Here is a 57,671-nt window from a genome sequence, read left to right as displayed (position 1 = left end):
AGCCTCTCTTGGGCCGTAAAAATGCAATGCTAAAAAGAAAGATAATACAGAAACTATCATTCCAAACATAAATATAGCGTAGGTCCAACGCAATAGCTTATATTTTCTATCTAATACAAGTCCTAAAAAGTATAAATCTTTAGTTAAGGAAGAGTATACATAAGACTGGTCTTTTATTAACTCTTTCATAGCCCACTCATAATCTTCTAATTTCATTTTATGAAAATTACCAAAAAACAATAAGTTTACTTTTTTATTATCTACATCTTCCTTAGTAAATTGTCCGCTTGTGATATTTGGCCTTGTAGCAATAATGGACAACACCATAGAAATTACACTAAAAAACATAAATAGCGCAGTTGGCAATATTAAATATTTGTTAGACGGACTATCTAACTTAGGCATTAAATCTGCCAACACTAAAGAAATTATAATAGCATTTACAGACAGTAAAATATTGGCTTTAGTATCTGCAATATCACTAAGTTTTAAATGGTTACGCATTGTAACCCTGTACATTGTTTGCACACCTCGTTCTGGGCTCTTATCTTTAAACTCAGACTTATATTGCGCCTTAACTTTTTCTTTTTTAACCAGCTTTTTCATTTTTTTCCTAGCTTTAATTAGTTTGGCTAGGTTATCATCTTTGGTTTCTTGCCAATTTTTAATAGCATAATCGGTATAAAACCTATGCTTTGTCTGAAACATTCTAATATTAGTATCTCTCCACTCCGCAGGCGAGTAATCTATAAGCCCTAATAATGATAATTCTTCTCTAAGCATTTCAGTTGTTTCTAAATAACTTTCTTGCCCTAAGTGAGACCCATCTGCATCTCTAATTATTTCTTCGTGTAAGTTTGTTGGCTCATAGCCTTTTTTTGTTGCTAAAATTAAATTGCAAATATTTTCTATTCGTTTTTCATCAAAAGATTTTTGTTTTAAAAACTCCTTGGCAATATCGCAACTTCTTTCCTCATGTTCTTTGGCACTTCTGGTATAACCTGTATCATGAAACCATGCCGCTAAAAGTAAGTCCTCGTGCTCTTTTACGTCTAACTTGTAAAAATCTAACAATTCTTGCGTACTTTTGACAACACGTTGGGTATGCCTAATATTGTGATATAAAAAACTAGAACTTAACTCATTGGTTAACAAACTAATTACATAATCTTCGGTTTCCTGAATAATATTTGCCATCGTTTTTAATAAATAAGGTGCATCACAAATTACAAAATTTAATCTTTATGAATACTTCCATTAGAAAATATTGTTGGTCGTTATGTATTTTAATCCTTACTAATTGCGCTACACAAAAGGCAAAATATACAAATACAGAACAAGCCAAAGATACTACTACTAATAAAGATATAGAACATACGTTTTATTTAATTGGTGACGCAGGTAAATCTCCTATAAACGGAATGAACCCTGTATTAAAATCATTTAAAAAAAGAATTGAAAAAGCTACAAAAAATAGTTCTGTGTTATTTTTAGGCGATAATATTTATCCGGCAGGAATGCCAGACCCTAAAGATTCTACACAGGCTTATTTAATTGCAAAAAGTCATTTAGACGCCCAATTAAATACCTTAAAAAATTACAAAGGAAAACCATTGTTTATTCCTGGTAACCACGATTGGTATACAGAGGGCTTAGTTGGTTTAGAAAGAGAGCAAGATTATATACAAGAAGCCCTAGACAGCAAAGATGTTTTTTTTCCTGAAGATGGCTGCCCTTTAGAAACTATAGAAGTTAATGATAATTTAATAATAATTGCCATAGATACAGAATGGTATTTAACAAACTGGAATAAAAGACCAGATATAAATGATAAATGCGATATAAAAAGCAGAGAAAAATTTTTAATAGAGCTAGAAAGTTTAATCTCTAAAAACAAGCAAAAAACTACAGTTATTGCAATGCATCACCCAATGTTTAGTTATGGTTCTCATGGGGGGCAATATTCTTTTAAAAAACATTTTTATCCAAAATCTGGAGTAGGACCTTTACCTATTGTTGGTACATTTTTAAATTTGCTTAGAAAAACTGCCGGTCCATCTTCAGAAGATTTACAAGGCAAAAGATATAGAGAATTACGCAACCGCGTTGTTACACTTGCACAATACTCTAACAAAGTAATATTTGTTTCGGGACATGAACACTCTTTACAATACATTGTAGAAGAAAACACTCCGCAAATTGTTAGTGGGGCTGGTGCAAAAAGTGGTGAAACTAGACTTATTAATGGCAGCAAATTTTCTACTGGAGAAAAAGGATATGCTACATTAGAGATTTATAAAGATGGCTCATCTAGAGTGCGTTTTTATGGTTTAGACCAAAATAATAACGAGAAGTTTCTGTTTACTTCACAGGTTTTACCAGAAGACAAACAACTATTTAAAAAGGAGCTACCTAGTAATTTTCCGGCAACAACAACAGCATCCATATACACCCAAGAAGAAATTACCAAAACAGGTTTTCACAATTTTGTTTGGGGAGATCGTTACCGCAAATACTACGGCACTCCTGTAACTGTACCAACCCTAAGCCTAGATACTATATATGGTGGACTAACACCTGTAAGAGCTGGTGGCGGACACCAGTCTAAATCTTTACGTTTAGCAGATAAAGACGGCAAAGAATATGTTATGCGATCTATGCGTAAAAGTGCAGAACTATACCTGCAATCTATGGCTTTTAAAGACCAATACGTAGTTGGTGAGTTTGAAGATACTGCCATAGAAAAATTACTTATGGATTTTTACACTGGATCTCATCCTTACGCTCCATACGTTGTATCTAAACTATCTGATGCTATAAATATTTACCACACCAATCCTAAGTTATACTATATTCCTAAACAAAAAGCACTAGGAGATTTTAACGTAAATTACGGAGATGAATTGTACATGTTTGAGGAACACGCTGGTGATAATCACGGCAACCTTAAAAGCTTTGGTTACGCCAATGAGCTTAAAAGCACAGATAGTATGCTTGAAGATTTGCGTGATGATGAAAAATATGCCGTAGATGACAAAATGTACCTTAGAGCTCGACTTTTTGATATGGTTATTGGAGATTGGGACAGACATACAGACCAGTGGAGATGGGCAGAAAACAAAGAAAAAAACAAGGTAATATACAAACCAGTCCCTAGAGATAGAGACCAAGTTTTTTCTAATATGGGAGATGGCCCACTAATGAGCTTAGCAACCAGAATTGTACCCTCTTTACGCTTAATGGAAGGTTTTAATGACGAAATAAGAAGCGTACGCGGATTTAACTCTTCTCCAAAAACTTATGTATTAGACATTGCCTTATTAAGCGAAACTAAACTGGAAGATTGGATTGCAGAGGCTACATACATACAACAAAATTTAACTGCAGAGATTATAGACCAATCTTTTAAAGATTTTCCTGTAGAGATACAAGATGAGTCTTTACCTAAACTTAAAAAAATATTACTATCTCGTATATCTCATATTAAAGAGTACGCTAAGGAGTACCATAGAATACTAAACAAATTTGCAGTAGTTACAGGCACAGATAAAGACGATTGGTTTGAGATTAATCACCTAAATAAAAAAGAGGTGCAAATAAAGGCCTACCGCAACATTAAAGGAGAAAAAGAAAAACTATTCTTTGACAAAACTTTTAGTAGTGATGTCACTAAAGAAATTTGGGTTTATGGCTTAGATGATGATGATTACTTTGAAGACTATGGAGCTAACCAAAGTCAAATTAAAATTAGAATTATTGGCGGCCAAAACAATGATATTTACAACCTAACCAACGGAAAAAATACTATTGTTTATGATTACAAGTCTAAAAAAAATACGTTTAAGGCTAACAATAACACTAAAATTAGACTTACAAATGATTATAACACAAATGTGTACAACCCTTTAGCAATACGCAATAGTGTAAACCAAATTATACCAACAGTTGGTTTTAATCCAGATGACGGTGTTAAAATAGGCTTTACCAACACCTATACTTATAACGGTTTTAGACTAAATCCGTTTACAGAAAAACATACATTAAATGCCTCTTTTTACTTTGCTACTCAAGGATTTGATGTAGGCTACACAGGTGAGTTTGCAAATATTTTTGGCAACTGGAATTTTGAAGTAGCTACCAGGTTTACGAGTCCTAATTTTAGTGTTAACTTTTTTGGCTACGGAAATAATACAATAAATAATGATGATGATCTTGGTATGGATTATAACCGTGTTAAGTTAGAGCAAATTAAAGTTGCACCATCTGTTGTATTTAATGGACAACTAGGCGGAAAATTTAAAGCCGGACTAGCACTAGAAACCATAGAAGTAGAAGAAACACAAGACAGGTTTGTAAATACTTTTTATGTAGCTAACAATGAAGATGTGCGTAACACTTTTTTAGGTGCAGATGCCACCTATACTTATGAAAATAAAGACAACAATGCTTTTCCAACAATGGGTATGTCTACAATGGTAAAAGTAGGTTACAAGCAATCTTTAGTTAATGATAGTCAAAATTACGCCTACATAATTCCTAGTCTTGCTTTTGATTATAAGTTAGTACCAAACGGAAGATTAGTTTTAGCTACAAAATGGAAAGCTCATTTTAACATAGGAGACGATTATGAGTTTTACCAAGGAGCAAGTATTGGCGGTATAGACGGACTAAGAGGTTACAGAAACCAACGTTTTACTGGCAAAAAAGCCTATTACCAAAATACAGATATACGTTATAGCTTAAGAAAAATGAAAACCAATATTATACCACTTTCATTGGGTGTTTACTCTGGTTTTGATTATGGACGTATATGGTTGCCAACAGAGGATTCTAACGAGTGGAAAACGTCTTATGGTGGTGGTATCTTTTTAAACGGTGCAGATGTTATTTCTGCTAGGGTAGCATTGTTTTATGCTGATGAAGGGCCAAGATTTACATTTGGACTAGGGTTTGGTTTTTAAACCCTAGTTTAATGTATAAACATATAAGTTACCTCCTGTTTTTTTATGGTATTCATCTGCCAAATACAAGGTATTATTTGTAATAAAGCAAACAGACTCTAATTGAGTCCTAACACCTAAATCTACAGCCTTAACAGTTCCTTTAGTAAAGTTATCTGTAGTAAAATTTGTAAAACTCCAAAGCATACCATTACTAATTAGCACTATAGTTTTTTTATCTGGTGATATTGCTGCAGATGTTATTCTGCTAGTACGTTCATCTGTACCCGCCATAAAGCTACCTACAAGCTCTGCCTTATACTTGCCCTTAGTTGCAGGTATTTTGTAAATAAACGCCTCTCCATTAAAAGGTGTAGCTCTATTTTTGGTTATAATAAAAAGACTATTATTCCAGTAAAAAAGTGATTCTGCGTCATACAATAACTCTTTTTTCTTAGGAGAAAAATCTGTCTGTTCTGGGTAACTAAATTCTATTTTTTCTGCTTCAATATCATCTCCCTTTTCATTATCAGGATTAGGTACTTTTAGTATTTCTAGGTTATCTCTATCACTAGCATTATTACCAAAGTCCCCAATATAAACGTTGCCGTTATCGTCTTTAGTTAAATCTTCCCAATCATGGTTTTTACCATTTTTAACTTTTAGTGTTTTTTGCCAATTACCTTTTTCATCTACATTATAAAGCTCATCTTTATTACCTTTGTCTTCAACAAGCCACAAGCTATTTTGCCCTGTAGACACTAAACCAGACACCTCTTTAAACTCTTCTGGTATGTTGGCTACTACTTTTAATTGCCCATAATTACTACATCCAACTAAAAGTAGCAAACAACTTAGTCCTACATATTTTTTCATAAACTATGCTCCTGGAAAATTTGCTTTTCTTTTCTCTAAAAATGCAGTAGTACCCTCTTTAAAATCTTCTGTTCCAAAGCAAGCACCAAAGGCTTCAATTTCTACATCATAACCATCTTTAACAAAACCTGCATTAACTGCTTTTATAGCAGCAGAAATTGCTACAGAAGAATTGTTTGTAATTTTACCTATTAATTTATGGCAAAGTGGCAATAATTCTTCTTGTGTTACCACATAATTTACCAACCCGTAGTTTAACGCTTTATCTGCAGAAATCATTCCTGCTGTCATTATTAATTCCATAGCTCTACCCTTACCAACTAATTGTGGTAAACGCTGTGTACCACCGTAACCAGGTATAACACCTAAAGAAACTTCTGGTAAGCCCATTTTTGCATTATCGCTAGCTACTCTAAAATGGCAAGCCATAGAAAGTTCTAGTCCACCACCTAGTGCAAAACCATTAACAGCAGCAATAACTGGTGTACTCAAGTTTTCTACTAAATTAAAAAGTTCTTCTTGTCCTTTACGTGCCAATCTTGCCCCTTCTTCTTCAGAAAAATTAGCAAACTCAGAGATATCTGCACCAGCAACAAAAGCCTTATCACCACTACCCGTTAATACAATTGCTTTAACACTTTTATCTGCTTCTAAATTTGTAAAAGCCTTATGCAATTCTAAAATAGTAGCCTTGTTTAAAGCATTTAGCTTTTTTGGTCTGTCTACAGTTACAATTGCAGTGCTATTTTGCTGTTCTACTAAAATAGTTTCAAAATTCATATTTGTTAGTTTTAATTATTTTCTTTGGGAAAACGCACTACAAAAACTGTCCCTTTTTGTGGCTGAGAAGTAAATGTAATGTTCCCTTTATAGGTTTCTACAATATTTTTTACCATTCCTAATCCTAATCCCATACCGCTAGTTTTAGTAGTAAATTTAGGTTCAAAAACTTTATCTTTATAATCGTCTGCTATACCAACTCCGTTGTCTGCTACAGATATTTTTACATAATCTCCTTCTGATGCTACTGTTACCAATACTTTAGGATTTTCTACCTCTGGTACGGCTTGCATTGCATTTTTTACCAAATTAGTAACCACACGCACCAATTGTGTTCGGTCTAATTTTGCAACAATAGTCTCTTCTTCTGCTATAAAGTGAATATAACTTTCATTAAAGATATCTACAGCCAATTTAACAATTTTAACTACGTTTAAGGTTTCATTTTGCTGCGCTGGCATTTGCGCAAAATTAGAAAAAGCAGATGCAATACTACTCATAGTATCTATTTGCTGAATTAATGTTTTTGAATACTCTGCAAGTTTCTCTTTAACATCTGGATCTTCTGGATTAAACTTACGCTCAAAACTCTGCACACTTAAACGCATAGGAGTAAGCGGATTTTTTATTTCATGAGCTACTTGCTTTGCCATTTCGCGCCAAGCTTGCTCCCTTTCACTCTTAGCTAGTTTGGCTGCACTTTGCTCCAACTCATCAATCATTCCGTTATAAGCATCTACTAAGCGTCCTATTTCTTCGCTAGGGTTATCTATTAATATTTTTGGATTTCTAATGCTTAAATCAGTTTTATTAAGCTTATCTGAAATTGTTTGTAAAGATCTTGTTATGTATTTAGATGTAAAATAAGCCAATACTATAGCAATTATAAACATGACTATATAAACTAGGCCTAAACGTAACAAAAACTCTGGCAGCTCTTTATCTTCAAAAGAGGTATCTTCTACATACTCTAGCTTTAAAATACCTATATCTCTAAATTTTAAATCTTTTATAAAAGTGTAAGAGGATCTAAAAATTTTTTCTTCATTAGATATTTTTTCAATATGACTAACTTCTTCTACATAACGTTGGTTATCACTAGTTTTTAATTTTTGAAGAACAACAGCATCTAAACAACTTGAAACAGATGTTTTATTAAGCAAAGGATGAGAATCTATAATTAATTCTCCCTCTAAATCATAAATACTAAAATTTACATTTTGAATTTCTGCAATTTCAAAAATCTCTTCTTTAAAAATTAAATGAAGCTTTTCTGTAATACGTTCAAAAGAGGTTTTTCTAATGGTAAGATTTACACTTTCTTTTATCTGTGCCTCTTTACGTTCTAAACGGTCTTGGTTATATTCTTTGGATTGTTCCCTATATTGGTAAATTGTTACACCAGCTATTAATATTGATGCCATAAGCACCAAAAACATCATGGTAATAAAAATACGCGACCTAAGTGATAATTTTTTAAACAAGAGTTTATTATTTACCTTCAAATATAGCAATTATTACGCCAAAATTAATTGCTCAGAAACCACTATTAATTAGCTAGAATATTGACTTTTGTACCACACCTTTTGCCATTCTCTTTTTAAGATTAAAAATGCCACTTGATCTGCTACCTCAACTGCATCTGTAACTTCAATTTTTTTAAGTGTTTGTTCTGGAATATCAATAATATACAAGAGATTAAGGTACTCTGTAAAACGTTCTAAAAGCAATTGATAAATTTTTTCGCGTAGGCCAGCGGCAAGCTCTTCTGGAGAAACTGTTTTATTTTCTTTAAGCAGATTAAAGTCTATGTTAGCTAAACCAAAGTCTTTTTGTAATTGAGTTACCAAATTACCATATAGGTTTTGACTCGTTACAGAGCTTAAAAGAGTTTTGGTATTTGGATAATTAAATGTCATTTCTTTTATGTACGCAAAAAAATAAAGTATGGTTTACAGTAAAACCATACTTTATTACTTTTAACATTAGCTTGTATTTAATTTCTAATTTTTTGCTCCCAATCCCAGGCAGATTTCATTGCTTCATCTAGGGTAGATTCTGCTTTCCAACCCAAAACAGTATTTGCTTTTGTAGTATCTGCATAGGCAGTTGTAATATCTCCTGGTCTACGATCTACAATTTTATAATTTAATTTTTTACCAGACACACGCTCAAAGCTTTTTATTGCTTCTAAAACAGAACTTCCAGTACCTGTACCTACGTTAAAAACTTCATAGTTTGCACTATTATTACCGCCAATTAAACGTTCTAAAGCTACAACGTGTGCCTTTGCTAAGTCTACAACGTGTATATAATCTCTAATACAAGTGCCATCTGGCGTAGGATAATCTCCTCCAAAAACAGACAATTGCTCTCTTAAACCAACACCTGCTTGTGTTATAAAAGGTACTAAATTTTGTGGCACTCCTATTGGCAACTCTCCAATTTCTGCACTTGGGTGTGCACCCATTGGATTAAAGTAACGCAAAGCAATTGCGTTTAAAGCAGGCACAACTTTACAGGTGTCTCTTATAATTTCTTCGCCCATTTGCTTGGTATTGCCATAAGGAGACTCTGCTTCTTTTACTGGTGCATTTTCTGTAATTGGCATAATGTCTGCTTGACCATATACAGTACAAGAAGAACTAAAAATAAAATTAGCTTTTTGCATTGCAGATAATTCTTGTAACAAATACACCAATGTTCCTATATTGTTTTCATAATATAATAATGGTTTTTCTACACTTTCTCCTACAGCCTTAGAAGCTGCAAAATGTATAACACCAGCAATATTAGAATGACGTTTAAAAAAATCTTGAACCTTAGATTTTTCTTTTAAATCGAACTTTTCAAAAGTTGGCTTTGTACCTGTTATGGCCACAATACCATCTAATACTTTTTCTGAAGAATTAGATAAATCATCAATAATTACGACTTCAAAACCCTTGTTTTGTAATTCTACCACAGTGTGCGAACCAATAAAGCCTAATCCGCCAGTTACTAATATTTTCATCTATTTCTATATTATGGTTAGTTATTTAAAAACTCTAAAACAGCATTGGTTATATAAGCAATTTGCTCATCATCTAACTCGGTATGCATTGGTAAAGAAATTACCTCTTTAACCAATTGGTTTGTTACAGGAAAATCTGCTTCATTATACCTACTATCTTTATATGCTTTTTGCAAGTGTAGTGGAATTGGGTAATACACACCACAAGGAATATCTTTAGATTGCAAATGTTTTACAAGTGCATCTCTATCATTATTTTTTATCTGTAATGTATATTGATGAAATACGTGACAATCACAAACACAAGTGTCAGAAGAACAACATACAGTCATTTTAGGCGTAACAATATCTTTATGGTTTGCTAAAGCCATAGAGTATTTTAATGCTGCAGCTCTACGTTTTTGGTTGTAGGCATCTAAATTAGGCAACTTGGCCCTTAAAACTGCCGCTTGTATAGAGTCTAACCTAGAGTTTACACCAACAACATCATGGTGGTAACGCTCGTACATTCCGTGGTTTACAATACCTCTTAATGTATGGGCTAGCTCATCATTATTTGTAAAAATAGCTCCACCATCTCCGTAAGCTCCTAAATTTTTTGAAGGAAAAAACGAGGTTGCAGAAACGTGACCCATTGTGCCCGCTTTTTTCTTGCTTCCGTCTTTAGAAATATAACTTGCACCTATAGCCTGTGCGTTATCTTCAATAACATATAAATTATGCTTTTCTGCAATTTCTAAAATAGCATCCATATTTGCACATTGTCCAAATAAATGTACAGGTACAATAGCTTTAGTTTTTGGCGTAATAGCTTTTTCTATAGCAGCAGGGTTTATGTTAAACGTATCTGGTTCAACATCTACCAAAACAGGTGTTAATTGTAGCAACGCTATAACTTCTACTGTGGCAGCAAAAGTAAAATCTGCAGTAATAACCTCATCTCCTGGTTGCAGCCCAAGTCCCATCATTGCAATTTGCAAAGCATCTGTACCATTTGCACAAGGAATCATATGTTTAACACCCAAATAGTCTTCCATTTCTTTTTGCAAAGCATGTACTTCTGGACCGTTAATATATGATGATGTTTCTAATATTTGAGAGATAGAAGAATTTATCTGCTCTTTTATATCTTGGTATTGACCGTTAAGGTCTACCATCTGAATTTTTTTCATTGCCTTAATTTGAAAGGTAAATTTACAAAAATACCAATGGGCAACAATGAAATTAATGAAAGAAACGTATTTTTACGACAAATAAACTCTAGGTGCATCTTTTATATAACTTTGTAGTACATATTGCCGCTATTTTAGTTAAAATTATTGCTAATTTTAATCCTAAAATAAAACTCTTTGTAAAGGGCCGTAAAGACACTTACAACACCCTAAATAATAACATAAATACCACAGATAAGGTTATTTGGGTGCACACCGCCTCTTTAGGTGAATACGAACAAGGCCTACCTATTATTGAAAAAACAAAAGAAGAATACCCTACTTATAAAATTGTAGTTACTTTTTTTTCTCCCTCTGGTTATGAGGTTAAAAAAAATGATAAAATTGCAGACGCCATTGTTTACTTACCGTTAGACACATTAACAAATGCCAAAAAGTTTATAAATGCTGTAAACCCTAAAATTGCCATTTTTGTGAAATATGAGATTTGGCCAAACCACCTTAAAGTTTTAAAAGAAAAGCAAATACCAACACTTTTAGTTTCTGCTTACTTTAAAAAAGAACAATCGTTTTTTAAATGGTATGGTGGGTTTATGCGTAAAAGTCTAACTGCTTTTACACACTTTTTTGTGCAAGACTCTAACTCAAAAAAGTTACTTAAAAGTATTGGTTATAACAATTGCACTGTTAGTGGTGATACAAGGTTTGACCGTGTTTCTAAAATATTAGAACAAGATAATACATTGGATTTTATGAGCAGTTTTGTACAAAACAAAACCTGTGTAGTAGCCGGTAGTACTTGGCCAAATGGGCAGTTATTTTTATCAACCTATATAAATAATACAACTGTAGAAAACGTAAAGTTTGTAATTGCCCCACACAATATTATACACTCTCAAATACAAGAATTAAAAAATAGTATACAAAAAAAAGTAGTTTTATTTTCTGAAATTAATGGCAGAGACATTTCTGGTTTTGATGTTTTAATAATTGATACGATTGGCATTTTAACCAAAATATATAGTTATGCAAACATTGCTTACGTAGGTGGCGGTTTTACAAAAGGTGGTTTACACAATACTTTAGAACCTGCTGTTTTTGGAGTTCCTATTATCATTGGTCCTATTTACAAAGGCTTTAAAGAAGCTGAAGATTTGGTAGAGCTTAAAGGTATTTTAACCACAGCTAACCAAAACCAATTTACAAGTAATTTAAACCAGTTACTTACCAATAAAGAACACTACAATACCACTGCAGAAATAAACAAAACATATGTTGCCCAAAATATTGGAGCCACAAACAAAATTGCCACATACATACACCAGCTACTTGTAAAATAACATACAAAACCACCAAAAAATAAACGCAACCTGCTGATTTACAGTTGCTAAAATGAATTTTAATTTGTACCTTACTAGAAACTATTGAGATATGAAAGAATTAACTGTTGGCACAAAAGTCTTAAACAGTTTCCTAGGCGCAATGGTTGTTGTACTTGTTGCAATATTAATTGCCGTTGTAGGATGCTTAATTTTGGCTGCCGTAGGTGTCTTGTAAAAAAGACAAAAGCACTTTTCCCACGTCTTGTTTTTGAATTTAGCTTTAAAACGCTATAAATTATAATAAAAAAAGCCCTTCTAAAATGAAGGGCTTTTTCGTTGAAAAAGTAGAGAACTAAAAAACTTTAACAACTAACTTAAAAAACATAACAATTAAAAAACTAATTCCATCCGCCACCTAAAGCGTGGTATATATTTACGTGCGCTAGCATTTGTGCTTTTTTGGTTTCTACTAGTTCTATTTTTGCCTCTAAAGCATCACGCTGTGTTAGTAATACCTCCATATAATCTGCTCTTGCAGATTTAAATAACTTATTAGAAATTTCTATAGACTCTGTTAACGCATTTACTTCTTGCTGTTTTGCCTCAAAACTTTTTTTTAGATTTTTTATGTTAGACAATTGGTTTGTGGTTTCTATGTAACCGTTTAAAATAGCCTTCTCATACTCGTATACCGCTTTTATTTGTCTTTTATTTGCATTTTTATATGCTGCCTTAATAGCATTACGGTTTATTAGTGGTGCAACAACATCACCAACAATATTATAAAGCACAGACTCTGGCGTTTTTGTTAAAAACTTAGGCTTAAAAGCCTCTAACCCCACACCTGCTTTAATACCTATTGATGGATAAAAATTGGCTTTGGCTACTTTAATATTTAATTTATGGGCCGCTAACTCATACTCCGCACGCTTAATATCTGGTCTGTTTTGTAGTAACTGACTTGGTACACCTGCATACACTGGAGTAGTAGTAATTTCTACAAAATCTGTTGTGGTTCTTGTAATATGCTTAGGATAAGATCCCATTAGAAAACAAATTTTATTTTCTGCCTCTGTAATCTGTTGCTGTATTTGGTATCTAGAACTTTGGTTTTTTAAAACCTCTGCTTCAAAACGTTTAACACCTAATTCTGTTGCTCTTGCTGCTTGTTTTTGCAGCTTGACTATTTCTAGCACGTTTTTTTGAATAGCTATATTCTGGTCTATTATTTTAAGCTGATTGTCTAGAGCTAAAAGCTCATAGTATGAAGAAGCAATTTCTGAAACCAAATTGGTAATCATAAAGTTTTTGCCTTCTTCACTTGCCAAATACTCTAAAACAGCAGCTTTTTTAGAATTCCTTAGTTTTTTCCAAACATCTAACTCCCATGACGCAACTGCAGCTACTTGATAATTAGGTAATGGTTCTGGAAATTCTTTTCCGTCTTTAATATCTGTGTTAGCATCGTTGGCGCCTTGACTTGTATAACGACCTACTTTTTCTACCTCTGCACCTGCTTGTATGTTTACAAATGGTAAATACTCACCTTTTCTAACCAAAATTTCATTTTTAGCCACCTGTACTTCTTGTAGCATAATATTTAGCTCTTGGTTATTAACTAAGGCAGTATCTATAATTGCTTTTAAATTGGGATCAGAAAAATACTGATCCCATTTCATAACAGCAGAATTTACAGTGTCTGTAGTTGTATTATTGTATACAGTTGGCACAGTTGTGTTTTCATTTTTTATTTCTCTTACTGGTACACAAGAATAAAAAGCAAACACACAAATAACACAAACTAGATAAGCTTTTTTAAGCCTAAGTACAGTTTTATATTTATTAATTATCTTCATTTTTAGCTATTAATTTTTTCAAAAGTTGATTTATTTTCTCCATACGAGCCTTTATTCCGCTTTTACGTTCACTAGCTCTCATAAACTCTTCAGAAACCGGCATTGTATCTTCATCTTTAATAAGACTACGCCCATCTGCCATTTTTGCAAAAATGTAATAAAGTCCAGGTATAATAAGTACACCAAATAAAGTACCTAAAAGCATTCCTCCTAAAGAAGAACCGCCTATAGTTTTATTTCCTATTGCACCTGCTCCTGTAGCAATAATTAGTGGTATTAAACCTGCAATAAATGCAAAGGAAGTCATTAAAATAGGTCTAAAACGAGCTTTTGCACCTTCTATTGCTGCGTCAAATATTGTAGAACCTTGATTCCTTTTTTGAACCGCAAACTCCACAATTAACACTCCGTTTTTACCTAACAAACCAACTAACATAATCATACCAATTTGTGCGTAAACATCATTAGAAAGTCCCATCATTTTTAATAAAAAGAACGACCCAAAAATACCCACGGGTAATGATAGTATTACGGCCAAAGGCAGTAAAAAGCTTTCATACTGTGCTGCCAAAACCAAGTAAACAAACACTAATACAATAGCAAAAATGTAGATAGACTCGTTACCTCTGCGTGCCTCATCATAAGACAATCCCTCCCAAGCAACGTCATACCCATGTGGTAAAGATTCTTTAGCTACTTCTTGTATTGCTTTTATAGCATCGCCACTAGTATAACCAGAAGCCGGCAGCCCCCTAATTGCAGCAGAATTGTACAAATTGTACCTAGTAATTTCATTAGGGCCAAGTGCTTTTTCAATCTTCATAAAAGCAGAATACGGTACCATTTTACCTTCTTCACTCTTTACAAAAAGTTTTTCTAGGTCTGATGGTAAACTTCTGTACTCTGGTGCTGCTTGGGTATATACTTTAAAAAATCTACCAAAACGTATAAATCCTTGCTCATAAGTACTACCAATTAAAATATTTAGGTTTTCCATAGCAGCACCAATAGATACCCCTTTTTGCATTGCAGCTTTATTATCTATTTTAAGTTTATACTGCGGATAGTTAGCTGCGTAAAAAGTAAACAAACCACTTAACTCCTTACGCTTTCCTAACGCTTCCATAAAGTTGTTGTTTATTTTCTCGAACTCATGATAGTCTGTACCATTAGTTTTATCTAACAAACGCATAGAAAAACCACCAGAAGATCCGAAACCAGGAACTGCAGGCGGCTCAAAATACTCTATAACGGCACCTAAATTTTTGGTTTCTTCCTCTAATTCTTCCATTATTTCATGAACAGAATGATGGCGCTCTGACCAAGGCTTTAAATTAATTAAACATGTTCCTGCATTAGAACCACGTCCTTCTGTCATAATCTCATAACCTGCCAAAGAAGAAACCGATGCTACACCTTCTGTTTCTTCACATATGGCTTGTAGTTTTCTGGCAACCTCGTTTGTACGTTCTAAAGTAGATCCTGGAGGTGTTTGTATAATGGCATAAATCATCCCTTGATCTTCATTAGGAATAAAACCTGCTGGTAATACTTTATTAGCCAAGAAAATACCTGCGCAAAATATTGCTAACACACCAAAGGTTAATACCCTACGCGCAACAATTTTATTTAAGATTTTTACATAACTACCAGTAAGTCGTTCAAAGCCTTTGTTAAACCAATCTATAAACTTATCTACTGGAGATTTTTTTCTTTTTCCATTATTATGCTTTAACAACATTGCACATAAAACCGGCGTTAATGTTAAAGCAACTAATGCAGAAATTACTATTGAACCAGCCATTGTTATAGAAAACTGACGGTAAAACACACCTACTGGACCTGTCATAAAAGAAATAGGCACAAAAACCGAAACCATTACCAACGTAATTGCTATAATGGCACCACCAATTTCGCCCACCACACTTTTTACAGCTTTATAAGGCGATACGTGTTCTTCTTCCATTTTAGCGTGCACAGCTTCTACAACTACAATAGCATCATCTACCACAATACCAATAGCTAAGACTAATGCAAAAAGCGTTATTAAATTTATAGACAATCCAAATAATTGCATAACAAAAAATGCACCTATAAGTGATACTGGCACTGCTATAATAGGAATTAACGTTGATCTCCAATCTCCCAAGAACAAGAATACTACAATAGCTACAAGAATAAATGCATCTCTAAGCGTGTGAATTACTTGCTCAATAGATGCATCTAAAAAATTAGAAACATCATAACTTATTTTATACTCAATACCAGGAGGTAAATCTTCTTTTAACTCTTTAAGTTTTTCTTTTACGTTATCTATAACATCACTACCATTACTACCAAAGGTTTGTTTAAGCACAATGGAAGCAGATGACTTACCATCTAAATTAGAATAGATATCAAAAAACTCGCTTCCTAGTTCTACATCAGCAATATCCTTTAGCGTTAAAATTTCTCCTTCTTCATTGGCTTTTATAATAATGTCTTTGTATTGCTCTGGCTCACTATACCTATCCTGGTAAACCAACGTATATTCTAATGCTTGTGATTTTTTACCAGAGCTTCTACCAATTCTACCGGGTCTGGCTAAAATACTTTGGTCTTCCATTGCTTTTAAAACTTCTTCTGCAGAGATATTATAAGCACGCATATGATCTGGTTTTAACCAAACACGCATAGCATACTTACGGCTACCCAAAATTTTAGCACTTGCAATACCATCTATACGCTGTATTTCGGGTACCATTTTGGTGTAAGCATAATTATATAGGAACTTTTCGTCAGTATGCTTTTCATTACTGTATAAGTTAACATACATAAGCATACTTGGCTGTACAGGTGTTATAATTACACCTTCACGCTGTACCAATTCTGGCAACAAAGGCATTACTTGGTCTACACGCGTTTTTATCTTAACCACAGCCTCACTTGGGTCCGTACCAGGCTCAAAAATTACACGTAAAGTTCCTTCACCCGCACTTGTAGCATCTGATGCTATGTAACGCATACCCTGCACACCGTTTATAGAAGTTTCTAGTGGTATTAATGTAGACTTTACCAACACATCTGCACTAGCACCAGGATACGCAATAAAAATATTTACTGTTGTTGGCGCTATTTGCGGAAACTGGGATATAGGCAATTGGTTTATTGCTAACAGTCCTGTAAAAATAATAATTACAGAAATTACAATAGCCAACACAGGCCTTTTTATAAATTTACTAAACATATTTTTATAGTTCTATTTTGTAATTATTCTGCATACAGGTCTAGTTCTTTTAGTACCGTATTTGGTTCTAAAAACTCTGTTTGTATTTTTTCGTTATTTTTTACCATACGCAAGCCTTCTAGCAGTATTTTGTCTTTAGTAGAAAGTCCTTTGCTAACAATAAATAAGTTAGGTAAACTAGCCTCTATTGCTATTTCTCTTTGCTTAACCTCACTATTGGCATCTATAACATACACGTAAGTTTTATCTAAAATTTCAAAAGTTGCTTTTTGTGGTATTAGTAAAGCATTACTATAAGGAACAGACATAAGTACACTACCAGTTTCTCCGTGTCTTAATATTTTATCTGGATTGGGAAAGGTTGCTCTAAACGCAATGTTACCAGTTTGGTTATTAAACTCACCCTCTATAGTTTCTACAACACCTGTTTGGTTAAACATTTTATTGTTTGCCATAACCAACTCTACTTGTTTAGCTCTTGCTTTACCCGTATTTGTTATATAGTCTAAATACTCTGCCTCTGGTACATTAAAGTATACCCACATTTTACTGTTGTCTGACAATGTGGTTAATTTTTCTCCTTCATCTAAAAGGCTACCTTCTCTAGCTTCTAAATGATCTACAATACCATCAAAAGGAGCTCTAATATCTGTAAAACTTAAATGGGTTTGTGTTAAAAACACCTCTGCTTTAGCTTTATCATATTCTGCTTTAGACATTGCTAATTCATTTGCAGAAACCACATTACTATCTGCTAGTAGTTTTGTGTTTTTGTATTCTATTTCTGCTACTTCTGCTTCAGCTTTTGCTTTTTGTAAATCTGCCTGATATACGTTTGGCATTATATTAAAAAGCTTTTGACCTTTTTTTACAAACTGCCCCTCATCTATAGAAATTTGTTTTAAATATCCTTTTTCTAAAGCACGTATTTCTATATGCCTAATAGAGTGTATTTGGCATACGTAGTCTTTTTTAATAATGGTGTCTTTTTTAACAGGATTGGTAACAAGAAATTTAGATTCCTCTTTTTTTTCTTCTTTTTTAGACTCACAGCTGGCAAAACAAAGCACAAGCAATAGGCCTATGAGTGTAGAAGTTCTCCTCATAATACGATTGATTTTTTAAAATAATTGATTGTTAATACGTGTGGCAAAAACGCACAGAAAACTATACGTATATTACCGCTATGTCCTTAGACAAAATAAATAATGGTGTGGTGTGCAAGCAGTATTAGTAAGTGGCTACTGCTTTATTGGTTTTCTATATAAGTAGTACTTGGTACTTTATATAAATTTTTAAAACACTCCCTAAATTGGTGTGTAATAAATAATGCGTTTTAGTAAGTGGTGTAGATGGTAAACCTAAAATTTGAGCAGAAAAAAAGGCAACTTTAAAATTGCCATTGTTATTACTTAATTTTTTAGGCGTAACATTTTCTGTTACTTCTTCTTCATCTGCCTCTGTTAATTCTGTAGCAAAATTCTTGTGTTGCTCTATAACAGGCAAACCTACATTTTCTATTTGCTTAGTAACAGAATCTGTATTGGTTGTTTGCTGTAAAGTACCACTATTTTCTAATGAAACATTAGCGTATAAGCTACCCAACATTGTAAAACACAATGCTAATAAAAGAGCAGTCTTATTTTTTAGTGATACTGTCATACAGAATGCAAAATAATGCGACAGATATTTACTGGACAAAATTTTACTGTTAATAAACGTTAAAGGTTTATTTATTTTTAAATAAGCACATTACAACCAATTAAAATTGATTGATTATTTTTATGATTATAAATGGATTTATTTAACACAGACATACAAAAAAATATACTTCCTTTTGATGGCGAAGTGTATTATTACGGACCAATACTTTCTATAAGTAAGGCTCAGGAATACTACAATTATTTATTTAACAATATACAATGGGAAAATGACAAAGCTGTTATTTTTGGAAAAACCATAACTACTAAACGCAAAGTAGCTTGGTATGCAACCAACCCATTTAGTTACACCTACTCTAAAATTACCAAAACAGCCCTACCGTGGACAAAAGAGCTACTAGAACTAAAAAAATTGGTTGAAGAGAAAACCGGAGAAACATTTAACTCTTGCTTGTTAAACTTATACCACTCCGGAGAAGAAGGTATGGCTTGGCATAGTGACGGTGAAAAAGATTTAAAAGAAAACGGGGCAATAGGGTCATTAAGTTTTGGTGCAGAACGTAAGTTTAGTTTTAAACATAAAGAGAGCAAGCAAAAAATAGATATTAATTTAGACAGAGGAAGTTTATTGGTAATGACAGGTGCAACTCAAAAAAACTGGTTACACAGACTACCACCAACAAAAAAAGTAAGTACACCCAGAATAAACTTAACGTTTAGGACTATTGTAAAATAAAAAAAGCCCTTCAGTTTCCTGAAAGGCTTTTTGTTTGTACAGGCGGAGAGACTCGAACTCTCACACCTCGCGGCACTAGATCCTAAGTCTAGCGTGTCTACCAATTCCACCACGCCTGCATTTTCAACTAGCAATTTTGCCAATTGGGTTGCAAATATAATGCAAAAAATCAATTTTGAAATACTTAATTATAAAAACTTCTTTTTTTTGTACATTTATACTTTATCAAAAACATATTATGCAAGACGTAAAAAGCTTTATAGATAGTAATAAAGACAGATTATTAAATGAACTTATAGAACTTCTAAAAATACCATCTGTTAGTGCAGACCCTGCCTATGCGCATGATGTACTTACAACTGCAGATGCTGTTAAAGATGCTTTAGTTAAAGCAGGTTGTGATGCAGTAGAAATTTGTGAAACGCAAGGTTTTCCTATTGTTTACGGAGAAAAAATAATAAATAAAAATTTACCAACGGTATTAGTTTATGGTCATTATGACGTGCAACCAGCAGACCCAATTAACCTATGGGACTCTCCGCCATACGAGCCTGTAATTAAAAAAACAGAATTACACCCAGAAGGTGCAATTTTTGCTCGTGGTGCTTGTGATGACAAAGGGCAAATGTATATGCACGTAAAAGCATTAGAATTTATGGTAAGCACCAACCAACTACCTTGTAACGTAAAGTTCATGATAGAAGGCGAAGAAGAAGTTGGTAGCGTTAGCCTATCTACATTTGTAAAAGAAAACAGAGAAAAGCTTAAAAACGATGTTATTTTAATTAGTGACACTGGTATGATTGCCAAAGACGTACCATCTATAACAACAGGCTTAAGAGGTTTAAGCTATGTAGAAGTAGAAGTTACAGGACCTAACAGAGATTTACACTCTGGTTTATACGGTGGCGCTGTTGCCAACCCAATAAACATACTAACAAAAATGATTTCGTCTTTACATGACGAAAACAACCATATTACCATTCCTGGTTTTTATGACAATGTAGAAGAATTATCTGCAGAAGAACGTGCAGAAATGGCAAAAGCTCCTTTTAGTTTAGAAAACTATAAAAAAGCATTAGATATAAATGCTGTTTACGGAGAAAAAGGATACACTACAAACGAGCGTAACTCTATACGTCCTACTCTAGACGTAAACGGTATTTGGGGTGGTTACACTGGCGAAGGTGCAAAAACCGTAATAGCAAGCAAAGCTTACGCAAAAATATCTATGCGTTTGGTACCAAACCAAGACTGGGAAAACATAACAGAATTGTTCGCTAAACACTTTACAAGCATAGCTCCAGAAGGCGTAACAGTAAAAGTAAACCCACATCATGGCGGACAAGGTTACGTAACACCTATAGACAGCATTGGGTACAAAGCAGCATCTAAAGCGTACGAGACAACATTTGGCAAAACACCAATACCACAACGTAGCGGTGGTAGTATACCAATAGTTGCCTTGTTCGAGAAAGAACTACAAAGCAAAACCATACTAATGGGCTTTGGTTTAGATAGTGATGCCATACACTCACCTAATGAGCATTTTGGAATTTGGAACTATTTAAAAGGTATAGAAACAATACCTTATTTCTACAAGAATTTTACAGATATGAATTCTTAAACACAAATATAACAACATTAAAAAGTCCGTTTCTTACCCATAGAGACGGACTTTTTTTGTGTAAATATTTTTATTAGAGCGTTCCTACGGGCAGGCTATGCGCTACAAGTCCTCGCTACGCTGTGGGCTTTTCACTACTATCCTTAACGCAAAATACTAGCGTAATTACTTTCAAATAAAATAGTACATTTACAAAACCAACCTTTAAAATTTAGATATGAAATTAAAAATATTATCGCTTCTTGCTATTTCAATATTTGGAATAAGTAATATAGTAGGTAGAGCAAGAATTCCAATACCCTACGGAGAAGAGCAAAAAATAGTAAAAATAGTAGACCTTCCAGACACAGAAGATTTTCAGTTAGAAGACGGCTCCTATTTTGATATTGGTAAAATGTATACTATAAGTCATATTGTTTGGTTACCGTACAGTAATACAGAGCCTATAATAACTGGCTATGTAGATGATGACACCTATGTAGAGTTATCTGCAGAAAACTTAAAAGAAATAGCAGAAATTGCAAAAATAGAAATTCCAGAAACTGCATCTGCATCGTTTTTTGACCGTTTAGGCGGAAAAATAATTTTAGGCTTAATAGGCTTAGTTGCTCTTTACGGAATATATTCTAGCTACTTTGGCAAAGACGAAGACGAAAAAGAAACAACATAAAATAACTGTTTATCATATTTAAAAGTCCGTTTCTATTAAAGAAACGGACTTTTTTTATACGTACAAAAAGTTGTAAAAACCAAGCTAAGAGACACGTTTTAAAGCCATAACAACAATCTTTATATAAAAATAATTAACTCTACATTTGTAGAATTCATTTTTTTATTCTACGTTTGTAGAGAACATTCTAACATTGTAGAGTTATGCAGTTATCAAAATCTGAAGAAGAACTAATGAACCACCTCTGGAAATTAGAAAAAGCATTTTTAAAAGATTTGCTAGACCAATATCCAGATCCTAAACCTGCAACTACCACAGTGGCTACAATGTTAAAACGTATGGCAGACAAAAATTTTATAGCCTACAATCTTTATGGTAAATCCAGAGAATATTATCCGTTAGTAAAAAAGAAAGCCTATTTCTCTAAACATGTAAATGGCTTAATAAAAAACTTTTTTAACGATAGCGCATCACAATTTGCATCGTTCTTTACTAAAGAAACCAACTTAACAAAAGAAGAGCTGGCGCATTTAAGAGAGTTAATAGACCAAGAACTAAAAAATAAATAGTTATGCTTATATACCTATTAAAATCTACAGCTTGCTTGGCCATTTTATTTGTCTTCTACAAAGTGTTTTTAGAAGGGCAAAATATGCACAAGTTTAAACGTTTTTACTTACTAGCTGCTTTAGCTTTAAGTTTTGGCATACCACTAATAACGTTTACAACGTACATACAAGTACCAATAGCAATTTATGAAACACCATTGGATTATGGCAATATAAACACTACAGAAACTATTGTAGAACCTACCAATTATTGGCCCTACTTAATTTGGAGTATTTACGGCTTGGGTGTTTTAATTTTTAGCATAAGATTTATTAAAAATAGCACTAACCTATTTTTAAAAATAAAGCAAAATCCTAAGCAAAGACTAGAGAACCATACCAATGTACTGTTAACTGAGAAAACTACACCCCATACTTTTTTAAGTTACATATTTTTAAATAAAAAAGCCTATCAACATAAACAAATACCAAAAGAGGTGTTGCTGCATGAAATTACACATGCAAAGCAAAAACACTCTATAGATGTATTACTTATAGAGATTTTACAAATTGTATTCTGGTTTAATCCGCTTATCTATTTTATAAGGCACGCTATTAAATTAAATCACGAATTTTTAGCAGACCAAGCTGTGTTAAACCAAGGTGCAGACACTATTAATTACAGAAAAATTTTACTTGCATTTTCATCAAATGCTATAGAGCCACAAATGGCAAATTCAATTAATTATTCATCAATCAAAAAACGATTTACAGTTATGAAAAAAAGAACCTCAAAACGGTCGGTTGTATTAAGAAGCTTGCTACTTATTCCTTTAGCAGCATTGCTTTTTTACAGTTTTAGCAACCAAAAAACAGAAGAAGTCTTAGTAGACTCTCAAGCCACACACGCAAACAAAAATGTAGGCAAAGGTGCTTCAGAAAAAATGATGCAAGAGTATATTAATTACATTCAGAATTACCAAAACACTAAGAAAAAGGTAATTAATATGCCAGATTATAATAGAATAGTTGCCATTTATGATCTAATGACAGAAGAACAACGTGCAACTGTTACAGACCATAAAACAATTATTAAACTTCCTAGCGTAGATCTAAAACACACAACAAAAAAAGCGCCAACGCAATCGGAATTTAATTCTTGGAAAAACAAAGAAAACTTTGCTATTTGGATAGACAATAAACACGTTCCTAATTCTATATTAAACAAGTATTCGGCATCAGATATTGTTCATTTTAACAATAGCTTTGTGTACAAAAATGCACGTAGCGCAAAATTTCCTCAAGAACACCAAGTAAATTTATTTACCAAACAAGGTTTTGCCAATACATACATTAAAGCTGATGTAAATAAGTATAATAATATACTCCAAAATTATAATAGCGAGTTAAATGTATTTAAAAATAACAACGCAATCTCTAACGATGATTTAGAGATAAAAAATGTTCAATTAAAACAACTTTATGCTAAGTTTAGCAAAGAAGAAATAAAAAAATATAATATTGTTTCCCCTGAAAGTATTCCTGTTAAAAATTCTGAACAGTTGGGTATAGTTATAAAAGAAGAAAAACAAGATCCTTTAGAAACCTATAAAAAAGAGTACAACACATATATAACCTTAACTAAACAAGAACCACATTATATACATAGATCAGAAGCTGAGAAAAAGAAAATGGATGATCTTTTTACGCTTTTAGGTAGCCTATACTTTAGCTTAAGCAAAGAAGATAGAGCTAAAGTAAAAAGAGCAAAAGCACCTATATTACCATACGTAATACTAATTAGAAATGGTAAAACAGAATATAAAAAAAGCAGCGAGTTAACGGCAGAAGATAAAAAATTATTGCCACCACCTCCACCACCACCATTACCTCCATCAAATAACACACAAGATTCTAAAGAACTTGCAAAAGCCAGAGCTGCTTTTAAAAAAGATGCTAATGCATATGGTACTGCCGTTAGTAAATACAGAAAACAAGGAAAAGGGACTAGGGAAGAATTAAATAAATTACACAAAAAAACAATGGAAAGTTATGAGAAATGTAGTGCTTTAATTAAAAAAGAAAAAGGAGTTGCTCCTTTACCACCACCGCCACCTCCTGCTCCACCAATAAAGAACTAATTATTCATAATAATGTCTTAAAAAGTAATAAAAAGCCTCATTTAGAGGCTTTTTTTGTAACAAATCATTGCAAAATGCGTTCTTATAGGTACATCAATCATCAAAAAAAGAACACATTATGATTAAACGTTTTTTTATACTCTGCTCCGGAGCAGATACTGCTATACTAGAAACTTGCTCTAACGGTGAGCAAAACAAATACGCTGGTATTGGCGCAACTGTTTTTTTTACTGCTGTTATGGCTTTTATAGCCAGTGCATATGCATTGTATACTGTTTTTGATAATGTTTACTACGCTGTGTTTTTTGGACTTGTTTGGGGCTTACTTATTTTTAATTTAGACCGTTTTATTGTTTCTACCATTAAAAAAAGAGACAATTTTAAAAGTGAATTGTTACAGGCCACACCACGTATTGTTTTAGCTATTATAATAGCTATTGTTATTTCTAAACCTTTAGAAATGAAGATTTTTGAAAAAGAAATAAATCAGGTTTTACTAGAACAAAAAAACGATTTAACGCTTGCAAACAAGGAGCAAATTGCATTACAATACAGTCCTAAAAAAGAAAGCATTCATCAATCTATAGAAAAATTAAAACAAGAAATTAAAGCTAAAGAAACAGAAACAAATGCGCTTTACAACACTTACATTGCCGAGGCAGAAGGCAGAGAAGGCACTAAATTTCTGGGTAAAGGACCTGTTTATGAAGAAAAAAGACAAAAGCATGATGCTGCCCTGCAAGAATTAAAAAAGCTAAAAGAAAACAATGCTGCAAAAATTACTACGCTAGAAGAACAAGCAGTGGCATTAGATACAGCATATGCTACCTCTGTTAAAGACTCACAACCCATTATTGATGGTTTTGATGGTTTAATGGCGCGTATAACGGCTTTAAACAAGTTACCTTGGTTACCATCTTTCTTTATATTTTTATTGTTTTTAGCTATAGAAACATCTCCTATAATTGCAAAATTATTAGCTCCTAAAGGGATGTACGATTTTAAGTTAGAGGAAGAAGAAAGTGTTATTAAAACTTGGGTTACACAAAAAGTAGAACAGCGCAACACTTTAATGCAAACAGATGCTGCAATAAATAAAAAAGTATATGAAGATATTGAAAAGGAAAATGAAATTTACAATTATAAAAAACAACAAGCAGAAAAGTTGTTAAAACAACAAACTGATGCTTTCCATAACATACAAGCAAAAAACTTGTAATAAAAAAAGAGGCTAGTTTAGCAAAACTAGCCTCTTTATATTTTAAAATACAATTACTTAATTAGCAAAGTACACGTATATTGCTACTACTATTAAACAAATAACAATACCTATTTGGTTTACGTATTTGTAAGGCTTAATTTCTACCTGCTCTGTATATTTTTGCTCAAAAGCAGTTTCTCTTGGTTTTATTTTACCAATAGCCAACATTATTAATGAGTTTACTACACACAATATAGCCATTACGTGTAAAAAATGCGGATATGCGTCTGCTTCTACAACGGCCAAAGCATCTGCGCCAGAAATACCTGCAGCTTCTGCTTTACGTAAAGCTGAATCTACAAAATAAGGTTTCATTATAAACTGACTAATAATATATAATAATGAACCAGATATAATACCAACCTTTGCCGCAATAGCCGGTACTCTTTTAGTTAAAAATCCAATTATTATAACAGAAAAAATTGGAATACTATAAATACCATTTACTTCTTGTAAATAACCAAATAAACTACCTGCATTTGCTATAAAAGGCGCAATAAACATTGCCGCTAAAGCCAATACAATACCAAATATTTTACCGTTTTTAACAACTTTAGTTTCACTAGCTTCTGGGTTTATATGTTGTTTGTAGATGTCTAAGCCAAATAAGGTTACAGAACTGTTTAAAACACTATTAAATGAACTTAAAATTGCACCAAACAATACTGCTGCAAAAAAGCCAACTAAATAATCTGGCAATACTTTACCTACTAGTAAAGGGTATGCGCTAGAAGAATCTATTTTACCTTCAAAAATATGAAACGCTATAATACCTGGTAAAACTAAAATTAATGGACCTAATATTTTTATAAAAGAAGCTAGTAACAGTCCTTTTTGTCCTTCTGCTAAGTTTTTAGCACCTAAGGCTCTTTGTATAATTTGTTGGTTTGTTCCCCAATAAAAAAGGTTAACCAACATCATCCCCGTAAAAATTGTAGAAAAAGGAACTGAGTCTGTTTTAGTTCCCATAGAATTAAATTTTTCAGGATTTTGTGTTGTTAAAATAGACAAACCATCTAAAATACTACCATCTCCAATATACATTAATCCAAAAATAGGAATTAAAATACCACCTATTAGCAAACCTATTGCATTTATAGAATCTGATACCACAACAGCTTTCAAACCGCCAAAAACTGCATAAATACCGCCAATAATACCAATACCCCAAACACACAACCATATAGATGCAGTGTGACTAATTCCTAAGTTTTCTGGCACATTAAACATTCCGCTTATTGCCACAGAGCCAGAATATAAAATTACAGGCAGTAACACAACTACGTAACCTGTTAAAAACAAACCAGATGTTATTGTTTTTGTTGTAACATCAAAACGTTCTGCTAAAAATTGTGGTACAGTTGTTAATCCACCTTTTAAATACCTTGGCAATAAAAAAATAGCAGTAATAACTATTGCTATTGCTGCTAACGTTTCCCAAGCCATAACAGACAAACCATCTGTGTATGCATCAGAATTTAAACCTACTAATTGCTCTGTAGAAAGGTTTGTAAGTAATAATGAACCTGCAATAACACCTGCAGTTAAACTTCTTCCTCCTAAAAAATACCCATCAGAAGAGTTTTCATTAGTTTTTCTAGTAGCCAAATAAGATATAACGGCCACCAAAACTGTAAAGCCCACAAAGGACAGTAATGTTAATAACATAGTGCTAAATAAGTTTGGTTTAAGCTCATAAATATATTGGTTTAATTTGTGTATAAAAAATTACAAAGACATCATTTATACTTCTTTGAAATAAATTTAACCGAAAACGATGTAGTTCAACTTAAACTTTAATGTAATTAGCAAAGTATTGCTATTTTAGAAATACTTTTTTTTAAAAGCACGTAACAATTAATAATACTAAGCGTTAGTATAACGTAATCTTAAGAAAACAAATGATGAAGAAAATTGCATTACTACTTATGTTATGCTTTGGTTTTACCGCCACTGCACAAAAAATGCAGGTAAACTATAAGTTTAGTGAAAAATATGCTGACAGATACAAATATTCTAATTTACTTACCATTGATAATGATGGTGCAGACGGCACCATACTTGTGCGCTCTTACTACACCGGTTTAATATTAAAACCAAAAGGGTATTATATAGAGCATTACAATAAAAATTTAGATTTGGTAAGTGAATACAACTACAAACTTAAAGATAAAGATTTTGTTAACGGTTTTATAAGTAACAGGCAATTGTATCTTATATTTTTAGAATACAACCCAAGCAAAGAGACTTATGATTATATAGCACACCAAAGTCCGCTAAATAATTTTGCTTTTACACAAAAAACAATTTTATCTGTACCATCAAAACAAGTAGATAATCCTTTAGATAAAAACTATTACAACCGTAATTTTGCGTCTGGCTTTACAACTTCTGTATTGTTTAATAAACGTAAAGATGCTTTTGTTATTAGTGCTCACTTTAAAAAAGCAAAAGACAATCAGCATTTTATATATGTTTTTAACAATAACTTAGATTTACTTATTACACACGATTTTTCTGCAGAAGTAGAAACTAAAAACTATGCGTTTGAAAGCGTGGAAATAACAAAAAATAAAAAAGAGGTATTTTTAGTTGCCAAAGCTTATTTTAAAAAGAGGCGTTTTTCTGCCCTAGAGCGTAAATTTCAGTATGAACTTTTAAAGGTTTCTGAAGAAGAACGAGTTATGAAAACTTTTGATGAACCGGGTAAGTTTTTAGAAGCATTAAAACCCATACTTACCGATGAAAAATTTGTGTGTGTAGGCTTTTATGCTAATAGAAAAGATAACCGATACAACGGATTAAGTTACTTTAAGTTAGATGAAGGTTCTTTAGATGTAAAAGACAAAAAATTTATTCCGTTTTCTGCGCAATTTATGGCAGACAAATTTGGCAAAGAAGAAGATAGTAAAGAGGTAAAAAACTTAGTATTTAAAAATGCAGAAATTGCTAGTGATGGCTCTATACTTTTTAACGCAGAAGAATACTTTGTAACCTCTGGTTACCAAAGCAACCCTGGTGGCGGATCTAGAGTTAAAATTAGCAGGTACCATTATAATGATATGGTTGGTGCTAAACTTAGTGATGATGGCGACCTTATTTGGGTACGTAACATTAATAAGTCTGAGGTTACACAAGGTGATGGTGCATACGCATCATACAGTACATTTACAAAAGGAGACAATACTTACTTTTTTATTAGTACGGCGGCAGAAAATCCGCAATTAATAAATAATGAGCGTTTGGTTTTTAGGCAAGGTTTAAGCAGAAATAGAAACATATTTTTAATTAAGTTAGATGCTAAAGGCTTTATGACCTATGAAAAAATTATAGATAGTAAAACGGCAAGGTTACCTTTAATGGTTTCTAAACCATTAACTAATAAAAATAATATTTTGTTTTACGCTAAACGTGGCACAAAAAAACAGTTGGTGGAAGTTACTTTTTAAAAAAACAAAACTTATTAATTACAATCCTCTTGCTAAAAAGTAAGAGGTTTTTTTTTGTTTTGTGTATACATTTAAAACCAAAACCTCACTTTTTTAAAGGTTCTTATAGTGTATTTTCCTGCTTTTAATTACTATTTTTAAATTTTTAGTGTTCGTTATAACATTTAACCATTCGTACCATATGAAGAGCCAACAATTAGAGAATTTACTCGGGAAAAATATTTCAAAATTGAGTAAGATTATTGGTGAGGAGTTTGAAAACGAACTATTTGATAGTAGTTTTTATTACATAAAAAATGAACCAATAAAAAAGAATTTATATGGAATGCAATATAATTCAGTAACTGTTTTAACTGATGAAAAAGATAACATTAACTCAATAAGTATTCATTTTGATAAAACCATAAATAAATATTTTTATGAATCTTTTATTGAAGATTATAATAAGCCAAATAATATTCTTGTAATTGAAGCTTCAGAAACCACAAGCGAAGGATTTTTGGAAGGTAAGTCATTTAATCAAAAGCTAAGGAAAAACAATATACAATTAAGGGAAGGAAAATTTGATGAAAACCCATTATTTATAGTTTGGACAAAAGAAGATTATGAAATAAAGTTCTTTTTTAGATACAATAATAATTCAAGCGAAGTAACATATAGATTACTACATTAACCAGCTACTTTATTTTTTTCATTTTAATATGAATATGGTGGTGAAAGGCTGAAAAAGTTTTGATGGTAATGGAATATCTGGGCTTATTAGATATAATTTATCAAAAAAAACTTAATCACAGTAGTTGACAACAAATTGAAGTCATAAAAATTGAATAAAACATGAATTTTACTAGCCCCCAAGAAGCTCTAATAGTAATAGAAGAAGGTCATAAAAAAAGTAAAGAAGCAATGAAAGTTGGTGACTTTAGAACCAATAATAAAATAATATCACAAGAAATGATGCCAGCATTTTTATACATAGAAAAAAATAATCTAACAAAACTCCTCATTCCCTTTTTAAAAAATAAAGATGTTGATTTAAGCCTAATAGTCTCGAGACGACTGCTACCGTATTACGAAGAAATAGCAATCAATAATTTAAATGATATTATTCAAAAAAAAATACCACATAAATGGGATGTAGCTGAAACTATTATTAAAGAGTGGAAAGGTTTGCCACTTTAATAAATTTTGATATGAAATATTTAAGAGTAGAAGATGCAATTAATGGGTTTATTAGGTATTCCAAAATACACTGTATAGCAACAAATCAATCTCCAGATTCCAAAATTGCAAACTTGGCATATAAAAGTATTTTAAAAAGCCCATGAGTATATAAAAAATGAATAAGGATTTAAAGAAATGAGAGAATTAATATCATATAAAAACCTTAAAATAAGGTCGTGGTCTGCCAGATACCTGTTAAAGCTCTATAAAAAAGAATCATTAAAAGTTTTAGAATATATAGCCAAAGGAGAATCAAATTCCTTTAATGTTGAAATGACTATTAATAATGGAAAGAAGATAATTTAACTTTTTAGTATTATGAAAAAAATAATTTTAACTCTTACTTTTTTACCACTTTTAATCAATTGCAAATATATTAAAGGAAATAGTTGTAATAACACCTACCCTGTTGAAGGCACCTACTATAGTGATTATGATAAAGAAGCCAAAAATATTTTAATTATAAAAGCCGATGGCAGTTTTGAACAAGTTTTAGCAAAAGACAACAAGATAAAAAAGAACAATGGAACTTGGATTTTTTATAAAGAAGATTGTGAAATAAAGTTTACCAATCTAAAGTTTCTGCATAACTCCCCTAAGAGTTATACAAATGATAACCCATATGAGTACCCTGCTGTTTTTAGAACAAATAATATTTACTTTATTGACCACGATGATATAAGTTTTTTTAGAAAAGAATAGAATAATTTAACTCTAAAACATACCAATAAAATATTGCATAAGGCTGGGTTATAAAAGCATTACAAGATGTAAAAGTCCAAGGTGTAAAAATAATCACTAACATCCCTTGGGGTGGAAAAAATTAAAAATATGAAAAGAGATCAAAAAATTTTAGATGAGTTCGGAAAACAATTAATACATACTGTCTATGACTTTAATTATAAATTATTAAAACAAGCAATATTACATTTAAATAAAAAAGGTGCCATCGTAGATAACTTGGATTTTTTATGTTCAGAAACATTTGAAAGTGTTTTGTTTAACATCTTAAATTTTTTTGAAGAAAACGAGCAATTTAAAATTGTTTATGAAGAAGAAGGCAAACAGGTTAACCTTGTAGAGATTAGTGAAATGCTTAAAACAGAAATTCACGGCGAAAATGGTTGGATAGAGCGTTTTAGCGAAGAATTAAAAAAAGATAATGACAGTTAACAATTGGCCTATTTAGAAATATAAAAAAGTTAGACAATTTTTTAACTTAACTCTAAAACACACACCAAGAAATTAATGATATTAATAGAAGACATAGGGGTAAGCTGGTATAATAGAAGGGAAACATTAAAAGAATGTACAGAATCATTCATCATTTTTATGGAGAGGCTTAAGCTATTAGATTCACGTTTTGACATATGGTATAAAAAAGGATGGAGTAAAAAAGAAGCTTTAGAACAAAAAATCCCTCTGGAATATGATGCCATTAAAAATGAAATATGTAAAATATGTAAAGATGATGAATACCCTGAGCATTCATTCCGGATAGCCTTATGGAATGGCGCAAAAAAAGATTCAGAAGCTTTTGGAATTCGCGCTTCTTTAGGCAGTTCTGAAACAGAAAAATGGAATAACAACTGTTCTCTATCCTTTCCTTATGAGGGAGAAATTTATGAGCATTATATAATAAAAGAAAACAAAGAGAAATTAAAGGAATTATTCATAGACCATTGGCAACCTGAAAAAATAATGGGAGATGATGGGAAATGGATTAACTTATGAAAACAGCCAAAGAAATCTATAAAGATTAGCCTGAAATTTTAAAAGCTCTAGGAATATGAAAAAATTATATTACATATATGCTAATTGGAGAAAAAATGACGTTGATTTCATCAATAGTTTAGATATTAGTAAAAAAATAGATATTGGACCTTGTTCTTTTTCTTTAAAAGAAGGGGAGGATTTAGATAAAATCGTAAATCATTACTCAAAAAAAGATGGTCTATTTTCAAAAACTAAACCAAAAGATTTTGAAATAAAACAAGCAAGTTGCCTTTTTACTAAAGAAGAATTAAATAATTCTAAATATTATGCTATAGAACTATTGGGTAGTGAAACGTCTACCAATAGATGGCCTCAACCAAACAAAAAACAAGAATACCAAGAGCAAATATTTATTTTTGATAAATATAAAAATGGCCAAATTATAAGTATGGCTAATAAAAAACAAATTTCTCCTTTTAAAATTATGCCACCAAAGTGGAAAAAAACAGAAGTTTGTTTTAATTTAGGTTTAGAATATGAATATATACTTTTTAAAAAAGAATTCTATACAGAAGCTCTTGCTCCACTAGGCTTAGAAGCTATGGAAGTTATAGACTACAAAACTAATAAAATACTAGATGATACTGTTCAACTAATTATACCTAATGCTAAAAGTAAATTATTACTTAAAAATTCAGCTTTTGATATTTATCCAAAAGAACAAACAGGAGGATTTAAGCAATATACAACGCAAACTTTAGATTTTTTTCCTGAATTTGAAACAGATTTTAATTTTCATATTTGTTATAGCCTAGAAGATTTTCTTGGAGGACATAAAAAAATTATAATATCGAAAGAGTTTTCTAAACTATTAATTAATCATAATATAATTAGCAAAAATAAAGAGGGATTAGTACCTCTAAAAAATAGTAAATATACATTTCACTAACATCTAATTCCTTCCTGAAAGTTTCCTACCTTATTTTCGTCTAACAATACATTAATACTAAAAGATAAAATAGTTATGCAAATACATATATGGTCAGATATTAGATGCCCGTTTTGTTACATTGGAAAACGTAACTTTACAGCTGCATTAGATAAATTTCCGCACAAAGATAAAATTACGTTAGAATGGAAAAGCTTTGAGTTAGACCCTAACTTAAAAACGCAAACAGACATTAATGCTATAGACCACTTTATGCTAAGCAAAGGTGTAGACGAGGTTAATGCTAAAGGTATGTTTAACAGAGTTACAGAAATGGCTAGTGGTGTTGGTCTTAATTTTAAAATTGAAGACATTGTTACTGCAAATTCTTTAAATGCCCACCGTTTATTGCAATATGCAAAAACAGTAGGTTTTGCAGATGCTACCAAAGAAGCATTGTTAAAAGCACATTTAGAAGATGGTAAAAATATAGATGATATAGCGTTTTTAGTAGATACAGCTGTCTCTGTTGGTATGGACAAAACTACTGTTGAAGAAATATACAAAACAGATGCTTTTACCTACGAGGTTAGACAAGATGAAATGGAAGCCAGAAACCTTGGCATTAGCGGTGTACCTTTTTTTGTTTTAAATAACAAGTACGGAGTTTCTGGCGCACAACCAGTAGAGGCCTTTACTGAGGCTTTACAACAAGCTTGGGAAAAACACCAAAAAGAGTCGCTTACTGTTTTACCAACAACAGGCGGAGAATCTTGTGATGTAAATGGCAATTGTTGTTAATTTTTAATTGCAAACAAGTAAAAAGGCGCTATTAGCAATTGTTAATAGCGCCTTTTGTACTTTAAAATACTTTTACTTTAGTTCCCATCCTTTTCTATAGTCACGAGAAACCCATTCGTTAGCCATATCAAAATTTGTAACTTTCATATTGGCGGCGTCCCACTTTATGGTACGTCTACCAGGGTAGTTATAAGGATCCCAATCTCCTACTTTTTTACCCGCTTTTAGTGTTTTATATTGGTATGCTTTAATAGCTAAATTACCCATAAGCACACCCTCTGTTAATGGTCCGGCTTTAGTTACAAAGTCTGATGATGCGGTTGTACCATTTAAACAACCCTCTACCCAGTTATTTTGATGTCCTGCAGAACCACCTTTTATTCTTGGTAATGTTTCTTTTGGCTTATTAAACATACTATTAACATCTGCTGGCAACAATCTAGGGTTAGCAGAATACACATCTGTTAAAATAATCCCTTTTGTACCGTGAAAAACTACGCCACCATCTCCGTTTCCTAATTTTTCTCCATCTGCCAATTCACTTGGTATATCTGGCATAATTCCGCCATCATACCAATTTAAGTCTATACTTCCTTGGTTGGGCGCATCTACTTTTAAACGCACTACAGACGAAGGCGGACAAGAGCTAGAGTAATCTGCCTCTACAAAATCTCCAACCCAAGTAGTTGTACAACTAGCTTCAGCTTCTGTTGGTGATCCAAGACCTAAAACACTATACGGAGTTTCCATAATATGGCAACCCATATCGCCTAAAGCACCCGTTCCAAAATCCCACCAACCTCGCCATTTAAATGGCAAATAAGCAGGGTTATAATCTCTCATTGCTGCTGGTCCTAACCACAAATCCCAATCTAGCTCTTTAGGAATTGGGTGTCCGCCTACAGGTGTTTTTACACCTTGTGGCCAAACAGGTCTGTTAGTCCAACAATCTACTTTAGTAACATCTCCAATTACCCCTGCATCTATCCACTCTTTAGCTGTTCTACTACCAGGACTAGATGCTCCTTGGTTCCCCATTTGGGTAATAATTCCGTTTTCTTTAGCCACTTTGGTCATTAACCTTACCTCTTGTATATTGTGCGCCAAAGGTTTTTCTACATACGCGTGTTTTTTTGCACGCATAAAAGGCAATGCAATAGTTGCGTGTGTATGGTCTGGTGTTGCCACCATAATAGCATCCATTTCATTTAAATGCTTATCATACACATCCCTAAAATCTTTATATCTTTTTGCTTTTGGGTGTAATTTATAACTATCAGCAACACCTCTTTGGTCTACATCACAAAGGGTAACAAATTTTACTTTACCAGTATCTGTAAGTTCTTTAATAACAGAAGCTCCTCTTCCTCCTACTCCAAATGCTCCTATGTAAAGTGTATCACTAGGTGGCACGTGGTTTTTACCAAGTACAAAACTTGGAACAATAGAAAAAGCAGCAGAAGACGTAGCTACATTTTTTATAAATTTTCTTCTTTCCATAATAAGGTTGCTTGTAGTTTATTGGCTGAAGATACATAAAAAATGGCAGCAACACTTTTTCAAAAAATGTTAAAAGAGTAATTACAACCTTAAATTAAATACTATTATTCTTTACCGTTCCATTCGTTATAAAACTGGTCTAAAAAGGCAACCATATACATATGTCTTTGCTCTGCAAGCTTTGTTCCGCTTTTGGTATTCATTTTATCTTTTAAAAGCAGTAATTTTTCATAGAAATGATTAATTGTTGGCGCTGTAGATTTTTTATATTCCTCTTTAGTCATATTTAAATTAGGAGCAACATTGGGGTTGTACATTTCCCTGTTTTTAAATCCGCCATAATTAAAAGCACGTGCAATACCAATAGCACCTATAGCATCTAACCTATCTGCATCTTGCACCACTTGTAGCTCTAAAGATGTAAAAGGTTTTACTGTGTTTTCATCATCAACCTTTAAACTGCTTTTAAAAGAAATGTTTTCTATAATTTTTACAACGTGATCTATAATTTTGTCATCAACCTGTATAGATCTTAAAAAATTTGTTGCCATTTTAGGCCCAACAGTTTCATCGCCATTATAAAATTTAGCATCGGCTATATCATGTAATAAAGCACCAAGTGCAACTACTAATTGGTCTACAACTTCATTTTTAGCTAAAAGCATTGTGTTATTATACACACGCTCTATATGAAACCAATCGTGACCACCTTCTGCTCCTTCTAAAGTTTTTTTTACAAAGGCTTTAGTTTGTGCAATTATATCAGAATTTATCATTTAAAAGAGGTTACACCTGCGGTTACTGTTTGTTCTACTTCTGCAATTATATCATTATCATCTGCATTACCTTTTATTTCTACAGGTGTGTGCACGTCTATTGTAAAATGGCTGCCTAAACCATATGGATATTTACCGTATTTTAAAAGTTTCCAAGAGTTATTAATACTTATAGGCACTATTAGGGCTGATGGTGCATTTTTCATAAGTATTTTAAGTCCCATTGGCTGAAAACGTTTTGGGTGCCCTGTTCTACTTCTTGTTCCTTCTGGGAAAATTACAGCACTACGATTGTGTTTTTCTATGTATTTACCAAGTTTTGCAATTTCTGTAAGTGCTTGCCTGGCATCTTTACGGTCTATTAAAACAGAACCTCCGTGCCTTAAATTATAAGATACACTTGGTATACCTTTACCCAACTCTTTTTTGCTCACAAACTTTGGATGATTTTTTCTAAAGAACCAAATAAGTGGAGGAATATCGTTCATACTTTGGTGGTTTGCCACAAAAATAATTGGTCTATTAGTAGGTATTTTAGACTTTTTCCTAAAAGAATAATGCGTACCTAAAAAGTGCGTGCTACGCATTAAAAACCAGTTTAAAATACTAACACTTTTTTTGTGTGCCGTATAACCAAATACATTGTAGCAGACCCATTGTATAGGATGAAAAACAACTAATGATAGTCCAAAAAATAAAAAATACAATGCCGTTAACGGATATGATAAAAGTTTTTGCATGCTACAAAAATAAAAAAACCGCTCTTTGTACAGAGCGGTTTTTTAAGATAATTTAAATTCTATTAATTAACAGAATTCGTTGTATGCTTCTTTTAAGTTTTCAGCAATCATTTCAGCAGGTCTACCTTCAATGTGGTGACGTTCTATCATATGAACTAATTCTCCGTTTTTAAACAAAGCCATACTTGGCGATGATGGAGGAAAAGGAACCATTAGTCCTCTTGCTGCGTTAACTGCTTCTGTGTCTACACCTGCAAAAACGGTAACCGTATTACTTGGTTTTTTATCATTTAATAAGCTCATTTTTGCGCCTGGTCTTGCATTAGCAGCAGCACAACCACAAACAGAGTTAACCACTACCAAAGTAGTACCTTCTGCATTTATTGCTTTTTCTACAGCTTCTGCTGTGAATAATTCTTCAAAACCTACAGAGGTTAAATCCTCTCTCATTGGTTTTACTAATTCTGCTGGGTACATATATTTTAATTTTTTATGTTAATAAGCGTTATACAAAAGTAACCAATTTGTCGCATTTTTCTACAAACCTTAACTTTTCATTTAATCTTAACGTTTATCTTTGAAAAAATTTTTTAGAAAAAAGTATGTTAAAATGGTTATTTGCAATACTAGGGAGTGTATTTTATAAAATTCCTGGTGGTATTGCTGGTTTTTTTATTGGTAGCCTTTTAGACAATCTTGTGGGTAGCAAGGCCAATAAAAGTAGAGGTTCCGTATTTAATGATATGACTCGCCAAAGTGTGTCTCCTGCAGATTTTGAAATGCAATTAATATCGCTATGCTCTATAGTTATTAAGGCAGATGGTAAAGTAAGTAAAACCGAGTTGGATTACGTACGCCAATATTTTGTACAGACCTACGGAAAAGAAAAAGCTAACGCTATTTTTAGAACCTTTAATGAGGTAAACAAAAAACACGAAATTTCTGCAAAACGTATTTGCTATTACCTAAACCAACGTGTACGTTATGAAGTTAGGTTGCAGTTAGTACATTTTTTATTTGGCATTGCACAGGCAGATGGTTCTGTAACCGCTGCAGAGGTAGAAGTTATTAGAGATATTGCTGCGTACTTTAAACTTGGTAAAAGAGATTACGAAAGTGTTAAGGCAATGTTTGTGGCGTCTGCAGATACGGCTTACAAAATACTAGAGATTGATAAAAGTGCTACAGATGACGAGGTAAAAAAAGCATACAGAGCCATGGCTAAAAAATACCACCCAGATAAGGTTGTTACCCAAAATGAGGCCATAAAAAAAGGAGCAGAAGAAAAGTTTAAAGAGGTACAAAAAGCCTATGAGACAATACAGAAAGAACGAGGCATTAACTAGCAATTTTAATTATTATTTACACATAAATTATGGAACAGTTTTTATTTTACATTGGTTTAGGACTAGAGCACGTATTGGATCTTAGCGCATATGATCATATTTTGTTTTTAACTGCCTTAGCTATTCCTTTTACATTTAAAGACTGGAAAAATGTATTGCTTTTAGCTACTGTGTTTACTGTTACACATTGTTTTTCTTTGGGTTTATCTAGCTATGGTTATGTAACACCAGATGTAAGTTTAATAGAGTTCTTAATTCCTGTAACTATATTTATTACTGCATTATTTAATATCTACGCTGCAAAAAACAAGCAAACCTTAGCATCTGTAAAATTACACGTTATAGCTACGGCATTTTTTGGATTAGTGCACGGTTTTGGATTTTCTAATTATTTTAAAATGCTAATGGCAGAAGAAGACAATAAGTTTACACCTTTACTTGGTTTCGCTACTGGTATAGAAATGTCTCAAATATTAATACTAATTTTAGCTTTATTATTAACTTATATAGTGGTTAGTTTATTTCAAATTAAGCAATGGTTGTATGCCATAGTTGCATCAGTAATTGTACTGGCTATTACAATACCAATGTTAATAGATACGTTTCCTTACTAAAAGGTTTTAGTGTTAAAATTATCCTTTATTGATTGTGTGCGTTAGCTAAAGCCTGTATCTTGTGGCCATTACAACAAAAATGAAAGACAGTAAACAAAGAAAATACGATGAAGCTTACTTGCGTATGGCTCAAGAGTGGGGCAAACTATCCTACTGTAAACGCAAGCAAGTAGGTGCTATTATTGTTAAAGATAGAATGATAATTTCTGACGGATACAATGGTACTCCAACTGGTTTTGAAAACATTTGCGAAGATGAAGAAGGCTATACCAAATGGTATGTGTTACATGCAGAAGCAAATGCAATATCTAAAGTAGCATCCTCTACCCAATCATGTACAGGAGCAACTTTATATATTACGCTATCTCCTTGTAAAGAGTGTAGCAAACTAATTCACCAGTCTGGCATAGTACGTGTGGTATACCAAAATGCATATAAAGATGATTCTGGTTTAAAATTTTTAGAAAAAGCGGGTATAAAATTAACTCATTTACCCTTGTAAAAGTTGCAATGAAAAATAAAATGTATTACATATGGCCTGTTTTAATTGCAGCTGCTTTAGCACTAGGCATTTTACTTGGTGGCAAGTTAAATTTTAACGACTCGCCAGAGCGTCTTTTTACAACAAACTCTAAAAAAGACAAACTTAACAGGCTTATAGACTACATAGATTATGAGTATGTAGACGACGTAAATACAGATAGTATTGTAGATGTTACCGTAAATAATATTTTAGGCAAATTAGACCCACACTCTGTTTATATTCCTAAAAAAGAAATGGCAGAAGTGTCTGAAAGTATGAAAGGTGACTTTGTTGGTATAGGTATTAATTTTTATATGTACCAAGACACTATTTCCGTAATAAAAACCGTAGAAAATGGTCCAAGTTACAACAAAGGAATAAAAGGCGGAGACCGTATTTTAAAAGCAGATGGCAAAGAATTGTTTGGCAAAAATTTACCTAGTGGTAGTGTTGTAGAACAGTTAAAGGGCAAAAGGGGCTCTACAATAGATTTAGAAGTTTACCGCAAAAAAGAAGACCGCACATTTACTGTAACTGTAAAAAGAAATACAATACCATTAAAAAGTGTAGACAGCTATTACATGCTTACCAAAGATATTGGTTACATTAAAGTAAACAGGTTTGCCGAGTCTACCTACAAAGAATTTAAATCTGCCCTAAAAGCATTACAAAAACAAGGCGCCACAAAACTTACCTTAGATTTAAGAGACAATCCTGGTGGTTACTTGGGTATTGCAGAGCAAATGGCAGATGAGTTTTTAAAAGACGGAAAGCTTATTTTATTTACCAAAAACAAAAAAGGAAAAATAGAAAATGCATACGCCACGGAAAAAGGTAGTTTTGAAGACAAACCCGTTTTTGTTTTAATAAATGAGCGCTCTGCATCTGCAAGCGAAATTGTTGCCGGCGCATTACAAGATAACGATATAGGAACCATAGTTGGCAGACGCTCTTTTGGTAAAGGTTTGGTGCAAAGAGAAATGGATTTGGGAGATGGTTCTGCTGTGCGTTTAACCATATCTAGATACTATACTCCCACTGGAAGATCTATACAACGCGATTATAAAAAAGGTAATGCTGATTATTACCAAGAGTTAATGAAACGTTATGCAAACGGAGAAATGCGTGAAGCAGACAGTATTAAAGTGGCAGACTCATTAAAATATACTACACCTAAAGGTAAAACCGTATATGGTGGTGGAGGTATTATTCCAGATGAATTTGTACCAATTGGAAACAATGAACAAGAAGCTATAATAGATCTAGATAGTTATGGCTTTTTATCCTACTTTACTTTTGAGCACTTAGACAAAGACAGGTCTAAATATGATATGTTTACCCGTGATGAATTTATTAGAGATTTTAAGGTTGATGAAAACCTGTTTGTAGAGTTTATTACCTATGCCAAAAAAAATAATATTTCTTTAGATTTTTATAAGTACGAGGTTAGCTTAAAAAGATATTTAAAAGCCGCTTTGGCAGACCAGCTTTTTGATGCAAATGCGTATGCTAAAATAAAAAGTAAATCTGACCCAATGCTACAAAAAGTACTGGAGCTAGCTAATGAGAGTTTTGAAGATAAAGATTTACCAAATCAAGAAGAAATAGACAACTAGTATTTAGCCCACACAAAGCTCTTTTTTGGTATATTGCATACTATGATGGAGATACTACAAAAGCAGCAAAAGTTCTTTAAGTTGCAACAAACTAAAGACATTACCTACCGTATAAACGCTTTAAAAAAACTTAAGCAAGAAATTACTAAAAAAGAAGCAGATATTTGTAATGCTATTTATGCCGACTTTAAAAAGCCTAAGTTTGAGTCTATGGCAGCAGAAACGCAATTTGTTTTAGCAGAGCTTAACTATACCATTAAAAATATTAAAAAATGGGCTAGACCAAAAAAAGTATCTGGTGCATTATTAAATTTTCCATCATCAGACTGGTTGTATAAAGAGCCTTACGGCACTGTACTTATTGTTGCTCCTTGGAACTATCCTTTTCAACTAGCAATTGCACCATTAATTGGCGCTATAGCAGCTGGTAACACTGCGGTAATAAAACCATCAGAAATAACACCCAATACATCAAAAATAATAGCAGAAATAATTGATGCTGTTTTTAAAGACGAATATGTTGCCGTTGTAGAAGGAGGCGTAGAGGTTTCCAAAAATTTGTTAGACCAAAAATGGGATTATATTTTTTTTACAGGAAGTACTAAAGTCGGAAAAATATTTTACCAAAATGCCGCAAAACATTTAACTCCAATTACTTTAGAACTGGGCGGAAAAAACCCTGCTATTGTAGATACTACCGCAAACATAAAACTAGCCGCTAAACGTATTGTTTGGGGTAAATTTTTAAATGCCGGACAAACCTGTATTGCTACAGACTACATTTTAGTGCATAAAGATGTAAAAGATAAGTTAGTAGCTGCTTTGCAGCAAAGCATTTTAGACTCTTACGGAAAAAACATAGAAGAATCTAAAGACTATGCCCGAACGGTTAGTAAAAATCATTTTAATAATCTTACTGAATTGTTAGAAGGACAAGAAATTATTTTTGGCGGACAAACAAATGCCAACGATAATTACATTGCTCCTACGCTTGTTAATGAGCCTAGTGAAGATAGTAAATTAATGCAAGAAGAAATTTTTGGTCCTATTTTACCAATTATTGCATATACTACAGAAAAAGATATAGAAAGGTACATAATGCGATATGGCAAGCCATTGGCAACATATGTATTCTCTACTAATAGAAAATTTCAGCAAAAAATAATAAACAAATACAGTTTTGGAGGCGGTGCAATTAACGACACTGTTATACATATAACCAATAAAAAACTACCGTTTGGTGGCGTAGGTTCTAGTGGTATTGGCGCCTATCATGGTAAAACTTCTTTTGATACTTTTACGCACCAAAAAGCAATTATAAAAAGAGCCAATTGGTTAGAGGCTCCTTTGAGGTATCCGCCGTATAATTTACCGCTAAAATTAGTAGAAAGAGTAAAGCATTTATTTTAAATAAAAAAGGAGGCAATATTTAATTGCCTCCTTTTTTATTTAAAATAATTAGTTTATGTTTAGAACTGGTATCTAATACCTAACGCTATATCTAAATCTAAATCATCAGAATAGTCATCATTAAATCCTAATTCTGGTCTCATATCTAGAGATAAAATTAAAGGAAAATCAAAATTATACTCTATACCTATATCTCCAGCAACTAAGGCAAAAGTACCATCATTGTCACCTGCATCAAAAGATCCTATACCTGCACCAGCACCAACAAACCAGTTAAAATTACCATCTAAAGGCATTACCCATTGGTACAAACCTACTAGTTTAAAAGCATCTACATCATTAGAATCTCTCCATCCTAAATCAAATTCTAATCTGTTATTTTCTCCTAAATGACGTTGGTATGATATTTCTCCACCAAAACCATCATTATCACCAATACGTAATCCTATAGCGTTGTCTGCAATAGATTGCGCTTGTAAACTACATACAGTAAGAGCTAAAATTGAAAATAAACTTAATATCTTTTTCATTGTTTTATGTTTTAATTATTAAATATACGGTGTTACCACCAAAAAAAGACAACGCTAACGTTGTCTTTTTGTACTAAAATTATGTTAATTTTAGTTATTCGTTGTCGTCTACAGCATCATCTATCTCGTCTCCAACTTCCTCTACTCCTTCTTCAATTCCGTCTCCAACTTCTTCTACGCCATCTTCAATTTTTTCTCCTGTAGTTTTAGTGTCTCTACAACTAGTTAATATTGTACCTAGTGCAAATGCAAATACTGCAAAATATGCTATCTTTTTCATTGTTGTTGCTTTTTAAAAATTAATATTCTCGTTTATTTGTGTGAGTTTAGGTGTGCTAAACGTTTCTTTTTCTTCCAGTAATTAATGACACTACAAAAAGTATCAGAAATAAAAAGAATAAAATTTTAGCGATACTGGCAGCACCTGCTGCAATACCTCCAAATCCTAAAACTCCAGCTATTAAAGCTAGAACCACAAAGGTAATTGTCCATCTTAACATAATATTTTTAATTTAAAGGTTAATACTATTTTTTTGCGAATACTTAAATTCTACACTACAAAGATGAAGCTTGTTTAGAGATCTTGTTAACACAATCAATGCAATTCTTAACTCATTTAAAAACAAGCAAATAAATGCAATTATATATATAATAGGTATACTATTTTATTATTAGCATATGAGTTAATAATCTATTTAAAAGAGCAAAGCTAACTTGGTTGTTATAGGTAGTTTTGTGTAGAACAATTAAACATAAAGAGTAGATATTCTATTTTTTAACAGTTAAACTAAACCCCACAAACCTTATGAATTATTTAAACATTAGCGACAACAAATTAGTGCCTGTAGTAGGCGAATTAAATATGTTATTAGCAGACTATAGTGTGTACTACCAAAAATTAAGAAGTTTTCATTGGAATGTTTTAGGTCAAAACTTTTTTGATTTACATGAAAAATTTGAAGAATTATACACAGATGCCAGAGTAAAAATTGATGAAATAGCAGAAAGAGTTTTAACATTAAGGTACCACCCAGTAAGCAACTTTAGCAAGTATTTAAAAATCTCTTCTGTAAAAGAAGTTACTCCTTTAATTACTGATAAAGAAATGGTTGCCGAAATTTTAAGCGATCATCAAAAAATATTAAAGCAGATGAAAATTACTATTGAAGCTGCAGAAGAAGCCGGAGATGAAGGTACTATTGATATGATGGGTTCTTACATTGCAGATTTAGAGAAATCTAGTTGGATGTTAGACGCTTGGCGCAAAAACACAGAAGACCAATTAAAAATTAGAGCCAAAGAGCTTACCTCATAAGGCAAATTGTTTAACCACAACTATTAACCTTATAAATTACACCACATGAACGACAAAATACAAGCTTCTTTTATAGATATATATGATAAAATTGAAGGTTGGGTAACTACATTAATAGAAAATTTGCCTAACATAATAGTAGCCATTATTGTAATGGTAATTTCCTATTATGCTGCACGTTTTGTAAACAAATGGGTAGTTAAACTAGCTTCTAAACGTATACCACAAGACAGCATATCTAACCTTATTGGGCGTATTAGCGCAACTGCAGTAGTATTGCTTGGTTTATTTTTAGCTCTAGGCGCAATGGACCTAAGCAAAACATTAAATACACTACTTGCTGGTGCCGGTATTTCTGGTTTAGTTATTGGTTTAGCCTTACAAGGAACTTTATCTAACCTCTTATCTGGTGTGGTTTTATCGTTTAGAAAAAAGATAGAAATAGGAAACTGGATAGAAACAAATGGTTATTCTGGTGAGGTAATGGATATTAACTTAAACAGTTTAGTACTTAAAGAGTTTGATAACAATTTGGTAGTTATACCTAATAAAACCATAATAGAAAATCCGTTTAAAAACTATTCACTTACCACACGTATGAGAATTGTAGTTTCTTGCGGTGTTGGCTACGAGTCTAATTTAGAACAAGTACAAAAGTTAACTAAAGAAGCTGTTGCTGGTTTATATAAGGATGACGACGACTCTGAAATAGAATTTTACTTTACAGAATTTGGAGATAGCTCTATTAATTTTATTTGTAGATTTTGGGTAGATGCACAGAATGCTAAAAATAAACTAGATGCCAAAAGTGTAGCTATAAAAGCCATAAAATCTAAGTTTGACGCCAATGACATTAACATACCATTCCCTATTAGAACATTAGAATTTAATAATAAACTAAATATAAATTCACCTGAAAAAGGTTCATAAAATAAAACACAAAATACAAACAAGCTTATTGTTGTTGAGTAGCTTATTATTCAACGTTTATTTGTTTGGTTTGTGGTGATGAAAAAGGCTTCTTTTAAATAAGAGGTCTTTTTCTTTTTTAATAATTAGTACAGATTTCATAATAAATTCATAAATACAAAAAGAGTATCTGTGTACTTGCTATATTTGTATTTATACTTATGATAAAGACAAGTAAACTTCAATTTTCATATTCATCAGAAAACAGCTTTAGTTTTCCAGATATTTCATTGCCGCAAGGAGAACACCTGCTTATATTGGGTTCATCTGGTGTTGGTAAAACTACCCTTTTGCATTTATTAGCGGGTTTACTACCTTCAAGTTCTGGTAGTATTACTATTGGCAGCACAGAACTCCAAAAGTTATCAAGAAAAAAACTAGATGCTTTTAGAGGTAGAGAAATGGGCATTATTTTTCAGAACGACTATTTTATAAATGCACTTTCTGTTAGTGAAAACCTAAAATTACGTCTTTATTTTCCGGACAAAAAGAAAGATACCACTAGAGTAAAAGAATTAGCAGAAAGACTAGGAATAAGCAATCTATTACACAAAAAAGTTACTGCATTAAGTGAAGGCCAACGCCAACGCTTGTCTATTGCTCTTGCATTAGTAAATAAGCCAAACATAATTTTTGCAGATGAACCTACTGCTAGTTTAGATGATGAAAACTGTGAAAAGGTGGTTACTTTACTAAAGGAAGAAGCTAGTAATAGCAATGCAAATTTGCTAATAATTACCCATGACCAAAGAGTAAAAACAATGTTCAAAAACCATTTGTATTTATGAATCTTGTAAAGCTCAGTTTTAAAAATTTAATTTCTAAGCCACTTAATGCTTTACTAAGCTTACTGCTTTTAGTATTAAGTATAGCCTTGGTTACCTTTATGTTGCAATTAAGTGCACAAGTAAAAGGCAATTTAGATAAAAATATAAAACCGGTAGACCTAGTTGTGGGTGCAAAAGGAAGTCCATTACAGCTAGTGCTTTCATCAGTATTACATATTGATGCTCCTACAGGAAATATTAAATTAAAAGATGCCGAAAAACTAAGAAAAAGTAGACTTGTAAAAACAGCTATTCCTGTTTCTTATGGAGACAATTATAAAGGCGTACGTATTTTAGGAACAGAAACTAGTTACCTAAAATTATATAATGCTGAGTTAGCAACGGGTGAGTTGTTTACTAAATCACAGCAAGTAGTTTTAGGCAATTCAACAGCAAAAAAATTACAATTAAAATTAGGTGATACTTTTTTAAGTTCACACGGTTTAGCAGACCAAAATTTAGAAGAACACCACGGACATCCGTTTACTGTGGTTGGCATTTTAAAATCAACTGGCAGTGTGGTAGACAATTTAATAATTACAAATTTAGAAAGTATTTGGGATGTACATAGCCACGCTGATAAGCATAGTGATGATGAACACCACCATTATGAAGAAGATTTAGAGGTAACATCTCTGTTAATACAATTTAGCAACCCAATGGCAATGATGCAGTTACCAAGGTACATTAATGACAAAACCAATATGCAAGCTGCTTTACCATCTTTAGAAATTAACCGTTTGGTAAAATTATTAGGAGTTGGAGTGCAAACAATACAGCTTATTGCAATTGCTATTTTATTAGTATCTGGCCTTAGTATTTTTATTAGTCTACTAAAAGCTATTAGAGAGCGTAGACAAGAACTTGCTGTGCTGCGTACTTACGGTGCTACAAGTGCGCAATTATTATGGCTGGTTCTTTTAGAAGGCTTATTTTTAGGGTTAATTGGTTATGTTTTAGGATGGATAATTGGTAGGATTGGTTTATGGACAATAGCTAACTACGCACAAAACAGTTACGGATATACGTTTAGCCTAGCCACACCAACAACGGCAGAAGCATTACTATTGCTAGCCACATTAAGTATTACAATAATAGCATCTGTACTAGCTTCACTATCTATTTTTAAGCTAAACGTTTCTAAAATTTTATCCTCAGAAAAATAAAAGTGCATTTGGAACAATTATTGGATTACTATCTTTGATAAAAAATTACAACTATGATAAAAAAGTTAAGCATTTTATTACTTTTTATAGTCGCTACTCAAGTAACTTCTGCACAAGCCTTATTAGACTGGGAAGATATGATACAAGGTGTTAGCTACACAACACCAGAAGGTGGTGCAGAATTAGGTGAATTTTTAAAGCCAACTTACAGCAAAAAAATGCTAGCCTTAGAAGGACAAGAAATTTCTATTACCGGTTATTTTTTAATTTTAGAAGGACAAAAAGATTCTTTTATGCTGTCTAATAACCCCATGGCATCTTGCTTTTTTTGTGGTAATGGCGGACCAGAAACTATTATAGAGTTGTATTTTGACCAAAGACCTAATTTTTTTATGGACGATTTAATTTCTGTAAAAGGAACTTTAAAGTTAAACAGAGATGATCCGGACCATACATACTACACAATAGAACACGCAAACGGTTTTACTATAAAAATGTAAAAATTACAACATAAACATACACTAGCTCTTTATTTTATTAAAGAGCTTTTTTTATACTCTTTTTCTAAATCAGTTAAAGATTTAATTGCTTGCGTTACTCTCTTTTTTAAATTATTCTGAATTTAGTAGTGGTATTATTTACGCCAATTTCACCACAAACTATGACAACAAAACAGAGTACCATCATAAAAATTAGCATAGCTGCTATTGCCCTGTGTTTACTTACTCTTTTGGGTACTTATTTGTATGCCAAACATAAAATAAATCAACATTTACAATACAACTTACCTAAACATTTAAAAGTAAGCTACAGCGGTATTAACATTAATATATTATTGGGTAATATTACCCTACATGACATTGTATTTATACAGCTTGTTAAAGGCAGTAATAAAACTAAAACATTTGCAAAGGCTAAACAAATTGCCTTAAAAGACATTGGTTATACCAACTTGCTACTACATAACCAATTTAGTGCAGATAAGCTTACTATTAATAGTCCACAATTAACGCAAAACACCTTTTTAGATACTATTACAGCGCGCAATACCACTCCAAAAAAAGGAGTATTTGCCAAGCCAATTAGTATATCAGAATTTAAGACAACAAACGGAGAAATAGCTTTTATTACTAATAAAAAAGATACCGTTGCTAGTGCAGAGCATATTTTTGTTAATTTAAAAGATGTTATTATAAAAACTAAGAGCTGCACAAATTCACTACCTATTACGTACAAAAATAGCACAGTTTCTGCCCAGCAGTTAAAAGCTAATTTAGGGGATTTTGAAACCCTTAAGATTAATAAATTAGATGTTAATAACTATACTTTAAACATTAAAAATCTTCAACTTAAAACCAAATATTCTAAAGAAGAATTATCAAAAAAAATACGCACAGAACGCGACTATTTACATCTTAACATACCTAATGTAAACATAAAAAATTACAACTATGCGTTTAAAAATAAACAGTTTACGTTTGCCGTAGAAAACATCACTATTCATAAACCAAACCTAGAGGTATATAGAGATAAATTAATTGCAGATGATTTTAGCTACAAGCCAATGTATAGCAAAATGCTTAGAGGTATGCCCTTTTATTTGAATATAAAAAACATAGCTATTAATAAAGGCAAAATTACATATCAAGAAAAAATAGAGCAACACATAAAACCAGAAAAACTAACCTTTAAAGACTTAAACGCAACAATAGCTAATTTGCAAAATTACGAAGACAAATCTACTGTTGTACACACAAACTCTTTACTTATGGGCAAAACACCTTTAGAATTAAACTGGAGCTTTAATACCTTAATAAAAACAGATTTTTTTAAGGCCTGGGGAAACTTTAAAAATTTAGATATACCAAGTATAAATCCGTTTTTAAACACCAATTTAAGAGCAACAGCAGAAGGAGATATGCAACAAATGTATTTTACGGTTAGCGGAACAAAACAAAAATCTGCAGGAGATTTAAAAATTAAGTATAACAACTTTAAATTCAAAGTTTTAAAAAAGGACAGATTAGGAGTAAATAAGCTGTTAACCAAATTGGGTAACCTATTAATTAAAAAAGACTCCAAGCAAAACCCTAGTAATTTTAGGTACGGAGAAATAGAGGTTGAACGCAACCCTTCAAAATCGTTTTTTAACTATTTATGGATAAATGTAGAAAACGGACTACTAGATGCTTTAACTGGTAAAGGAGTAAAAGAAGAATAAACACCACATAAAACAAAGTATAACATTAAAAAATAAACAAAATGGGAGTAATTGCAACAGATAATAATAAAATAACACTAATTTATAACTCAGAAAATAGAATAGGCAAACAAACAATTGGCTATGTAAAATCTGCAGAGAAAGAGGTACTTACTATAGACAATTCTAAAACTAAAGTTACAGGTACACAATGGGCAGAAATAGCAGACAAACTAAAAATTAACATTTGTGATTTAATAGACCAAGAACATCCAAATTTTGTAGAAGTTTACGGTGAAGAAAAAGTAGATATTACTACTGATGATTGTATTAAAGTGCTTCAAAATAGCCCAGAAACACTAGCCTACGCTATTTTAATTAATGCAGATAAATTTTATGTAATTAAAACACCGTCAGACGTAGAAAAGCACATCAAAATTAAATCAAACAATAGCAACCAGTAATATAATGAAAAAGCGTAAAACATATAAAAAGAAAAGGTACATAGTTCCACTAACAATAGTAACTATTGTTATAGTGGCACGCCTACTTTTACCTACGCTTGTAAAAAATTATGTAAACAATGTTTTGGCAGAAATACCTGGCTATTATGGCCAAGTTAAAGATATAGACATATCATTAATTAGAGGTGCTTACGTAATTAATGGGTTGTATTTAAATAAAAAAGAAGCTAAGTCTCAGGTGCCTTTTATTGCTGTAGATAAAACTGATATATCTATACAATGGAAAGCACTATTAAATGGTAAAATTGTTAGTGAGTTGTACTTAACTAAGCCTAGTATAATTTATGTTTTTGAAGACCATAAAACTACAGATAGTACAGATATAGAAGATTGGTCTAAGGCTTTAACAGACATTGTACCTATAGACATTAACCACTTAACTATTACCAACGGAAAAGCTGCTTTTGTAGAAATTAATACCAGCCCTAGTATAGATTTACATTTAAGAGACATAAATTTACAAGCAAACAACCTTAGGAACGTTGTACAAAAACAACGTAACCTACCCTCTACTATTACAGCTTCGGCAATATCTATTGGTAACGGAAAATTAAAATTAGATGGCAAAATGGATTTGGTAAAACAAATTCCTGATATGGATATGTCCTTATCACTACAAAATGCAGATGCAACCGCTTTAAACGATTTTACAAATCACTACAGCGGTATAGATTTTAAAGAAGGTAATTTTAATGTTTATAGTGAAATTGCCATTGCCGATGGTTTTTTAACTGGGTATTTTAAGCCCATTTTAAAAGATGCTAAACTTATTAGTAAGGAAGATGGATTTTTTGAAACCCTATGGGAAGGCTTTGTGGGCTTTTTTAAGTTTATTTTAAAAAACCAAAAACAGAATACATTAGCTACCAAGATACCCATTGAGGGTGACTTGAACAACGTAAAAACAAAAATTTTTCCTACGGTAACCAATATTTTTAAAAATGCTTGGATATCTGCTTTTAAAGGTAAAGTAGATAATAATGTTGCATTTAAAGATGCTGAAAAGGGTGCAGATAAAAACAAAGAAAAAAAGAAAAAGAAGTAACTTTATACTAGCAATAATTTAATGTTTTGCGTTAAAAAAGCACTTTTATCTTACTTAATTTTGTTGAACAAGACTTATTAATTTTTTAATTATCACAACAATGAGCAACACTATAACAACAATAAATCCGTTTACCGGAAAAGATATAAAAACATATAGTTTACATACTAAAGATGAAATTGATTCTATTTTATCTACAGGAGAAAAAACTTTTAAAGATTGGAAAAAAACAAGTATTAAAGAACGTACTTCTCTATTAAAAAAATTAGCTAAACAGTTAGAGAAAAAACGCGAAGATTTATCTGCTTTAATGACTGCAGAAATGGGAAAACCCATAGCACAGAGTAGAGCAGAAATAGATAAATGCGTTTGGTTATGCGATTTTTATGCTAAAAACGCAGATAACTTTTTAAGTGATGCCATTATAGATACAGAAGCTCAAGAAAGTTTTATTAGTTATGATCCTATTGGCGGCGTGTTAGCTGTAATGCCTTGGAACTACCCTTTTTGGCAAGTATTTAGGTTTGCCGTACCAACACTAACAGCTGGTAATGTGGGCGTTTTAAAACACGCTGCAAATGTAACTGGTTGTGCATTGGCCATACAAGATTTATTTACAGATGCTGGGTATCCACAGGGTTGTTTTCAAACAATTATAGCAGACCATAAAGCAACAGAAACTGTTATAGAAAGCAGTTTTATACAAGCTGTTAGTGTAACTGGCAGCGAAAAAGCTGGTAAATCTATAGCTAGTATTGCTGGTAAAAACCTAAAAAAATCTGTACTAGAATTGGGTGGTAACAACGCGTGTATCGTATGGGATAATGCAGATTTAGATACGTACATACCAACTATGGTAAAAGCTAGGTTTCAAAACACAGGGCAAAGCTGTATTGCTGCTAAGCGTTTTATTGTTGAAGAGGGAATATATGATGAGTTTTTAGATAGATTTAAAAAAGAAGTTGAATCTTTAAAAGTTGGAAACCCTGAAGAGGATGAAACTTTTATGGCATCTATGGCGCGCAAAGATTTGGCTGAAGAATTAAAAAAACAAGTTGATGAGTCGGTACAAAAAGGAGCAAAAGTAATTTTAGGCAATACGCTTAATGACGCTAATTATGTACCAACCATACTCACAAATGTTACAGAGGATATGCCTGTTTTTAAGGAAGAAACATTTGGACCAGTAGCTGCAATTATAAAGGCAAATAATAAAGAACACAGTTTAGAGCTTGCAAGCAACTCTAGATTTGGATTAGGAGCTATGTTATTTACAGAGGATATAGACGCAGCCAGACAAGCAATAGACCAAATAGAAGATGGTGCTTTTTTTGTAAACGAAATGGTAAAATCTGATCCAAGATTACCTTTTGGCGGCACAAAAGCCTCTGGTTACGGCAGAGAATTGTCTAAAGAAGGTATGTTAGAGTTTGTAAACAAAAAGACAGTTTACATTAAATAATATAACTTACAAGACAAAAAAAGCTTCAAACTAATGGGTTTACAAATAGTTTGAAGCTTTTTTTACATTAAAATATTAGTTTACTAATCGCTTAATTTTAGCAGCTAATTTATTAAGGTTTTTTTCATTGTATCCCATAGAAATATATACAACCACTCCATTTTTATCTAACACATAGTTTAGCGGTATTCCTTGCTTTCTATAAGCACTGTAAAACTCATTTTTAGGATCTAAATATACATTAAAGTCTACTCCTCTATCTTTTAATTCTGTCATTTTTTTAACTACAGTAGTGCGGTTTTCTCCAACAGATACTGGTATAAAAACAAAGTTTTTATCTGTATTTGGTTCCAAAATAACTTCTGGTATTTCATAAAACTCTCGTAAACAAGGTACGCACCAAGTTGCCCAAAAATTTAACAATACTACTTTGCCCTTTAAGTCTTTACTTTTTAAAACATCTCCATTTATATCTTCTAGGGCAAAAGCAGCAATAGTATCACCAACTTTAATTTTAGAAGCAGATACCGCTTCTTTTTTTGCAACTTTTACTTCTTTACTTTTAGACTTATTATTAACTAGCTGTTTTTCTTTATTGGCTAACATTTCTTCATCAGAAAAGGTTTCTATTTTCATTACAAAGTTGTTATCCAATCGTTCTTTAAAACGTTTTACAATGGCTTTTTTCTCTTTTTTAGAAACACCGTTATGCATTGCTTTTATCTTATTTTCTTTTTGCAAAACCATAAGATATTCTTCTGTTACTTCTTTGCCTTCGACAATAAAAATCATCTTTGGCTTTGCTATTTTTTTATCTTGTGCAATAGTATTAAATGTACTTCCAAGACATAAAAAAAGTACAGAAACACAAGTGTATTTCTGTACTATATTACATATTTTCTTCATTTTTTACTTTAAAGTTATTTCAATAACACCATCTCTACCCTTAGAACCGTATTTAGCTGTTGCACTTTCATTTTTCAAAACATTTATTACCTCTATATCTTCAGGATCAATCATACCAACATCAAAAGGTTTAGGAACTTCTTGTCCGTTTACAACAAAAAGTACGTTATCCATTGTTGCGTTATTATTTATTCTAAAACCAATTTTCTCTATGACTTTTGATTTTTCTGAAGTAGTTACATAAAAATAAAAAGGATCAATGGCAATTTTATCAACCTCAGTGTATGTTTCCGTTTTATTATCTTTTGTTTTATAAACTGCAGATATACTTGTTAAATTACCCTTAGCATCTCGCTTTATTCTAGTAAAAGACAAATCTACTTTTTCTTTTTTTGCGTCAGCAATATAGCTAGCTAAATCATTTTCTGTTGTTTTAGAGTTTATGTCTATTTTTAAAAGTTTAAAACTTTCATTACCCTCTTTTTTAGAAAATGTAAAGCTATTAGATTGCGCATTTATACTTAAGCTTAACAGGCAAAATACTGCTGTTAAAATAGATGTAGTCATCACAATTTTTACTGATTTCATTTGTTGTAACATAACTGTTCGTTTTTAATTGATTAAAGATTGATTTTTATTTTTTTGTTGTAATTTCTACCACACCATTTTCTCCTTTTTTACCAAACCTATCTATAGCAGATTGATTCTTAAAGATATTTATATGCTCAATATTTTCAGGAATTAACAGATTCATATCAAAAGAACTTGGCATTACCTCGCCATTTACAATTATTAATGGTTTTTTACTTGTTAAATAAGAATTTTCATGTGTTTTGGCTTCACGTATTGGCGTAGTCATAGAAACAGGAGTAATAGAAGTTTGTACATTATCTTCTATTTGAAAATTAAATGTGTTAGACACTTTAGCCTGTTGTTCTTTTGATTGCTTTTCTTTGGGTTGCGTAATAACAGTTTTAGCTTGTTTTTTAGGCTTGGTTACTACAGTTTTAACAGAATCTTTTACACTTACAGTTTCACTATTTTCTGTAACTGTTATTTTAGGAACCTCATTAACTAAGTCATTAGAAACAGGTTTAGATTGTGCAATAGTTTCTGTATTAAAAACAACAACGGCACAAAACAACATTGGTATTACCAATCCCATTTTTAGTATGCTTTCTTTTCTAGACTTGCTTTTGTTAAGCATTACAATGCGTTTTTTAACTAATGAATTAAAAAATGTATTGGTAACCGTTAAAGATGCCATACTATGTACAGACTGTTGCAATAACAAATACTGGTATTCTTTTTTATTTTGATGAGATACAATTGCATCATCTACAAGGTACTCTAAGTTTACAGAAACCATTTTTTTGTACCACCATGCAAACGGATTTGCCCATTGCAATACACATAACAAATGTGTAAGTAACATATCTAGAGAGTGTTTTTGCTTAGCGTGTAACTCTTCGTGCTTTATAATTGTTTTAAGCTCATTTGCTGTGTGTAAACTTGGATTGTAAACTATGTAATTAAAAAATGAAAATGCGCTGGTATCCGCAGTAACCTCAACCATTTTATATTTACCTACTCTTGTGCTTGTTCCTTTATTAATTAAACTAAATAAAGATGCTAGTTGCATTAAAAATCTACCTAAGAAAAATAAGCAACCCGCAGCATAGGCAATTAAAATTACCAACCACCAATTTATATTTTCTACTGATGACTGATTGACAACTATATTGGTTAATTTATTAAAATCTACAACAGGAGTATTTACAAAAACTATCTTGGTTATAATTAAAAAAGGAAATGCCATTGCTACAAATATACCCGCTAGCAAAAACCATCTATTCGCTTTAAAAAATGTTTCGTTACGTAAAAACACCTGAAAACAAATAGAAAACAAGGCTATAACCAAACTACTTTTAGCAATAAAAATTAAATACTCCATTATTTATTGTTTTCTATATGGTTAATAATCTCTTTTAGTTCATCTACGCTAATTTTATCTTCATTAACAAAGTTGGATACCAGATTTTTGTAAGAGTTGCTATAAAAGTCTGTAATTGCCCTACTCATAAATCCTTTTCTGTACACCTCTTTCTCTACTATTGGGTAATATTGATGAGTATTGCCGTATGCAGTATGACTAACATATCCTTTTTCCTCCAAATTTCTAATTATAGTAGATAGCGTATTGTAATGTGGTTTATCTTCCTTAAATTCTGCCAAGACATCTTTAACAAAAGCTTTTTCTAGCTTCCACAAAATTTTAAGTACTTCTTCCTCTTTATTTGTTAACTTTTTCATATTGTATCTATTACAACTAATTTTATCACACATCAAACTTAAACCTAAAATTTTAGTTATGCAACTATTTTTATAGTTAACAAACTAAAAAAACAGTTTTAAACACTTAAAAACGAATAAAGGCTACTCTTATTAGGAGTAGCCTTTACTTTATAAACTAATACTATTGCTAGTATAAAACTACCAAATACGGACTCTTTCTTCTGGAGTTACATACATTTTATCACCTTCTTTAATATCAAAAGCTTCATAAAACGCATCAATATTTAATAAAGGTTGTACCGCTCTAATCATACCAGGAGAATGCGGATCTGTTTTTACTTGGTTACGTAATGCCTCATCTCTAGACTTAGTTCTCCAAACAGTAGCCCAAGACATAAAGAAACGTTGTTCTGCTGTAAAACCATCAATATCTTCTGGTCTTCCAGTTTCTTCAAATAACAATTGTAAACCATCATAAGCACCTAAAACACCACCTAAATCACCAATATTTTCACCCAAAGTAAATTTACCGTTTACATAAACACTGTCTAATACCTCTAAATTGCTATACTGTGCAGCTAAAGCATTGCCTCTTTCTGTAAAAGCAGCTAAATCTTCATCTGTCCACCAGTTTTTAAGATTACCCTCTGCGTCAAAACGCGCTCCACTATCATCAAAAGCATGAGATATTTCATGACCAATTACAGCACCAATACCACCATAGTTAACAGCATCATCTGCAGTATAGTTGTAAAAAGGAGGTTGTAAAATTGCAGCAGGAAAAACAATCTCGTTGTTCATTGGATTAAAGTAAGCATTAACCGTTTGCGGAGACATTCCCCACTCGCTCTTATCTACTGGCTCACCAATTTCTGCAAAATTCTTATCTCTACCCCATTTACCTACAGCTGTCATATTATCAAAATAAGACTTATCTGCGGCTACTTCCATAGCAGAATAATCTTCCCATTTATCTGGGTATGCAATTTTTACGGTAAACTTGTCTAATTTTTCAATTGCTTTAACCTTAGTATCCTCGCTCATCCAATCCAATTTCTTAATTCGGTTTTTATAAGCGGTAATTACATTATTAATCATTTTTTCTGCCTTAACTTTAGCTTCTGGCGGAAATTTAGCATCTACATATAATTTACCTAAAGCCTCACCCACTGTACCGTTTACAGTTGCTAAAGCACGCTCGTCTGCTGGGCGTTGTTTTTTAGCACCTCTTAAATACTTACTATAAAACTCCCAACTAGCAGTTTCTGTAGCCGTAGTTAACCTACCAGCAGCACCGTTAAAAGTATCCCATTTTACAAGAGTTTTTAAATCTTCAATAGGCGTGTTTTTTAATAGTTTATCTAATGCAGCTGTATACTTTAGTTGTGTTACCAAAATAGTATCAAACTCTTTTGTCATTCCTAAATCTGCAATCATTTTTTTAACATCTAAAGAAGATAGCATCGCATCTGCCTCTGCTACTGTTCTAGGATTATTAAAGTTTCTTGCATCACGACTTTCTACTTTATCTAAACGTGGCTCTGCTAATTTAGTTTCTAAAGCTAAAATAGTTACAGCCGCTTTGTCTGCATCTTCTTTAGAATCTCCTAACATTTGCAACATTTTAGAAACGTACTTTTTATACTGTTCTCTAATTTCTTTAGACTTACTATCTTGTTCTAAATAATAGTCACGGTCTGGTAAACCAAGGCCAGCACCACCCATATAAACAGCATTGATTGCAGAGTTATTTAAATCTGCACGTACACTAAACCCAATAAACGGAGAAGAAACCGCTGGATTTTTAGCTAAAACTGTTTGTAAATCTGCTAAGTTTTTAACTTCCTCAATAGCTTTAAGAGCTGGTTCTATAGGAGTTAATCCTGCCTTATTTCTAGCAACCGTATCTAATTTAGTTTCAAAAATAGCTAATGCTTTTGCTTGGTCTGTGTCTGCACCGTAC

At 32.2% G+C, this 57,671-nt stretch carries 57 protein-coding genes and 1 tRNA gene (2 of these 58 running past the window's edge); 33 read left to right on the top strand and 25 right to left on the bottom strand.

Annotated elements, in window-relative coordinates:
* Nucleotides 1-1,197, bottom strand: the 5' portion of a protein-coding gene (locus PBN93_RS07990) for a Pycsar system effector family protein (protein WP_077401203.1). Its footprint begins 12 nt before the window's first position; the window shows 1,197 of its 1,209 coding nt (coding positions 1-1,197); its start codon is at nucleotides 1,195-1,197; the stop codon falls past the left edge of the window.
* A gap of 47 nt (nucleotides 1,198-1,244) precedes the next feature.
* Here PBN93_RS07990 and PBN93_RS07985 point away from each other — a divergent pair, with 47 nt between their 5' ends.
* Nucleotides 1,245-4,961, top strand: a complete 3,717-nt coding sequence (locus PBN93_RS07985) for a metallophosphoesterase (RefSeq protein ID WP_271081862.1) — start codon at nucleotides 1,245-1,247, stop codon at nucleotides 4,959-4,961.
* Between the two features lie 3 nt (nucleotides 4,962-4,964).
* Here PBN93_RS07985 and PBN93_RS07980 read toward each other — a convergent pair whose 3' ends face one another.
* From PBN93_RS07980 to PBN93_RS07955, 6 genes are all read right to left on the bottom strand, one after another.
* Nucleotides 4,965-5,816 carry a hypothetical protein gene (locus PBN93_RS07980; RefSeq protein ID WP_077401197.1) on the bottom strand — a complete coding sequence of 284 codons (852 nt, stop codon included), beginning with the start codon at nucleotides 5,814-5,816 and terminating at the stop codon, nucleotides 4,965-4,967.
* A gap of 3 nt (nucleotides 5,817-5,819) precedes the next feature.
* Entirely contained in the window at nucleotides 5,820-6,596 is a 777-nt protein-coding gene (locus PBN93_RS07975; RefSeq protein WP_271081861.1) for an enoyl-CoA hydratase/isomerase family protein, read from the bottom strand.
* A gap of 11 nt (nucleotides 6,597-6,607) precedes the next feature.
* Nucleotides 6,608-8,038: a sensor histidine kinase gene (locus tag PBN93_RS07970; protein ID WP_077401191.1), complete on the bottom strand. Its 1,431-nt coding sequence runs from the start codon at nucleotides 8,036-8,038 to the stop codon at nucleotides 6,608-6,610.
* A gap of 111 nt (nucleotides 8,039-8,149) precedes the next feature.
* Complete coding sequence (locus PBN93_RS07965) at nucleotides 8,150-8,515, bottom strand: hypothetical protein (protein WP_271081860.1); 366 nt, start codon at nucleotides 8,513-8,515, stop codon at nucleotides 8,150-8,152.
* A gap of 77 nt (nucleotides 8,516-8,592) precedes the next feature.
* On the bottom strand, nucleotides 8,593-9,609 hold the full coding sequence (gene galE / locus PBN93_RS07960; RefSeq protein WP_077401185.1) for a UDP-glucose 4-epimerase GalE: 1,017 nt from the start codon (nucleotides 9,607-9,609) through the stop codon (nucleotides 8,593-8,595).
* Nucleotides 9,610-9,626: 17 nt separating this feature from the next.
* On the bottom strand, nucleotides 9,627-10,781 hold the full coding sequence (locus PBN93_RS07955; RefSeq protein ID WP_077401182.1) for a DegT/DnrJ/EryC1/StrS family aminotransferase: 1,155 nt from the start codon (nucleotides 10,779-10,781) through the stop codon (nucleotides 9,627-9,629).
* A 92-nt stretch (nucleotides 10,782-10,873) separates the two neighbouring features.
* Here PBN93_RS07955 and PBN93_RS07950 point away from each other — a divergent pair, with 92 nt between their 5' ends.
* Together PBN93_RS07950 and PBN93_RS07945 are read left to right on the top strand one after the other, a co-directional pair.
* Nucleotides 10,874-12,121, top strand: coding sequence for a 3-deoxy-D-manno-octulosonic acid transferase (locus tag PBN93_RS07950; protein ID WP_077401179.1), 1,248 nt, complete (start codon nucleotides 10,874-10,876; stop codon nucleotides 12,119-12,121).
* Nucleotides 12,122-12,212: 91 nt separating this feature from the next.
* Nucleotides 12,213-12,338: a hypothetical protein gene (locus tag PBN93_RS07945; protein WP_262487730.1), complete on the top strand. Its 126-nt coding sequence runs from the start codon at nucleotides 12,213-12,215 to the stop codon at nucleotides 12,336-12,338.
* A 163-nt stretch (nucleotides 12,339-12,501) separates the two neighbouring features.
* Here PBN93_RS07945 and PBN93_RS07940 read toward each other — a convergent pair whose 3' ends face one another.
* From PBN93_RS07940 to PBN93_RS07925, 4 genes are all read right to left on the bottom strand, one after another.
* The gene (locus tag PBN93_RS07940) at nucleotides 12,502-13,959 is read right to left on the bottom strand and encodes a TolC family protein (RefSeq protein WP_271081859.1); all 1,458 of its coding nucleotides are present in this window, start codon (nucleotides 13,957-13,959) and stop codon (nucleotides 12,502-12,504) included.
* The gene (locus PBN93_RS07935) at nucleotides 13,946-17,185 is read right to left on the bottom strand and encodes an efflux RND transporter permease subunit (RefSeq protein ID WP_271081858.1); all 3,240 of its coding nucleotides are present in this window, start codon (nucleotides 17,183-17,185) and stop codon (nucleotides 13,946-13,948) included. The genes PBN93_RS07940 and PBN93_RS07935 overlap by 14 nt, the downstream gene beginning before the upstream one ends.
* A 23-nt stretch (nucleotides 17,186-17,208) precedes the next feature.
* On the bottom strand, nucleotides 17,209-18,291 hold the full coding sequence (locus tag PBN93_RS07930; RefSeq protein ID WP_077401173.1) for an efflux RND transporter periplasmic adaptor subunit: 1,083 nt from the start codon (nucleotides 18,289-18,291) through the stop codon (nucleotides 17,209-17,211).
* Nucleotides 18,292-18,445: 154 nt separating this feature from the next.
* Nucleotides 18,446-18,847, bottom strand: a complete 402-nt coding sequence (locus PBN93_RS07925) for a hypothetical protein (protein ID WP_139344214.1) — start codon at nucleotides 18,845-18,847, stop codon at nucleotides 18,446-18,448.
* Between the two features lie 132 nt (nucleotides 18,848-18,979).
* Between PBN93_RS07925 and PBN93_RS07920 the strand changes: the two genes are divergently transcribed.
* Nucleotides 18,980-19,582 (top strand): alpha-ketoglutarate-dependent dioxygenase AlkB family protein, encoded by a 603-nt coding sequence (locus PBN93_RS07920; protein WP_271081857.1) that lies wholly within the window; start codon nucleotides 18,980-18,982, stop codon nucleotides 19,580-19,582.
* Between the two features lie 37 nt (nucleotides 19,583-19,619).
* Here PBN93_RS07920 and PBN93_RS07915 read toward each other — a convergent pair.
* Nucleotides 19,620-19,701, bottom strand: a tRNA-Leu gene (locus PBN93_RS07915).
* 119 nt (nucleotides 19,702-19,820) lie between these two features.
* On the opposite strand from PBN93_RS07915, the gene PBN93_RS07910 reads away from it, so the two are divergent.
* The 5 genes from PBN93_RS07910 (at nucleotide 19,821) to PBN93_RS07890 (ending at nucleotide 25,787) form a co-directional block, all read left to right on the top strand.
* Nucleotides 19,821-21,209 carry a dipeptidase gene (locus PBN93_RS07910; protein WP_077402218.1) on the top strand — a complete coding sequence of 463 codons (1,389 nt, stop codon included), beginning with the start codon at nucleotides 19,821-19,823 and terminating at the stop codon, nucleotides 21,207-21,209.
* A 217-nt stretch (nucleotides 21,210-21,426) separates the two neighbouring features.
* Nucleotides 21,427-21,879 carry a hypothetical protein gene (locus PBN93_RS07905; RefSeq protein WP_077401163.1) on the top strand — a complete coding sequence of 151 codons (453 nt, stop codon included), beginning with the start codon at nucleotides 21,427-21,429 and terminating at the stop codon, nucleotides 21,877-21,879.
* A 203-nt stretch (nucleotides 21,880-22,082) separates the two neighbouring features.
* Nucleotides 22,083-22,448, top strand: a complete 366-nt coding sequence (locus PBN93_RS07900; RefSeq protein WP_075694959.1) for a BlaI/MecI/CopY family transcriptional regulator — start codon at nucleotides 22,083-22,085, stop codon at nucleotides 22,446-22,448.
* A 2-nt stretch (nucleotides 22,449-22,450) separates the two neighbouring features.
* Nucleotides 22,451-24,568, top strand: a complete 2,118-nt coding sequence (locus tag PBN93_RS07895) for a M56 family metallopeptidase (protein WP_271081856.1) — start codon at nucleotides 22,451-22,453, stop codon at nucleotides 24,566-24,568.
* A gap of 118 nt (nucleotides 24,569-24,686) precedes the next feature.
* Nucleotides 24,687-25,787, top strand: coding sequence for a DUF4407 domain-containing protein (locus PBN93_RS07890; protein ID WP_271081855.1), 1,101 nt, complete (start codon nucleotides 24,687-24,689; stop codon nucleotides 25,785-25,787).
* A gap of 57 nt (nucleotides 25,788-25,844) precedes the next feature.
* On the opposite strand, the gene PBN93_RS07885 is transcribed toward PBN93_RS07890, so the two are convergent.
* Nucleotides 25,845-27,497 (bottom strand): solute:sodium symporter family transporter, encoded by a 1,653-nt coding sequence (locus tag PBN93_RS07885; protein ID WP_077401154.1) that lies wholly within the window; start codon nucleotides 27,495-27,497, stop codon nucleotides 25,845-25,847.
* 233 nt (nucleotides 27,498-27,730) lie between these two features.
* Between PBN93_RS07885 and PBN93_RS07880 the strand changes: the two genes are divergently transcribed.
* The 10 genes from PBN93_RS07880 (at nucleotide 27,731) to PBN93_RS07835 (ending at nucleotide 33,944) form a co-directional block, all read left to right on the top strand.
* The gene (locus PBN93_RS07880; RefSeq protein WP_333780846.1) at nucleotides 27,731-29,278 is read left to right on the top strand and encodes a hypothetical protein; all 1,548 of its coding nucleotides are present in this window, start codon (nucleotides 27,731-27,733) and stop codon (nucleotides 29,276-29,278) included.
* 181 nt (nucleotides 29,279-29,459) lie between these two features.
* Nucleotides 29,460-29,951 (top strand): hypothetical protein, encoded by a 492-nt coding sequence (locus PBN93_RS07875; RefSeq protein ID WP_271081854.1) that lies wholly within the window; start codon nucleotides 29,460-29,462, stop codon nucleotides 29,949-29,951.
* Nucleotides 29,952-30,112: 161 nt separating this feature from the next.
* Nucleotides 30,113-30,457 (top strand): hypothetical protein, encoded by a 345-nt coding sequence (locus PBN93_RS07870; RefSeq protein WP_077401145.1) that lies wholly within the window; start codon nucleotides 30,113-30,115, stop codon nucleotides 30,455-30,457.
* Between the two features lie 11 nt (nucleotides 30,458-30,468).
* Entirely contained in the window at nucleotides 30,469-30,603 is a 135-nt protein-coding gene (locus PBN93_RS07865; protein ID WP_271081853.1) for a hypothetical protein, read from the top strand.
* Nucleotides 30,604-30,634: 31 nt separating this feature from the next.
* A complete protein-coding gene (locus PBN93_RS07860; RefSeq protein WP_271081852.1) occupies nucleotides 30,635-30,805 on the top strand; it encodes a hypothetical protein in 171 nt (56 codons plus the stop codon).
* Between the two features lie 12 nt (nucleotides 30,806-30,817).
* Entirely contained in the window at nucleotides 30,818-31,201 is a 384-nt protein-coding gene (locus PBN93_RS07855; protein ID WP_077401142.1) for a hypothetical protein, read from the top strand.
* A 129-nt stretch (nucleotides 31,202-31,330) separates the two neighbouring features.
* Complete coding sequence (locus tag PBN93_RS07850) at nucleotides 31,331-31,672, top strand: hypothetical protein (protein WP_271081851.1); 342 nt, start codon at nucleotides 31,331-31,333, stop codon at nucleotides 31,670-31,672.
* A 75-nt stretch (nucleotides 31,673-31,747) separates the two neighbouring features.
* Nucleotides 31,748-32,233 (top strand): Imm52 family immunity protein, encoded by a 486-nt coding sequence (locus PBN93_RS07845; RefSeq protein WP_271081850.1) that lies wholly within the window; start codon nucleotides 31,748-31,750, stop codon nucleotides 32,231-32,233.
* 55 nt (nucleotides 32,234-32,288) lie between these two features.
* On the top strand, nucleotides 32,289-33,164 hold the full coding sequence (locus PBN93_RS07840) for a hypothetical protein (protein ID WP_077401133.1): 876 nt from the start codon (nucleotides 32,289-32,291) through the stop codon (nucleotides 33,162-33,164).
* Between the two features lie 75 nt (nucleotides 33,165-33,239).
* The gene (locus tag PBN93_RS07835) at nucleotides 33,240-33,944 is read left to right on the top strand and encodes a DsbA family oxidoreductase (RefSeq protein ID WP_271081849.1); all 705 of its coding nucleotides are present in this window, start codon (nucleotides 33,240-33,242) and stop codon (nucleotides 33,942-33,944) included.
* A 72-nt stretch (nucleotides 33,945-34,016) separates the two neighbouring features.
* Here the strand turns inward: PBN93_RS07835 and PBN93_RS07830 are convergent, their stop codons facing one another.
* From PBN93_RS07830 to PBN93_RS07815, 4 genes are all read right to left on the bottom strand, one after another.
* Entirely contained in the window at nucleotides 34,017-35,444 is a 1,428-nt protein-coding gene (locus PBN93_RS07830; protein ID WP_271081848.1) for a Gfo/Idh/MocA family protein, read from the bottom strand.
* 104 nt (nucleotides 35,445-35,548) lie between these two features.
* Nucleotides 35,549-36,220 carry an HD domain-containing protein gene (locus PBN93_RS07825; protein WP_077401124.1) on the bottom strand — a complete coding sequence of 224 codons (672 nt, stop codon included), beginning with the start codon at nucleotides 36,218-36,220 and terminating at the stop codon, nucleotides 35,549-35,551.
* Nucleotides 36,217-36,960, bottom strand: a complete 744-nt coding sequence (locus tag PBN93_RS07820; protein WP_271081847.1) for a lysophospholipid acyltransferase family protein — start codon at nucleotides 36,958-36,960, stop codon at nucleotides 36,217-36,219. Before PBN93_RS07820 ends, PBN93_RS07825 begins: the two co-directional genes overlap by 4 nt.
* Before the next feature lie 66 nt (nucleotides 36,961-37,026).
* Nucleotides 37,027-37,437 (bottom strand): BrxA/BrxB family bacilliredoxin, encoded by a 411-nt coding sequence (locus tag PBN93_RS07815; RefSeq protein ID WP_013621169.1) that lies wholly within the window; start codon nucleotides 37,435-37,437, stop codon nucleotides 37,027-37,029.
* Nucleotides 37,438-37,562: 125 nt separating this feature from the next.
* Between PBN93_RS07815 and PBN93_RS07810 the strand changes: the two genes are divergently transcribed.
* The 5 genes from PBN93_RS07810 (at nucleotide 37,563) to PBN93_RS07790 (ending at nucleotide 42,469) form a co-directional block, all read left to right on the top strand.
* On the top strand, nucleotides 37,563-38,306 hold the full coding sequence (locus tag PBN93_RS07810; protein WP_271081846.1) for a tellurite resistance TerB family protein: 744 nt from the start codon (nucleotides 37,563-37,565) through the stop codon (nucleotides 38,304-38,306).
* A 29-nt stretch (nucleotides 38,307-38,335) separates the two neighbouring features.
* Nucleotides 38,336-38,920, top strand: coding sequence for a HupE/UreJ family protein (locus tag PBN93_RS07805; protein ID WP_077401118.1), 585 nt, complete (start codon nucleotides 38,336-38,338; stop codon nucleotides 38,918-38,920).
* 79 nt (nucleotides 38,921-38,999) lie between these two features.
* Nucleotides 39,000-39,422 carry a deoxycytidylate deaminase gene (locus tag PBN93_RS07800; protein WP_034646463.1) on the top strand — a complete coding sequence of 141 codons (423 nt, stop codon included), beginning with the start codon at nucleotides 39,000-39,002 and terminating at the stop codon, nucleotides 39,420-39,422.
* 8 nt (nucleotides 39,423-39,430) lie between these two features.
* The gene (locus PBN93_RS07795) at nucleotides 39,431-41,059 is read left to right on the top strand and encodes a S41 family peptidase (RefSeq protein WP_077401115.1); all 1,629 of its coding nucleotides are present in this window, start codon (nucleotides 39,431-39,433) and stop codon (nucleotides 41,057-41,059) included.
* Between the two features lie 42 nt (nucleotides 41,060-41,101).
* Nucleotides 41,102-42,469: an aldehyde dehydrogenase gene (locus PBN93_RS07790; RefSeq protein ID WP_077401113.1), complete on the top strand. Its 1,368-nt coding sequence runs from the start codon at nucleotides 41,102-41,104 to the stop codon at nucleotides 42,467-42,469.
* Nucleotides 42,470-42,528: 59 nt separating this feature from the next.
* Here PBN93_RS07790 and PBN93_RS07785 read toward each other — a convergent pair whose 3' ends face one another.
* The 3 genes from PBN93_RS07785 to PBN93_RS07775 all read right to left on the bottom strand — a co-directional run bounded on the left by PBN93_RS07785 (nucleotide 42,529) and on the right by PBN93_RS07775 (nucleotide 43,499).
* Nucleotides 42,529-42,999, bottom strand: coding sequence for a hypothetical protein (locus PBN93_RS07785; protein WP_077401111.1), 471 nt, complete (start codon nucleotides 42,997-42,999; stop codon nucleotides 42,529-42,531).
* A gap of 94 nt (nucleotides 43,000-43,093) precedes the next feature.
* Nucleotides 43,094-43,279, bottom strand: coding sequence for a hypothetical protein (locus PBN93_RS07780; protein ID WP_077401108.1), 186 nt, complete (start codon nucleotides 43,277-43,279; stop codon nucleotides 43,094-43,096).
* 55 nt (nucleotides 43,280-43,334) lie between these two features.
* The gene (locus PBN93_RS07775) at nucleotides 43,335-43,499 is read right to left on the bottom strand and encodes a DUF1328 family protein (protein WP_013621161.1); all 165 of its coding nucleotides are present in this window, start codon (nucleotides 43,497-43,499) and stop codon (nucleotides 43,335-43,337) included.
* Between the two features lie 305 nt (nucleotides 43,500-43,804).
* Between PBN93_RS07775 and PBN93_RS07770 the strand changes: the two genes are divergently transcribed.
* From PBN93_RS07770 to PBN93_RS07730, 9 genes are all read left to right on the top strand, one after another.
* Complete coding sequence (locus PBN93_RS07770; protein WP_077401105.1) at nucleotides 43,805-44,314, top strand: Dps family protein; 510 nt, start codon at nucleotides 43,805-43,807, stop codon at nucleotides 44,312-44,314.
* Between the two features lie 45 nt (nucleotides 44,315-44,359).
* The gene (locus PBN93_RS07765) at nucleotides 44,360-45,244 is read left to right on the top strand and encodes a mechanosensitive ion channel family protein (protein ID WP_077401102.1); all 885 of its coding nucleotides are present in this window, start codon (nucleotides 44,360-44,362) and stop codon (nucleotides 45,242-45,244) included.
* A 200-nt stretch (nucleotides 45,245-45,444) separates the two neighbouring features.
* Nucleotides 45,445-46,071, top strand: a complete 627-nt coding sequence (locus PBN93_RS07760) for an ABC transporter ATP-binding protein (RefSeq protein ID WP_245799592.1) — start codon at nucleotides 45,445-45,447, stop codon at nucleotides 46,069-46,071.
* Nucleotides 46,068-47,276: an ABC transporter permease gene (locus PBN93_RS07755; protein ID WP_077401096.1), complete on the top strand. Its 1,209-nt coding sequence runs from the start codon at nucleotides 46,068-46,070 to the stop codon at nucleotides 47,274-47,276. Before PBN93_RS07760 ends, PBN93_RS07755 begins: the two co-directional genes overlap by 4 nt.
* A 53-nt stretch (nucleotides 47,277-47,329) precedes the next feature.
* The gene (locus PBN93_RS07750; protein ID WP_077401093.1) at nucleotides 47,330-47,776 is read left to right on the top strand and encodes a hypothetical protein; all 447 of its coding nucleotides are present in this window, start codon (nucleotides 47,330-47,332) and stop codon (nucleotides 47,774-47,776) included.
* A 161-nt stretch (nucleotides 47,777-47,937) separates the two neighbouring features.
* Nucleotides 47,938-49,497: a DUF748 domain-containing protein gene (locus PBN93_RS07745; RefSeq protein WP_271081845.1), complete on the top strand. Its 1,560-nt coding sequence runs from the start codon at nucleotides 47,938-47,940 to the stop codon at nucleotides 49,495-49,497.
* A gap of 41 nt (nucleotides 49,498-49,538) precedes the next feature.
* Nucleotides 49,539-49,940 carry a hypothetical protein gene (locus PBN93_RS07740; RefSeq protein WP_077401088.1) on the top strand — a complete coding sequence of 134 codons (402 nt, stop codon included), beginning with the start codon at nucleotides 49,539-49,541 and terminating at the stop codon, nucleotides 49,938-49,940.
* A gap of 4 nt (nucleotides 49,941-49,944) precedes the next feature.
* Complete coding sequence (locus tag PBN93_RS07735) at nucleotides 49,945-51,045, top strand: AsmA family protein (protein ID WP_077401085.1); 1,101 nt, start codon at nucleotides 49,945-49,947, stop codon at nucleotides 51,043-51,045.
* 100 nt (nucleotides 51,046-51,145) lie between these two features.
* On the top strand, nucleotides 51,146-52,507 hold the full coding sequence (locus PBN93_RS07730) for an NAD-dependent succinate-semialdehyde dehydrogenase (RefSeq protein ID WP_271081844.1): 1,362 nt from the start codon (nucleotides 51,146-51,148) through the stop codon (nucleotides 52,505-52,507).
* 75 nt (nucleotides 52,508-52,582) lie between these two features.
* Here PBN93_RS07730 and PBN93_RS07725 read toward each other — a convergent pair whose 3' ends face one another.
* From PBN93_RS07725 to PBN93_RS07705, 5 genes are all read right to left on the bottom strand, one after another.
* Nucleotides 52,583-53,299 carry a TlpA disulfide reductase family protein gene (locus PBN93_RS07725; protein ID WP_271081843.1) on the bottom strand — a complete coding sequence of 239 codons (717 nt, stop codon included), beginning with the start codon at nucleotides 53,297-53,299 and terminating at the stop codon, nucleotides 52,583-52,585.
* 117 nt (nucleotides 53,300-53,416) lie between these two features.
* Nucleotides 53,417-54,001, bottom strand: a complete 585-nt coding sequence (locus PBN93_RS07720) for a TonB-dependent receptor plug domain-containing protein (RefSeq protein ID WP_171974471.1) — start codon at nucleotides 53,999-54,001, stop codon at nucleotides 53,417-53,419.
* A 46-nt stretch (nucleotides 54,002-54,047) separates the two neighbouring features.
* Nucleotides 54,048-55,367 carry a M56 family metallopeptidase gene (locus PBN93_RS07715; protein ID WP_271081842.1) on the bottom strand — a complete coding sequence of 440 codons (1,320 nt, stop codon included), beginning with the start codon at nucleotides 55,365-55,367 and terminating at the stop codon, nucleotides 54,048-54,050.
* Nucleotides 55,367-55,726, bottom strand: coding sequence for a BlaI/MecI/CopY family transcriptional regulator (locus PBN93_RS07710; protein ID WP_077401071.1), 360 nt, complete (start codon nucleotides 55,724-55,726; stop codon nucleotides 55,367-55,369). The genes PBN93_RS07715 and PBN93_RS07710 overlap by 1 nt, the downstream gene beginning before the upstream one ends.
* Nucleotides 55,727-55,906: 180 nt before the next feature.
* Nucleotides 55,907-57,671: the 3' portion of a M13 family metallopeptidase gene (locus PBN93_RS07705; protein WP_271081841.1), read on the bottom strand. Its footprint extends 320 nt past the window's final position; 1,765 of the gene's 2,085 nt are visible here — the last part of the coding sequence; the start codon falls outside the window, past its right edge; the stop codon is at nucleotides 55,907-55,909.

It is taken from the genome of Cellulophaga omnivescoria, assembly GCF_027915275.1.
GTDB lineage: Bacteria > Bacteroidota > Bacteroidia > Flavobacteriales > Flavobacteriaceae > Cellulophaga > Cellulophaga omnivescoria.
This window is presented reverse-complemented; position numbering and strand designations above follow the sequence as displayed.

Coding starts and splice junctions, on each gene's coding strand:
- PBN93_RS07985 (WP_271081862.1), top strand. CDS start 1,245: ATGAATACTTCCATTAGAAAATATTGTTGGTCGTTATGTATTTTAATC.
- PBN93_RS07980 (WP_077401197.1), bottom strand. CDS start 5,816: ATGAAAAAATATGTAGGACTAAGTTGTTTGCTACTTTTAGTTGGATGT.
- PBN93_RS07975 (WP_271081861.1), bottom strand. CDS start 6,596: ATGAATTTTGAAACTATTTTAGTAGAACAGCAAAATAGCACTGCAATT.
- PBN93_RS07970 (WP_077401191.1), bottom strand. CDS start 8,038: ATGATGTTTTTGGTGCTTATGGCATCAATATTAATAGCTGGTGTAACA.
- PBN93_RS07965 (WP_271081860.1), bottom strand. CDS start 8,515: ATGACATTTAATTATCCAAATACCAAAACTCTTTTAAGCTCTGTAACG.
- galE (WP_077401185.1), bottom strand. CDS start 9,609: ATGAAAATATTAGTAACTGGCGGATTAGGCTTTATTGGTTCGCACACT.
- PBN93_RS07955 (WP_077401182.1), bottom strand. CDS start 10,781: ATGAAAAAAATTCAGATGGTAGACCTTAACGGTCAATACCAAGATATA.
- PBN93_RS07945 (WP_262487730.1), top strand. CDS start 12,213: ATGAAAGAATTAACTGTTGGCACAAAAGTCTTAAACAGTTTCCTAGGC.
- PBN93_RS07940 (WP_271081859.1), bottom strand. CDS start 13,959: ATGAAGATAATTAATAAATATAAAACTGTACTTAGGCTTAAAAAAGCT.
- PBN93_RS07935 (WP_271081858.1), bottom strand. CDS start 17,185: ATGTTTAGTAAATTTATAAAAAGGCCTGTGTTGGCTATTGTAATTTCT.
- PBN93_RS07930 (WP_077401173.1), bottom strand. CDS start 18,291: ATGAGGAGAACTTCTACACTCATAGGCCTATTGCTTGTGCTTTGTTTT.
- PBN93_RS07925 (WP_139344214.1), bottom strand. CDS start 18,847: ATGACAGTATCACTAAAAAATAAGACTGCTCTTTTATTAGCATTGTGT.
- PBN93_RS07920 (WP_271081857.1), top strand. CDS start 18,980: ATGGATTTATTTAACACAGACATACAAAAAAATATACTTCCTTTTGAT.
- PBN93_RS07910 (WP_077402218.1), top strand. CDS start 19,821: ATGCAAGACGTAAAAAGCTTTATAGATAGTAATAAAGACAGATTATTA.
- PBN93_RS07905 (WP_077401163.1), top strand. CDS start 21,427: ATGAAATTAAAAATATTATCGCTTCTTGCTATTTCAATATTTGGAATA.
- PBN93_RS07900 (WP_075694959.1), top strand. CDS start 22,083: ATGCAGTTATCAAAATCTGAAGAAGAACTAATGAACCACCTCTGGAAA.
- PBN93_RS07895 (WP_271081856.1), top strand. CDS start 22,451: ATGCTTATATACCTATTAAAATCTACAGCTTGCTTGGCCATTTTATTT.
- PBN93_RS07890 (WP_271081855.1), top strand. CDS start 24,687: ATGATTAAACGTTTTTTTATACTCTGCTCCGGAGCAGATACTGCTATA.
- PBN93_RS07885 (WP_077401154.1), bottom strand. CDS start 27,497: ATGTTATTAACATTACTGTCCTTTGTGGGCTTTACAGTTTTGGTGGCC.
- PBN93_RS07880 (WP_333780846.1), top strand. CDS start 27,731: ATGATGAAGAAAATTGCATTACTACTTATGTTATGCTTTGGTTTTACC.
- PBN93_RS07875 (WP_271081854.1), top strand. CDS start 29,460: ATGAAGAGCCAACAATTAGAGAATTTACTCGGGAAAAATATTTCAAAA.
- PBN93_RS07870 (WP_077401145.1), top strand. CDS start 30,113: ATGAATTTTACTAGCCCCCAAGAAGCTCTAATAGTAATAGAAGAAGGT.
- PBN93_RS07865 (WP_271081853.1), top strand. CDS start 30,469: ATGAAATATTTAAGAGTAGAAGATGCAATTAATGGGTTTATTAGGTAT.
- PBN93_RS07860 (WP_271081852.1), top strand. CDS start 30,635: ATGAGAGAATTAATATCATATAAAAACCTTAAAATAAGGTCGTGGTCT.
- PBN93_RS07855 (WP_077401142.1), top strand. CDS start 30,818: ATGAAAAAAATAATTTTAACTCTTACTTTTTTACCACTTTTAATCAAT.
- PBN93_RS07850 (WP_271081851.1), top strand. CDS start 31,331: ATGAAAAGAGATCAAAAAATTTTAGATGAGTTCGGAAAACAATTAATA.
- PBN93_RS07845 (WP_271081850.1), top strand. CDS start 31,748: ATGATATTAATAGAAGACATAGGGGTAAGCTGGTATAATAGAAGGGAA.
- PBN93_RS07840 (WP_077401133.1), top strand. CDS start 32,289: ATGAAAAAATTATATTACATATATGCTAATTGGAGAAAAAATGACGTT.
- PBN93_RS07835 (WP_271081849.1), top strand. CDS start 33,240: ATGCAAATACATATATGGTCAGATATTAGATGCCCGTTTTGTTACATT.
- PBN93_RS07830 (WP_271081848.1), bottom strand. CDS start 35,444: ATGGAAAGAAGAAAATTTATAAAAAATGTAGCTACGTCTTCTGCTGCT.
- PBN93_RS07825 (WP_077401124.1), bottom strand. CDS start 36,220: ATGATAAATTCTGATATAATTGCACAAACTAAAGCCTTTGTAAAAAAA.
- PBN93_RS07820 (WP_271081847.1), bottom strand. CDS start 36,960: ATGCAAAAACTTTTATCATATCCGTTAACGGCATTGTATTTTTTATTT.
- PBN93_RS07815 (WP_013621169.1), bottom strand. CDS start 37,437: ATGTACCCAGCAGAATTAGTAAAACCAATGAGAGAGGATTTAACCTCT.
- PBN93_RS07810 (WP_271081846.1), top strand. CDS start 37,563: ATGTTAAAATGGTTATTTGCAATACTAGGGAGTGTATTTTATAAAATT.
- PBN93_RS07805 (WP_077401118.1), top strand. CDS start 38,336: ATGGAACAGTTTTTATTTTACATTGGTTTAGGACTAGAGCACGTATTG.
- PBN93_RS07800 (WP_034646463.1), top strand. CDS start 39,000: ATGAAAGACAGTAAACAAAGAAAATACGATGAAGCTTACTTGCGTATG.
- PBN93_RS07795 (WP_077401115.1), top strand. CDS start 39,431: ATGAAAAATAAAATGTATTACATATGGCCTGTTTTAATTGCAGCTGCT.
- PBN93_RS07790 (WP_077401113.1), top strand. CDS start 41,102: ATGATGGAGATACTACAAAAGCAGCAAAAGTTCTTTAAGTTGCAACAA.
- PBN93_RS07785 (WP_077401111.1), bottom strand. CDS start 42,999: ATGAAAAAGATATTAAGTTTATTTTCAATTTTAGCTCTTACTGTATGT.
- PBN93_RS07780 (WP_077401108.1), bottom strand. CDS start 43,279: ATGAAAAAGATAGCATATTTTGCAGTATTTGCATTTGCACTAGGTACA.
- PBN93_RS07775 (WP_013621161.1), bottom strand. CDS start 43,499: ATGTTAAGATGGACAATTACCTTTGTGGTTCTAGCTTTAATAGCTGGA.
- PBN93_RS07770 (WP_077401105.1), top strand. CDS start 43,805: ATGAATTATTTAAACATTAGCGACAACAAATTAGTGCCTGTAGTAGGC.
- PBN93_RS07765 (WP_077401102.1), top strand. CDS start 44,360: ATGAACGACAAAATACAAGCTTCTTTTATAGATATATATGATAAAATT.
- PBN93_RS07760 (WP_245799592.1), top strand. CDS start 45,445: ATGATAAAGACAAGTAAACTTCAATTTTCATATTCATCAGAAAACAGC.
- PBN93_RS07755 (WP_077401096.1), top strand. CDS start 46,068: ATGAATCTTGTAAAGCTCAGTTTTAAAAATTTAATTTCTAAGCCACTT.
- PBN93_RS07750 (WP_077401093.1), top strand. CDS start 47,330: ATGATAAAAAAGTTAAGCATTTTATTACTTTTTATAGTCGCTACTCAA.
- PBN93_RS07745 (WP_271081845.1), top strand. CDS start 47,938: ATGACAACAAAACAGAGTACCATCATAAAAATTAGCATAGCTGCTATT.
- PBN93_RS07740 (WP_077401088.1), top strand. CDS start 49,539: ATGGGAGTAATTGCAACAGATAATAATAAAATAACACTAATTTATAAC.
- PBN93_RS07735 (WP_077401085.1), top strand. CDS start 49,945: ATGAAAAAGCGTAAAACATATAAAAAGAAAAGGTACATAGTTCCACTA.
- PBN93_RS07730 (WP_271081844.1), top strand. CDS start 51,146: ATGAGCAACACTATAACAACAATAAATCCGTTTACCGGAAAAGATATA.
- PBN93_RS07725 (WP_271081843.1), bottom strand. CDS start 53,299: ATGATTTTTATTGTCGAAGGCAAAGAAGTAACAGAAGAATATCTTATG.
- PBN93_RS07720 (WP_171974471.1), bottom strand. CDS start 54,001: ATGAAATCAGTAAAAATTGTGATGACTACATCTATTTTAACAGCAGTA.
- PBN93_RS07715 (WP_271081842.1), bottom strand. CDS start 55,367: ATGGAGTATTTAATTTTTATTGCTAAAAGTAGTTTGGTTATAGCCTTG.
- PBN93_RS07710 (WP_077401071.1), bottom strand. CDS start 55,726: ATGAAAAAGTTAACAAATAAAGAGGAAGAAGTACTTAAAATTTTGTGG.